The 54,953-nt window shown below is 33.6% G+C and carries 47 protein-coding genes and 6 pseudogenes; 18 read left to right on the top strand and 35 right to left on the bottom strand.

Annotated elements, in window-relative coordinates; all coding sequences use genetic code 11:
* A partial coding sequence (locus E0F76_RS09520) for an integrase core domain-containing protein (protein WP_220398895.1) occupies nucleotides 1–268 on the top strand: 268 nt, incomplete at its 5' end.
* 290 nt (nucleotides 269–558) lie between these two features.
* Here E0F76_RS09520 and E0F76_RS09515 read toward each other — a convergent pair.
* On the bottom strand, nucleotides 559–2,202 hold the full coding sequence (locus E0F76_RS09515; RefSeq protein ID WP_132004746.1) for a hybrid sensor histidine kinase/response regulator: 1,644 nt from the start codon (nucleotides 2,200–2,202) through the stop codon (nucleotides 559–561).
* A 14-nt stretch (nucleotides 2,203–2,216) separates the two neighbouring features.
* Here E0F76_RS09515 and E0F76_RS19295 point away from each other — a divergent pair, with 14 nt between their 5' ends.
* Nucleotides 2,217–2,378 (top strand): hypothetical protein, encoded by a 162-nt coding sequence (locus tag E0F76_RS19295; protein WP_165932673.1) that lies wholly within the window; start codon nucleotides 2,217–2,219, stop codon nucleotides 2,376–2,378.
* 33 nt (nucleotides 2,379–2,411) lie between these two features.
* On the opposite strand, the gene E0F76_RS19290 is transcribed toward E0F76_RS19295, so the two are convergent.
* The 8 genes from E0F76_RS19290 to E0F76_RS09480 form a co-directional block, all read right to left on the bottom strand.
* The gene (locus tag E0F76_RS19290; protein ID WP_165932672.1) at nucleotides 2,412–2,552 is read right to left on the bottom strand and encodes a hypothetical protein; all 141 of its coding nucleotides are present in this window, start codon (nucleotides 2,550–2,552) and stop codon (nucleotides 2,412–2,414) included.
* Nucleotides 2,553–2,597: 45 nt separating this feature from the next.
* Nucleotides 2,598–2,984 (bottom strand): DUF302 domain-containing protein, encoded by a 387-nt coding sequence (locus E0F76_RS09510; protein WP_132004743.1) that lies wholly within the window; start codon nucleotides 2,982–2,984, stop codon nucleotides 2,598–2,600.
* A gap of 12 nt (nucleotides 2,985–2,996) precedes the next feature.
* Nucleotides 2,997–3,446 carry a hypothetical protein gene (locus tag E0F76_RS09505; protein WP_132004740.1) on the bottom strand — a complete coding sequence of 150 codons (450 nt, stop codon included), beginning with the start codon at nucleotides 3,444–3,446 and terminating at the stop codon, nucleotides 2,997–2,999.
* A gap of 560 nt (nucleotides 3,447–4,006) precedes the next feature.
* Nucleotides 4,007–4,771: a PRC-barrel domain-containing protein gene (locus E0F76_RS09500; protein ID WP_132004738.1), complete on the bottom strand. Its 765-nt coding sequence runs from the start codon at nucleotides 4,769–4,771 to the stop codon at nucleotides 4,007–4,009.
* A gap of 71 nt (nucleotides 4,772–4,842) precedes the next feature.
* On the bottom strand, nucleotides 4,843–6,255 hold the full coding sequence (locus tag E0F76_RS09495; protein WP_246022022.1) for an FMN-binding glutamate synthase family protein: 1,413 nt from the start codon (nucleotides 6,253–6,255) through the stop codon (nucleotides 4,843–4,845).
* Nucleotides 6,256–6,324: 69 nt separating this feature from the next.
* Complete coding sequence (locus tag E0F76_RS09490) at nucleotides 6,325–8,064, bottom strand: thiamine pyrophosphate-dependent enzyme (RefSeq protein ID WP_132004732.1); 1,740 nt, start codon at nucleotides 8,062–8,064, stop codon at nucleotides 6,325–6,327.
* Nucleotides 8,065–8,518: 454 nt separating this feature from the next.
* Nucleotides 8,519–8,896 (bottom strand): hypothetical protein, encoded by a 378-nt coding sequence (locus E0F76_RS09485; protein ID WP_132004729.1) that lies wholly within the window; start codon nucleotides 8,894–8,896, stop codon nucleotides 8,519–8,521.
* A gap of 12 nt (nucleotides 8,897–8,908) precedes the next feature.
* Nucleotides 8,909–9,223, bottom strand: a complete 315-nt coding sequence (locus tag E0F76_RS09480) for an HPF/RaiA family ribosome-associated protein (protein WP_132004726.1) — start codon at nucleotides 9,221–9,223, stop codon at nucleotides 8,909–8,911.
* A gap of 986 nt (nucleotides 9,224–10,209) precedes the next feature.
* Here E0F76_RS09480 and E0F76_RS09475 point away from each other — a divergent pair.
* Both E0F76_RS09475 and E0F76_RS20070 read left to right on the top strand, forming a co-directional pair.
* Nucleotides 10,210–10,656 carry an FKBP-type peptidyl-prolyl cis-trans isomerase gene (locus E0F76_RS09475; protein ID WP_132004723.1) on the top strand — a complete coding sequence of 149 codons (447 nt, stop codon included), beginning with the start codon at nucleotides 10,210–10,212 and terminating at the stop codon, nucleotides 10,654–10,656.
* A gap of 198 nt (nucleotides 10,657–10,854) precedes the next feature.
* Nucleotides 10,855–11,018, top strand: a pseudogene (locus tag E0F76_RS20070) (IS91 family transposase); the annotation flags it as partial.
* 226 nt (nucleotides 11,019–11,244) lie between these two features.
* Here the strand turns inward: E0F76_RS20070 and E0F76_RS09470 are convergent.
* Both E0F76_RS09470 and E0F76_RS09465 read right to left on the bottom strand, forming a co-directional pair.
* Nucleotides 11,245–11,601 (bottom strand): helix-turn-helix domain-containing protein, encoded by a 357-nt coding sequence (locus E0F76_RS09470; RefSeq protein WP_132004720.1) that lies wholly within the window; start codon nucleotides 11,599–11,601, stop codon nucleotides 11,245–11,247.
* A 5-nt stretch (nucleotides 11,602–11,606) separates the two neighbouring features.
* Entirely contained in the window at nucleotides 11,607–11,900 is a 294-nt protein-coding gene (locus tag E0F76_RS09465; protein ID WP_132004717.1) for a type II toxin-antitoxin system HigB family toxin, read from the bottom strand.
* Nucleotides 11,901–12,322: 422 nt separating this feature from the next.
* On the opposite strand from E0F76_RS09465, the pseudogene E0F76_RS19645 reads away from it, so the two are divergent.
* A pseudogene (locus E0F76_RS19645) lies at nucleotides 12,323–12,931 on the top strand (IS91 family transposase); the annotation flags it as partial.
* A gap of 329 nt (nucleotides 12,932–13,260) precedes the next feature.
* On the opposite strand, the gene E0F76_RS09450 reads toward E0F76_RS19645, so the two are convergent.
* The 4 genes from E0F76_RS09450 to E0F76_RS09430 form a co-directional block, all read right to left on the bottom strand.
* Nucleotides 13,261–14,331 carry an SDR family oxidoreductase gene (locus E0F76_RS09450; RefSeq protein ID WP_132004711.1) on the bottom strand — a complete coding sequence of 357 codons (1,071 nt, stop codon included), beginning with the start codon at nucleotides 14,329–14,331 and terminating at the stop codon, nucleotides 13,261–13,263.
* A 97-nt stretch (nucleotides 14,332–14,428) separates the two neighbouring features.
* Nucleotides 14,429–15,010, bottom strand: coding sequence for a Crp/Fnr family transcriptional regulator (locus tag E0F76_RS09445; protein WP_165932671.1), 582 nt, complete (start codon nucleotides 15,008–15,010; stop codon nucleotides 14,429–14,431).
* An 868-nt stretch (nucleotides 15,011–15,878) separates the two neighbouring features.
* On the bottom strand, nucleotides 15,879–16,088 hold the full coding sequence (locus tag E0F76_RS09435) for a type II toxin-antitoxin system RelE/ParE family toxin (RefSeq protein WP_246022021.1): 210 nt from the start codon (nucleotides 16,086–16,088) through the stop codon (nucleotides 15,879–15,881).
* Nucleotides 16,088–16,327 (bottom strand): hypothetical protein, encoded by a 240-nt coding sequence (locus E0F76_RS09430; RefSeq protein WP_132004708.1) that lies wholly within the window; start codon nucleotides 16,325–16,327, stop codon nucleotides 16,088–16,090. Before E0F76_RS09430 ends, E0F76_RS09435 begins: the two co-directional genes overlap by 1 nt.
* Before the next feature lie 364 nt (nucleotides 16,328–16,691).
* Here E0F76_RS09430 and E0F76_RS19640 point away from each other — a divergent pair.
* The 3 genes and pseudogenes from E0F76_RS19640 to E0F76_RS20065 form a co-directional block, all read left to right on the top strand.
* Nucleotides 16,692–16,793: pseudogene (locus E0F76_RS19640) on the top strand (transposase); the annotation flags it as partial.
* Nucleotides 16,794–16,844: 51 nt separating this feature from the next.
* The gene (locus tag E0F76_RS19635) at nucleotides 16,845–17,102 is read left to right on the top strand and encodes a hypothetical protein (RefSeq protein WP_246022025.1); all 258 of its coding nucleotides are present in this window, start codon (nucleotides 16,845–16,847) and stop codon (nucleotides 17,100–17,102) included.
* A gap of 16 nt (nucleotides 17,103–17,118) precedes the next feature.
* Nucleotides 17,119–17,292, top strand: a pseudogene (locus E0F76_RS20065) (IS91 family transposase); the annotation flags it as partial.
* 229 nt (nucleotides 17,293–17,521) lie between these two features.
* On the opposite strand, the gene E0F76_RS09415 reads toward E0F76_RS20065, so the two are convergent.
* Complete coding sequence (locus E0F76_RS09415) at nucleotides 17,522–17,821, bottom strand: helix-turn-helix domain-containing protein (protein ID WP_070786819.1); 300 nt, start codon at nucleotides 17,819–17,821, stop codon at nucleotides 17,522–17,524.
* A gap of 4 nt (nucleotides 17,822–17,825) precedes the next feature.
* Nucleotides 17,826–18,161 (bottom strand): type II toxin-antitoxin system RelE/ParE family toxin, encoded by a 336-nt coding sequence (locus tag E0F76_RS09410; RefSeq protein ID WP_132004705.1) that lies wholly within the window; start codon nucleotides 18,159–18,161, stop codon nucleotides 17,826–17,828.
* 437 nt (nucleotides 18,162–18,598) lie between these two features.
* Here E0F76_RS09410 and E0F76_RS09405 point away from each other — a divergent pair.
* Nucleotides 18,599–19,186: pseudogene (locus E0F76_RS09405) on the top strand (IS91 family transposase); the annotation flags it as partial.
* A 226-nt stretch (nucleotides 19,187–19,412) separates the two neighbouring features.
* Here the strand turns inward: E0F76_RS09405 and E0F76_RS09400 are convergent.
* Both E0F76_RS09400 and E0F76_RS09395 read right to left on the bottom strand, forming a co-directional pair.
* A complete protein-coding gene (locus tag E0F76_RS09400) occupies nucleotides 19,413–19,895 on the bottom strand; it encodes a hypothetical protein (RefSeq protein WP_132004702.1) in 483 nt (160 codons plus the stop codon).
* Between the two features lie 103 nt (nucleotides 19,896–19,998).
* Complete coding sequence (locus E0F76_RS09395; protein ID WP_132004699.1) at nucleotides 19,999–21,540, bottom strand: IS1182 family transposase; 1,542 nt, start codon at nucleotides 21,538–21,540, stop codon at nucleotides 19,999–20,001.
* Nucleotides 21,541–21,734: 194 nt separating this feature from the next.
* On the opposite strand from E0F76_RS09395, the gene E0F76_RS09390 reads away from it, so the two are divergent.
* Nucleotides 21,735–22,835, top strand: a complete 1,101-nt coding sequence (locus E0F76_RS09390) for a DNA cytosine methyltransferase (protein WP_220398911.1) — start codon at nucleotides 21,735–21,737, stop codon at nucleotides 22,833–22,835.
* Between the two features lie 131 nt (nucleotides 22,836–22,966).
* Here E0F76_RS09390 and E0F76_RS09385 read toward each other — a convergent pair whose 3' ends face one another.
* The 5 genes from E0F76_RS09385 to E0F76_RS09365 all read right to left on the bottom strand — a co-directional run bounded on the left by E0F76_RS09385 (nucleotide 22,967) and on the right by E0F76_RS09365 (nucleotide 27,450).
* A complete protein-coding gene (locus tag E0F76_RS09385) occupies nucleotides 22,967–24,106 on the bottom strand; it encodes a tetratricopeptide repeat protein (RefSeq protein WP_165932670.1) in 1,140 nt (379 codons plus the stop codon).
* A gap of 156 nt (nucleotides 24,107–24,262) precedes the next feature.
* Nucleotides 24,263–25,153, bottom strand: a complete 891-nt coding sequence (locus E0F76_RS09380; RefSeq protein ID WP_132004765.1) for a DUF4145 domain-containing protein — start codon at nucleotides 25,151–25,153, stop codon at nucleotides 24,263–24,265.
* A gap of 153 nt (nucleotides 25,154–25,306) precedes the next feature.
* Nucleotides 25,307–25,732, bottom strand: a complete 426-nt coding sequence (locus E0F76_RS09375) for a DUF4304 domain-containing protein (protein WP_132004693.1) — start codon at nucleotides 25,730–25,732, stop codon at nucleotides 25,307–25,309.
* 269 nt (nucleotides 25,733–26,001) lie between these two features.
* Nucleotides 26,002–26,190: a hypothetical protein gene (locus E0F76_RS09370; RefSeq protein ID WP_132004690.1), complete on the bottom strand. Its 189-nt coding sequence runs from the start codon at nucleotides 26,188–26,190 to the stop codon at nucleotides 26,002–26,004.
* A gap of 207 nt (nucleotides 26,191–26,397) precedes the next feature.
* Nucleotides 26,398–27,450 (bottom strand): tyrosine-type recombinase/integrase, encoded by a 1,053-nt coding sequence (locus E0F76_RS09365; protein ID WP_132004687.1) that lies wholly within the window; start codon nucleotides 27,448–27,450, stop codon nucleotides 26,398–26,400.
* A 226-nt stretch (nucleotides 27,451–27,676) separates the two neighbouring features.
* Here E0F76_RS09365 and E0F76_RS09360 point away from each other — a divergent pair, with 226 nt between their 5' ends.
* Both E0F76_RS09360 and E0F76_RS09355 read left to right on the top strand, forming a co-directional pair.
* The gene (locus E0F76_RS09360) at nucleotides 27,677–28,117 is read left to right on the top strand and encodes a hypothetical protein (protein ID WP_132004684.1); all 441 of its coding nucleotides are present in this window, start codon (nucleotides 27,677–27,679) and stop codon (nucleotides 28,115–28,117) included.
* A 205-nt stretch (nucleotides 28,118–28,322) separates the two neighbouring features.
* Entirely contained in the window at nucleotides 28,323–29,267 is a 945-nt protein-coding gene (locus E0F76_RS09355) for a tRNA dihydrouridine synthase (protein ID WP_132004681.1), read from the top strand.
* A 201-nt stretch (nucleotides 29,268–29,468) separates the two neighbouring features.
* On the opposite strand, the gene ccsA is transcribed toward E0F76_RS09355, so the two are convergent.
* Nucleotides 29,469–32,603, bottom strand: coding sequence for a cytochrome c biogenesis protein (gene ccsA, locus E0F76_RS09350; protein ID WP_132004678.1), 3,135 nt, complete (start codon nucleotides 32,601–32,603; stop codon nucleotides 29,469–29,471).
* 199 nt (nucleotides 32,604–32,802) lie between these two features.
* On the opposite strand from ccsA, the gene E0F76_RS09345 reads away from it, so the two are divergent.
* The 4 genes from E0F76_RS09345 to E0F76_RS09330 all read left to right on the top strand — a co-directional run bounded on the left by E0F76_RS09345 (nucleotide 32,803) and on the right by E0F76_RS09330 (nucleotide 35,703).
* Nucleotides 32,803–33,564 (top strand): Rossmann-like and DUF2520 domain-containing protein, encoded by a 762-nt coding sequence (locus E0F76_RS09345; RefSeq protein WP_132004676.1) that lies wholly within the window; start codon nucleotides 32,803–32,805, stop codon nucleotides 33,562–33,564.
* Nucleotides 33,548–34,075: a KdsC family phosphatase gene (locus E0F76_RS09340; RefSeq protein ID WP_132004673.1), complete on the top strand. Its 528-nt coding sequence runs from the start codon at nucleotides 33,548–33,550 to the stop codon at nucleotides 34,073–34,075. Before E0F76_RS09345 ends, E0F76_RS09340 begins: the two co-directional genes overlap by 17 nt.
* Before the next feature lie 79 nt (nucleotides 34,076–34,154).
* Entirely contained in the window at nucleotides 34,155–34,808 is a 654-nt protein-coding gene (locus E0F76_RS09335; protein WP_132004671.1) for an HAD family hydrolase, read from the top strand.
* A gap of 52 nt (nucleotides 34,809–34,860) precedes the next feature.
* The gene (locus E0F76_RS09330) at nucleotides 34,861–35,703 is read left to right on the top strand and encodes a DUF2911 domain-containing protein (protein WP_132004668.1); all 843 of its coding nucleotides are present in this window, start codon (nucleotides 34,861–34,863) and stop codon (nucleotides 35,701–35,703) included.
* A gap of 62 nt (nucleotides 35,704–35,765) precedes the next feature.
* Here E0F76_RS09330 and E0F76_RS09325 read toward each other — a convergent pair whose 3' ends face one another.
* Both E0F76_RS09325 and E0F76_RS09320 read right to left on the bottom strand, forming a co-directional pair.
* Nucleotides 35,766–37,478 carry a sodium:solute symporter family transporter gene (locus tag E0F76_RS09325; RefSeq protein ID WP_132004665.1) on the bottom strand — a complete coding sequence of 571 codons (1,713 nt, stop codon included), beginning with the start codon at nucleotides 37,476–37,478 and terminating at the stop codon, nucleotides 35,766–35,768.
* 121 nt (nucleotides 37,479–37,599) lie between these two features.
* A complete protein-coding gene (locus tag E0F76_RS09320; protein ID WP_132004662.1) occupies nucleotides 37,600–40,131 on the bottom strand; it encodes a PIG-L family deacetylase in 2,532 nt (843 codons plus the stop codon).
* 187 nt (nucleotides 40,132–40,318) lie between these two features.
* Here E0F76_RS09320 and E0F76_RS09315 point away from each other — a divergent pair, with 187 nt between their 5' ends.
* Complete coding sequence (locus E0F76_RS09315; RefSeq protein WP_132004659.1) at nucleotides 40,319–46,282, top strand: PKD domain-containing protein; 5,964 nt, start codon at nucleotides 40,319–40,321, stop codon at nucleotides 46,280–46,282.
* Between the two features lie 12 nt (nucleotides 46,283–46,294).
* Complete coding sequence (locus tag E0F76_RS09310; protein ID WP_132004656.1) at nucleotides 46,295–47,320, top strand: PorP/SprF family type IX secretion system membrane protein; 1,026 nt, start codon at nucleotides 46,295–46,297, stop codon at nucleotides 47,318–47,320.
* A gap of 27 nt (nucleotides 47,321–47,347) precedes the next feature.
* On the opposite strand, the gene E0F76_RS09305 is transcribed toward E0F76_RS09310, so the two are convergent.
* The 8 genes and pseudogenes from E0F76_RS09305 to E0F76_RS09270 form a co-directional block, all read right to left on the bottom strand.
* Entirely contained in the window at nucleotides 47,348–49,171 is a 1,824-nt protein-coding gene (locus E0F76_RS09305) for a BamA/TamA family outer membrane protein (protein WP_132004653.1), read from the bottom strand.
* A 145-nt stretch (nucleotides 49,172–49,316) separates the two neighbouring features.
* The gene (locus E0F76_RS09300) at nucleotides 49,317–50,411 is read right to left on the bottom strand and encodes an AI-2E family transporter (RefSeq protein ID WP_132004650.1); all 1,095 of its coding nucleotides are present in this window, start codon (nucleotides 50,409–50,411) and stop codon (nucleotides 49,317–49,319) included.
* Between the two features lie 148 nt (nucleotides 50,412–50,559).
* Nucleotides 50,560–51,144 carry a Maf-like protein gene (locus E0F76_RS09295; protein ID WP_132004647.1) on the bottom strand — a complete coding sequence of 195 codons (585 nt, stop codon included), beginning with the start codon at nucleotides 51,142–51,144 and terminating at the stop codon, nucleotides 50,560–50,562.
* Nucleotides 51,137–52,063 (bottom strand): geranylgeranylglycerol-phosphate geranylgeranyltransferase, encoded by a 927-nt coding sequence (locus E0F76_RS09290; RefSeq protein ID WP_132004644.1) that lies wholly within the window; start codon nucleotides 52,061–52,063, stop codon nucleotides 51,137–51,139. The genes E0F76_RS09295 and E0F76_RS09290 overlap by 8 nt, the downstream gene beginning before the upstream one ends.
* Nucleotides 52,064–52,185: 122 nt before the next feature.
* A pseudogene (locus E0F76_RS09285) lies at nucleotides 52,186–52,555 on the bottom strand (four helix bundle protein).
* 73 nt (nucleotides 52,556–52,628) lie between these two features.
* Nucleotides 52,629–53,342 (bottom strand): tRNA threonylcarbamoyladenosine dehydratase, encoded by a 714-nt coding sequence (locus E0F76_RS09280; RefSeq protein WP_132004641.1) that lies wholly within the window; start codon nucleotides 53,340–53,342, stop codon nucleotides 52,629–52,631.
* A 251-nt stretch (nucleotides 53,343–53,593) separates the two neighbouring features.
* The gene (locus E0F76_RS09275) at nucleotides 53,594–54,253 is read right to left on the bottom strand and encodes a TatD family hydrolase (RefSeq protein ID WP_132004638.1); all 660 of its coding nucleotides are present in this window, start codon (nucleotides 54,251–54,253) and stop codon (nucleotides 53,594–53,596) included.
* The gene (locus tag E0F76_RS09270; RefSeq protein ID WP_132004635.1) at nucleotides 54,253–54,855 is read right to left on the bottom strand and encodes a DUF1684 domain-containing protein; all 603 of its coding nucleotides are present in this window, start codon (nucleotides 54,853–54,855) and stop codon (nucleotides 54,253–54,255) included. The genes E0F76_RS09275 and E0F76_RS09270 overlap by 1 nt, the downstream gene beginning before the upstream one ends.
* Nucleotides 54,856–54,953 lie beyond the last annotated feature (98 nt).

Raw genomic sequence — 54,953 nt, 5'->3', positions numbered from 1 at the left:
TAATGTACTAGAATCCTATAAACTGATCACAAGAAGCATGAGCCGTAAAGGAAATTGTTGGGACAATGCAGTGGCTGAGAGCTTTTTTAAGACTTTGAAAACGGAACAGATTTATGGCAATAAGCTTATATCTAAAGAGCAAATGGGACTCGATTTATTTGAATTTATTGAAATCTGGTACAACAGAAAAAGAAGGCATTCCGCTTTAGAATATAAAACAATCGAAGAATTCTGGAAACAGCAAAATATTTTTAAAAATGTTGCTTAACTAATAGTGCGGTTTTTATTTGCATATCCAGATGTAGGGTTGGAGATAAAAGGTTCTTTAGAATTTACAATTGGGACACTTTGTGTTATTTGACATTAACAAACCCACTAACGATTGTGGTAAATCCAAGCAGGAAATATTTAAACCGTTTGGTGTATAATAGTATAAAATTGTCTTGTAACTACAAATTTCATTTGTTTCAACTCATTATATATCGATACTATTCACCACAAGTTTTATAGTCGCTTTTATAGCCCTGTTTTTAATTTCTTGTATTTAATAAGACTTGTTTATAAGATAAAGCAGTGTTGTATTACCGACATTAATTCATTTTTTATAATCGGTTTTGAAAGGTGTTCATTACATCCCGCTTCGGTTGCTTTATCTTTGTCACTAATCATACCATCAGCTGTTTGTGCAAGAATAACTACACTTGTATTAAATTGGCGTATTTGTCGGGTCGCTTCATAACCATTCATTTTCGGCATTTTAACATCCATTAATATCAAATCCGTATCAGGATTATTACGGCAAAGTTCAATGGCTTCAAATCCATTTTTTGCATGAAGGATCTCACGACTTATTTCTGTGAGCATTAGACTTAATAGTAAATCAGATATATTATCATCATCAACAACTATTACTTTAAGATTACTAACTTGCTTTTCATTTATACTGTTGTCATTATCGTTTGTAATTGCAGCAGTTTCTTTTAATTCATTAGTATAGGGAATAGTAAAATAAAAGGTGGAACCTATTCCTTTTTCGCTTTCTACCCATATTTTACCACCAAGTATTTCTACATAAGCTTTGGAAATTGACAATCCCAAACCGGCTCCCTGATAAGCACGTTTATCGGAAATATCGGCCTGAACAAAACGCTCAAAAATTGCTTTCTGCCTACTTTTATCAATACCAATTCCTGAATCTTTGACGTAAAATTCAACATAGCCTTCTTTTTTTTCATAGCCCAATTCTATTGAGCCCTCTTCGCTGTATTTAATAGCGTTTTTTACAAGATTGGTTAATATAGCAAATAATTTTTCCCGGTCCGTTCTAATGAATGCTTCCCTGAAAGGCAAAGGTTTTTTAATTAAAAACTGCATTCCCTTGTTTTCAATCTCTGGTTTAAAGAACGTATGTATATAGTCAATTTTCTCGTTTATATTTGATTCACTTATGTTTACTTCCATCAGGCCCGATTCTATCTTTGAAATACAAACAATATCATTGATAATATTAAGCATACGTGTACCACTTTCTTCGATAATATGGATGTATTCTTGTTGTTCTGTTGCTGTTAAGTTTGGTTGATTCAATAGGGAGGCAAAACCAAGAATGCCATTCATCGGAGTACGAATCTCATGACTCATATTAGCGAGAAATGCTGATTTTAATTTGTCACTTTGTTCGGCTTGTTCTTTAGCTTTAATTAATTCTTGTTCAATTACCTTTCTTGCAGTAATGTCCCGAATATTGCATTGAATCACATTTTGTTTATCGGATAAATACACATTACTAACAAACTCAACTTGAATTTTATGTCCATGATTAGTTATAATTGGTAAATTATCATAACGCACGTAATTATTTTTCTGCAATTCCAAAAATTTATGTTGATTAGAAATTAAATCTTTAAAAGAGCCTATTTCCCAAATTGCTTTTTCGATGAATTCTTCGTGCGTATATCCCAATAAATCAATTAGAAAAGGATTCACATCAACAATTTTTCCCGTTTCTGCATCTAGTATTAGAATACCATCTTTTGCAGATTCAAAAAGCCTGCGATAACGAATTTCCGAAGCAATCAAGGACATCTCTACTTTCTTCAATCTGGAGATTTCGTTATATAAATTTTTTAGGGAATTATTCTCATGTTGTAATATATTCAGCTCCCTTATCAGTTCTTCATTGTTTTTGTCCTGAAATTTCATAATATATTTATAAAATGATTAAAATTTATGTCGAGTTTTTAGCATTGGCTTTTTCCGTTTTACAGCAAGGTTTTGAATGGCGTTTCATAGAAATACCTTTTCAAACCACAATAGATTTATTTGTTGATGGTGTACTGGACAATACAACCCTTTTTAACTGCCATTTTTTTTACTAGTGGGAAATTAAAAAGCTTCTTAAAATAAAAATATTATTTTTTATTTTGATTCTTTAGTTTAATAACTAACCAAATAACAATCACAAGAACAATAAGGCCGATAAACCAACCATATCCCATTCCCCAACCATTATTCATCCCGTTATTCATCCCATTATTCATCCCATCCATCATAATACACTACTTTAAATTAATAAATTAGATCTTTATAAAATATTGCTACAAAGAGGCAATAGCCCTTTCGAGTTTTTCTTTTATTTCAGTCGCTATTCCTGCCAAACTAGAATTTTCAATTGCCATCATCGAAGCAACAGGATCAACTGCCGCAACTTCAATTTTATTATTTTCCAATTCCTGAACAATAACGCTACAAGGTAGCATAGTTCCAATTTTGTCTTCCTGCTGTATTGCTTTGTAGGCATAATCTGGATTGCAGGCACCAAGTATTTTGTATTTCCGAAAATCGACATTCAATTTTTCTTTCAGTTTTTCCTGTAGGTTAATTTCGGTAAGTACTCCAAATCCTTCTTGTTTCAAAGATTCAGTTATTCGAAGAACCGCCTGATCAAAGTCGGCACTGATTTTTTTGCTGATATAATACTTCATAATTATATTTTTTTAATTAATATTCGATATTTTCATTTTATTTATATCTTCCAAATTCCTATCTTTAAGTATCATATCCATCATCTGCTGATTTTTTATTATAATAGAACTCATTGCGGAGATCATTAGAGTATCTCCTTTAAATTTTTCCAACATTCGGCTCATCAAACTTTGCATCATTGCAGGATTATTTTCCATCATTTTTATCATAATTTCCTGGTTTTGCATCATCATTGTATTCCTATTTTCATGCCCCATCATCTTTATCATTTTATCATTTCCATTATTCATCATAATCCCCATCATTTCTATCGATAGATTACTGTTATTAGCAATTGTGTCCATAATTGCTATTTTAGTATTCTGATTTGAAAGAATTTTGTTAACATCTGTTTTGGTTTGGCATGAAACCAATAGAACTACTATTGCAAATAATAAGGTGCTTTTTTGTGTTATTTTCATTATATTACCTTTAAAAGATGAATGTTTCGTTTGGCAAATATCATTCTTTTAATAAGGAAAAGTGTTGCAATATTTTCCATTATATTTGTGTAATTCACATATTTACAGCAATTAAATAGTATCTACTTCCCTTCACTTTTACAGCCAATAGATCAGGGTCAGCAACCCCTTCCATTGGAACCATTCGGTTGTGCTCTAGGTATAATAGTCGTATTAGTACCAGCTCCATGGAGCGTTAATTGCCTTTTATTATAATTTGATTATCTATTATTACTTTTTCTTCAAATAGATTTACAACTCATTTTTAAATTGGAATATCATACAATTTAATAATATTGCTACTAAATTAAGACAAATGAATAATCCAGAAAGAAAAAATGGTTGCACTAATCATAACACGCTTTTGAACGTAAAGGCATCTTTCAGCAGTAACCTTTTTGTATACTCTTCCTTGTATATATTACTATTCTTATGATTTTTTTTTACTTCAATAAGCTTAAAGATTTTCAATCATAAATTTTATTTTAAATTGAAAATCTTTAAGCTTATTGAAGTAATTTTTATAATTTACTGCCTAAATAATAATTATCAATTTCCTTCTTATAGACTTCATTTACATCTTGATCAGCATTGTATTCAGGACTTTTTTTAACTTCATCTTCTGTAGCGCTTACAACAACAGTAGAAGAATCCCAATCTATTTCCTCTATCAAACTTGGTGAAATGAGCACTTTTTTCCTTGGAAACCAACTCCCTGTATCCACCACCAAGAAGTCAAGTTTCCAGCTACTGTCGTCAATAATAAAATCTTCCACGTCTCCAATCTCTCCATCAGTAGCATGAATGGCATACCCTTTTACTTTGTGAGTGCTTCGCAAATGGGGATCTCCACTTGAATCTTTAGCTTCCTTATTATTTGCATTATGCACCGCTTCTTCAAGGGGTTCACGAACTTGCATCATCATTCCGGAAGTGCCCAAACCCATTATACCGTAATTACTACCCCAGTAAGTTCTCCAGGGATAATAATCATACATTTCTATTTCATGTTGGCGAGAAACAGGTTGTTCAGTGTCAATATCCGGACTGTTCTTTATTTGATCTTTTGTAAGATTAACTGGGAAAATTTCATGCTCCCAATCCGGTTTTACTAATGCTTCAGTTGCGATAAGTACTTTACGGTGATTCAGCCAGCTACCTGTTTCTACAATTAAATAACGAATAGTCCAAGTATGATCGTCAAAGTAAAATTCTGTTACTTTTCCGATCTCTCCGTCGGTTGCACCCATTGTGAATCCGATTAAACTTTTGATGTTACGTTTCATATTTTTATTTTTTAAATTATATTGATAATTCTGTTTATTTTTAGATCGTCTCCATTTTGTATTACTATATCCTATTCAGCATAGGAAAGCCATTGTTTATTCACTTTTTTAAAAATCAAACTTCTATTCATTTCTTCCAGTGAATTACAACCCGATGCAGCCAGTAATTCCAAAAAATCTTCCGATATATTTTTGTGGTAATTCCTGACTCTTTTCCATTTTTCTGAAACTACCAAACCTCGAACCAATTTTGGGTCATTTGTAGCTACTCCTGTAGGACATTCATTGGTATTGCATTTCAAAGCTTGTATGCAACCCAAAGCCAGCATCATACCTCTGGCGGAATTGCAGACATCTGCTCCGATACAGAGGGCTTTAAAAATATCAAAAGCTGTAAATATCTTAGTAGCAGTAATCACTTTTATTTCTTCTTTGAGCTTGTATGCGTTGAGTGTGTCCACCACAAAAATCAGGGCATCTTCCCAAGGCATGCCTACGTAGTTTGAAAAATCAATGGGAGCAGCACCCGTACCTCCTTCAGCTCCATCAACAGTTATGAAATCCGGTTTTATTCCTGTTCGTACCATCTTTTCGCACAGCTCTATAAACTCTTGTTTATTTCCTATGGCTAATTTAAAACCTACCGGTTTTCCGTTAGATAAAATTCTCAATTGTTGAATAAACTGCAATAAGCCTTCAGCATCACTAAAAGTAGAATGGCCGGGAGGTGATAGTATTTTGGTATGGGGTTGAACCCCTCTTATTTTCGCAATTTCTTCATTGTTTTTAGCTGCAGGCAATACGCCTCCGTGTCCCGGTTTTGCACCTTGAGAAATTTTGATTTCAATCATTTTCACCTGTTCCCAATTTGCCTTAACTTTGAATTTTTCTGGATCAAAATTTCCATCCTCATTGCGACAACCAAAATAAGCTGTCCCTATTTCCCACACTAAATCGCCACCAAGCAAATGGTATTTTGATATGCCGCCTTCGCCAGTATCGTGAAAAAAGTTACCTGCTTTAGCACCTTGGTTAAGTGCCTGAATTGCATTTTTACTCAAAGCCCCAAAACTCATGGCTGAAATATTAAAGAGGCTGGCACTATAGGGTTGCAGGCAATCTTTCCCGCCAATGACAACGCGTGGCGGCGTTTCCATTTTCTTGGCAGGATAGATGCTGTGCTGCATCCATTTATAATTATCACTATATACATTAAGCTCGGTTCCAAAAGGATGAGTTTGGGTTTCCTCTTTAGCTCGTTCATAGATGTAAGTACGGTGATTTTTATCAACTGGTTTGCCATCTGTATTGGATTCCACGAAATATTGATGAAGCTCCGGACCAATCATTTCCAATAAGTAACGCATGTGGCCAACTACGGGAAAATTTCTAAGGATCGTGTGTTTTTTCTGAAATAAATCATGTAATCCAAGCGACACGAGCAAGACCACAAAAACAATAAAACCAGGCAGAGGCCTTATCATAATTACTAAGAATATGGTAAAAATCAGTAGGACGATCGTAGTAAATTTAACAGCTTCTTTCATAATATATTATAATAATTCCTTTAGGTATTTTAGATCACTCTTTGTTGTATCCACTATTTCTGCAAATTTTCCATTAAGCATCATTTTTCCCATCGATTCTACAAAACCTTTCACTTGTTCAAAGCTTAGGTTAGGTGGCATTGCCAGTGCATTGGGATCTGTGAAAATATTGATTATCGCAGGGCCGTTATGTTTGAATCCGTTTGCAAGTGCTGATTCCACATCTTTGGATTCTTTTGCTTCCCATGCAGCGATGTTCATGGCTTCCGCCAATTTTATAAAATCAGGATTAACCATATCGGTTTGCCAATCGATATAGCCTTCTACACGCATTTCAAGTTTCACCATTCCTAAGACCCGATTATTAAAGATGATGATCTTTACTGGAATTTGATATTGACTAATAGTCATCAAATCTCCCAAAAGCATTGCAATACCGCCATCTCCACAAAAAGCAATCACTTGTCGGTCGGGCTGTGCTAAACCTGCCCCCATAGCCATAGGCATGGCATTTGCCATAGATCCATGATTGAACGAGCCTGTCAAGTAGCGATTTCTACCCGCTTTTAAGTAACGGGCGGCCCACACTGCACTCATTCCGGTATCCACCGTAAATATCGCATCGTCATCTGCTAATTGATCAACCAAATAAGCAACGTATTCTGGACTAATATTTTTTTCAGATCCTTTTTCTTGAACATAGCTATCATACTTATGTTCAATTTCTTGATGTAATGAACGCATTTTGTCAAGGAAATCCGTAGAAGTTTTCACTTCAACTAGAGGTATAAGCTCTTGTAACGTTGATTTAATATCACCACAGTATCCAAAATCTACTTTGGCTCTACGCCCTAATTTTTCAGGTTTGGTATCAATTTGAATGATCTTGCAATTTTCCGGCAGAAAATCGCTATAAGGAAAATCGGTACCCAACATCACAAGAACATCTGCTTGATGCATGGCTTCAAATCCGGATTTGTTGCCTAAAAGCCCATTTAGACCAACACAATAAGGATTTTCTTTACGTTCAAAAAATATTTTTCCTCTAAAACTATATCCTAATGGTGCATTTAGCAATTGTGCTAGTTGCATGACTTCATCGACTGCATAGCGGCATCCGTGACCGCAAAACAGCATCACCTTTTCATGGGTATTGATGCAATTTGCTAGTTCTTGAAGATCTTCAGGACTTGGAATAATTCTTGGTTGTGTATAGAAATTTTTATTGGAAGAATGGACATGTTCTATTTCTGCCGCCGCTACATCTCCTGGAAGACCTAAAACAGCAACGCCTTTTTTACTAATGGCATGCTGAATAGCCGTTTGTAATCCATTTAATGCTTGTTTTGGTGTATTGGCCATAAAAACATATTTCGAACAATCTTGAAAAAGCAATTCGGGTCTGGTTTCTTGAAAGTTTTCCAAACCCATTTTTTCAGTATGAATTGTTGAAGCAATAGCAATGACAGGGTTTTCAGCTCTATTAGCATCATATAAACCATTGACCAAATGCACATGGCCTGGGCCGCTACTTCCCATACAACAACCGATGCCATTCAGTTCTGCTTCCATCGATGCGGCATAGGCTCCCGCTTCTTCGTGTCGCACATGAATCCATTGTAACCTTCCGTCTCTCCTTACCGCATCATTTACGGGATTGAGACTGTCACCTGTAATGGCATAAATTCTTTTTACGCCTGCCGCTACAAGCATTTCTACTAAGTGGTCAGAAACATTTTTTGACATTTTTCTTTAGTATTAAAATTATATTTATTGTTGCTATAATCCAACAACTAGCAACCCTTTTTGTAGGCTTCGGATTTGCATATGGGTTGATTTAAAAAAAGATTGGAGACTTTTTTTAAATGATTTTCTTGTTTTGCATTTGGTGTCTTTGCCATGCAAATGTGTATTCGCAGAGATGAATTTTCTGTAAGAACAAACCTTTGTTCGGATCACAAAATCCAGCTTTTAGCGATCGCAGTTCACTTCAGTAAAAGATCTGCTCTGACAAATAGTTACTGTCAGTGAGCGTTCTCTAGCAAACTCTTTATTTATTTTTTAGATACCGTTTGCAGTAAGGGAAACATAGAATAGGCTGGCAAAAATTTAGATAAAGTGTCATGGTGTGACAACATTAAAAAAATATGCTCCCTATTTGACCTAGATCGCAAACCACATTCTTTTCGATCTTTGAATTTTAAGCATTAAAATGCTTTTTGACGAAGGCATGTTTTTCATTATCCGACATTTTATCTGCCGATTTGATATCAATTACTATATTCTTAAAATGTAAATCTTTATTGAGGTAATTGTGGAGTTCTACATTTGCATTAGTGGGGCCAAAAAGGAGTACATGACCGTAGTTCAAAATCACATCTGCTATTTCTTTATAATAGGCTTCGTTCATTTGCTGTCTTTTGTTATGCATCAGGCTTTCGCTTTTTTGTAAAGCTTCTTCCTTTGTATCAAAAGTAAATTTTGATTCGATATAATTGCTTTTTTTTTCGTCGTTTAAATCGATGAGCGCTGCAGAAGAATGATCCATCCAAATGCCTAAGTTTTTTGTTGCTTTCATTATATTTTGATTTTAGTAATTTTTAATACGTCCAAGTATGGATTCTAATGTAGTTTTGAGTTTGTCAAGTGCACCTGAGAGGGCTAGTTCGATTCTATCGGATTGATTTGAAACCGCAATAGGCTTTCGCCCTTCGAGCCTAGCTTCTAATAAACAAAGGATATCATTCATTCCCTCTTTTTTGCCGTTTTCATCTGATAAATGAACTTCAATTCTTGTAATATGAGATTGGTATCTCGAAAGTTCTTCTGTAATTTGGGAAGTAAAAAACTCTTGATTTCTTTCTTCACCGCTTATTGTTTTGTCTGTGTTAAATTGAATTTTCATTTTTAAATAGTATTTAAATTGTTTCTTAATCTTTTATCTCCACTAAATCATTGCGGTCGGCTCCTCACAAATTGTAGTACTTATTTTCTTCATCCTCACTTTCCTCACTTTTTTGGTTGGTCGTCTTATTCTGCAATTCGAACATCTCAATCCTAACTAGGTAGCTATTCTATATAAGTTTTTCGTTTGATACGCTTCTGAGTTATTTTGAGTGATTTTTTTTGAAGGATTTTCGGGATTTAGTTCTATTTATTTGTTTTTTGATTGTATATTTCCTTAGTTGAGAGATACATTAGGTGACTTAGGAGTTTTAATTGCTCAAGAATATTTTCTCCTTTAACGGCCTTATACATTTCAATAATAAGCTGTTTTGCATATCAGTTTGTTATTCCTGAATCTTTTGCCTTGTGAAATTTTTTGAATTATGAATAAATTGTCACAATATCACAAAGGTGAGGTTTAATGCTGTTTAAAACCTTACACAATAAAAAATGATTGTTACATAATTGCTTGTTAGCATTCAATTCTTCTCAACTATTATCTTCAAGCTAGGATAAAAGTGCCACATTTCTTTAGTTCGTTTTATAGGAACATTAAGGAAGATTTAGCTTATCAAAAAAAAGTTCCTTACTACTTTTCATTTTGTGAAGTATAAGGTCAAGAATAAAATATAATTAGTATTTCTGTCAATGACAGTTGTCCTTTTTTTATAGAATTGTTGCATAAACTGACATAATTGCCTGTTATAATTGTTCTTTATGAGATTATTTTGAAAAATATTCTAAAATTGCGCTTTACTATCATCAAAGGGCTACAGCACCACTTTTGTATTTTATAGGGTATCAATTGGTGTGTTTTTAAAAATCCTCTCCAATTTTTTAGCCCTTTGGCGTGGTTTTGGCGGCTACTGTTAGAATAAGTTAAAGTAAAATGTTCGCTGCGTAAGAATTATGCAAAGAATATTTTTCAAAATTAAAACATAAAGGATGAATCAAGTTAAAGAGAACAACACGGTCAAAGTACATTACACTGGTAAACTATCTGACGGACAGGTTTTTGACAGTTCTGAAGGAAAAGAACCCATAGAATTTACTTTAGGAAAAGGACAAATAATACCTGGTTTTGAAAAAGGATTAATCGACATGAAATTAAATGAAAAAAAAACCATTTCAATTGCTAAAGAGCAGGCGTATGGAGATATCAATGAAACTTTAAAGCATGAAGTACAAAAAAGCGAACTTCCCCAAGATCTTACTCCCGAAGTTGGTATGGGACTAGTTTCTAAATCCCCAGATGGACAAGAAATGAATTTGCGTGTGGTTGAAGTTAGAGCGGAAAGTATTATCATTGACGGAAATCACCCATTAGCGGGCAAAGACCTTATTTTTGATCTTGAAGTGGTCGCAATTAATGAAACTGAGATTACAATCTAAAATAAGTTATTTATTTTTAAATTTACGGATAGCCTTTGCTTCAACTTGTTGAACAAAGGCTATTTTTATTTATTGCGTGAACGATTTTAACAATGGTATATTGAAAGTGCTGCATCGATACATTATCTTCAATAAATTGCTTAATATTTATAATTAGTTGATTATTAGTTGTAAAGATTAAATAATTTGCAGGAGTAACTTCAAGTGAAAGTTATAGAAAAAGCAGTAAAGAAACTTTTTTTTTGGATAAATGTCCTTGTTCCATACGAGGAAATTTGCATAGAATAGCCGTTTTTGATCAGCGGGGTCCGCCTCTTAGCTATCTTGGCGGTAGCCAAAACTCAAATCCCTGTAAAAGCTAATTTATGGGCAAGGGATGTTAGGAATAAAAGTGACCGAAAACACAAAAAAACGAAACAGAAACTACACCAAAAAAAAGAGGACTTTAAATCCTCTTGATATTCTCTCTAAAATTTTCACGATAAGTGCATAGTGTTAACGGAATATAATCGGTTCCGTTCAACCGGAGTTTGATTGTTGGTGCTACGCACCCAACGAAACTCTAGCTGTTTGCCGACGTGCTTCTTTTCAATATGTTTGAATTAGCACATCGGTTGGAATATTCAATCTCTCGTGAAGTTGACGAATCATTTCTAATGAAAGTTTTCTTTTTCGGTTTAAGATTTCACTTGCGCGACTTTTTAATCCAACAATCTTAGCCAAATCATTTTGATTATACCCCATTTGTTCCATTCTGAATTTGATCGCTTCGATTGGATCTGGTAAGCCAATTGGAAAAGATTCGTTTTCATATTGATCAATAAGAATTCCCAATACTTCAAGTTCATCGCCTTCAGCAGAACCGAGTTTTGCATCAAAGATTGTTTCCAACCTTTTCAAAGCTTTATTATAATCTTTTTCTGTTTTTATAGGTTTAATTTCCATAGCTTTTAAATTTCATTAGCGTTAATCTTATCATACTCTGCGTGCGTTCCAATAAATCGAATCCAAATCATTTGATAATTATAATTTATCCTTACAATCAATCTGTAACTATTTCCTTTTATATTAAAAACAAAGCGATTATCATTTAAAATACTCGCGCTTGGATATTCTTTTTTTACTTCGTTTGGATTTTTCCATTCAGCATTACTTGTTTCCTGAAACCAAGATTTCAGTTGTTGTTCTGAATCTGCATGAGCTGTCCAAAAATCGCGCAATATCTTTTTCGAAATTATTCTCAATGTTTAATTTTTTGTCAAAGATAATTAAAAGTTCCCAATTCGGGAAATGTTTGTAAATTTATTTTCTGCGCAAAATTGGTGCATGTTGACAAACGGCAGTTTGTCTAAAAACCTATAAACTGCGTTATTTTAATTAATTTCAGAGTAAAAATAATTGATTTAAGCTACAGTTAAATATTTTTTAGAATATATATTTAGTTTGGGATAAGAAATATTTTACTCGTAAAAAGCTTTAAAAAAGCTTCTTATAGCAAGAATAAACAAAGTCAGCATTTGTAGATACTGTTTTAAAAGATTTTGGTCAATCAAGTTGAATATTCGACGCAGATTGTAAGCTGTAAAGATCAGTCTTACATAGGCAGAGGCGTGTTTAATTATTTTCTTGGTCATGATTCCCGATGAATGAATAGATAAATGATGTTTGGAATATAAGCAAAACATTCGCCAAATTTCTATTTCCATTCACGGCAAAATCAAAGATTTTTAGAGCCAAGTTTGGCAAAAAACTCAAAGCCAAAGAACCAATTCAATACGAACATAATCGAAACCATTTATGGAAGAAACCTTGGGTGATTTTTGCCAAGAAACCTTTTGGAAACGTTAAGTCTGTGGTGGAATATTTGGGCAGATGCACCCACAAAATTGCCATTAGCAATCCTAGAATAAAAAGTTTCGATAACCAAATGTGAATTTTGATTACAAGGATTATCGAATGGCTGGAGTCAAAAAACTAATGACACTTACACATGAGGAATTTATCAGGCGGTTTTCCTTACTTATTTTACCCAAACGTTTTGTAAAAATCCGTCATTATGGCTTTTTGAGCAGCACTTGTAAACGTCAAACGCTCAATATTTTACAGGGGAATTTAAAGATAATAGTACTAGAAAAAAATAGAGAAAAAGCCCTTTCGACCTAAATGCCCGTGTTGCAAGACAGGAAATTTGCATAGAATAGCCGTTTTTGATCAGCGGGGTCCGCCTCTTAGCTATCTTGGCGGTAGCCAAAACTCAAATCCCTGTAAAAGCTAAATTATGGGAAAGTATTTTAGGAATAAAAGTGACCGAAAACACCAAAAAACCAAGCAGAAACTACTCCAAAAAAAAGAGGACTTTAAATCCTCTTGATATTCTCTCTTAAATTTTCACGATAAGTGCATAGTGTTAACGGCATCTAATCGGTTCTCCAGAAAAGTTCGGGACAGGCAGTTCAACCGGAGTTTGATTGTTGGTGCTACGCACCCAACGAAACTCTACTGTTACCTGCTGGCTTTCTTTCTTCAGACATAACTGGCCAAAATAATTGATTTTACCATTTCTTTTAATTTTAATTGAATATTTAATCAATAATTAGCTTCCTGTTAGGAAGGTATTATGTTCTCATCTTTTAATTTGTCAAACAAATCAAAGAAAGAGTCTCTGGTATCTTGGTATTCCGTAAATCCTAATTTACGACTTTTGGACATATCTGTCATAACTTCTATTGGGCGTCCCAAATCGAGATCGGTATGCCACGGAGAAGTCAACCTTTTTAAATCTGATTCTACCAAACGATGCTTGTCAGCAATTTTTTTCCAGATTACTTCATCATCTTTCATTATTTCTTCCAAACTATTGTTATTTTCCACATAACCTTGATATTCAATACCGAAATATTCAGCTAACTGTTTCCATAACCAACTCCATCGAAAGATATCGCCATTAACTACATTAAATGCTTGATTTGCGGCTTCTGGTGTAGTTGCCGCCCAAAGAAAATGCTTGGCTAATATTTGAGCATCGGTAACATCTGATATTCCATTCCATTGTGCTGCTGACCCTGGCCAGATAAAAGGAATTCCATTTTCCTTACAGATACTTGCATATACAGCTAACGTCGTTCCCATATTCATTAAGTTCCCAATAGCATGCCCAATAATGGTGTGTGAACGATGTACGCTCCATGTAAATCCGTCACGCTTTGCTGCTGCAAAAATTTCGTCTTCCTGAGCGTAATAGAAATTGTCTAGTTTCAATCTAGGGTGTTCCTCTCTAACAGGGGTTTCAGGTAAAAATCCTTCCTGAGTATAAGCTTCAAATGGCCCTAAATAATGTTTCAATCCTGTAACTAAAGCAACATGTTGTACTGATTTTTTTGGAGATAATACTTGTAGGAGATTACGAACCATTTCACCATTTACCCGAATGTTCTCTGCTTCTGTTTCTTTACGCATCCAAGCTGTGAAAAAAACGTGAGTGGGTTTTACATTTTTTAATGCTTCTTCAAGTGATTTTGGGTCAAGTAAATCTGCTTTGATGTTTTGCAGGCCTTTTAGTTTAACTTCAGAATTTCGGGTAATACCATAGGTTGTCCAATTATTCTTTAGCAATTCTTGAGCAAGATTGTTTCCTGATATTCCACTCGCTCCAACAATTAATGCAATTTTATCCATAATTAATTATTTTATCTTGTTTCAACTAATGGGACAAAATTACATTAATTTTATAGGCTATGCTTTGATGTGAATCAAGAAATACTATTGATTTGAATCAATTATCCTTGTGTAAGTTTTTCTTAATTCGGCTAATAGTTTCAGGTGAGAGGCCCAGATAAGATGCAATAAGGTTTTGCGATATTCGTTGCGAAATAAATGGATACATTTTTATTAATTGAAGATATTTTTCTTCTGCAGTATAAGTATTGGAACTTATTAACCTTCTGTCTTTTGTGATTAAGCTATTTTGGTACAAAATTCTAAAATATCGTTCCATAGAGGGTACTTCAATCAATAATTTTTCATAATTGGAACGGGAAAGCAATAACAATGCGCTATCTTCAATGGCATCAATGGAAAGAATTGCTTTTTCATCACATATAAAACTTTTGAAATCCGATACCCACCAGCCTTCCCAAGCTAGAAAGCTAATATGTTCTTGCCCCTTGTCATCTATTGTGTATGATTTCAAAGCGCCTTTAGACACAAAAGCTAAATTTTTACAGTAATCGTTTTCTTGAAGTAAAAGTTGTTTTTTTCGTAGCTTTTTAATTTCAAAGAAACTAGCTATGCAGTTTTTTTCTTTTTCTGATAGTTTTATCTTTTCTTCAAGTTGTTGAAATAGTTCATTAAACATAATTTTTTTATTGTAATACATTCTAATTCAGCCTGCTTGTAGCGTTCGTTCTCGCGCTTGTGGATGTTGCGGACTTCGAAGAATAGTATTTTCGGCTAAACGAAAATACAATTTAAAAACGATAATTCAACTAAATTCCGCAATAGCCACATACATGTGTTGAACTAAACCTTCGGTAGCACCAATCTGAATTTTGATCACCCCACGAAGATAACTAAAATTCATTAGTATGACTAAAAAAAAAGCATTCCGATGTATTAAGAGAAAACAATATTCTCAATCAAGCCAAGCGTGAAGTTCCGGGATTTGAGCAACTGATGGTTTTGGCAAGATCCCACCGGAACTTGACCCTGAGCAAGTACATGATTACCTTTTTTATCTTCAAAAAAAGTCCAAAACCCCTTCGTAGACTTACTTTAAACACACTGATTACGGCCTTCGATTTCTACTTAAATCCGGAGGCTTACCGTATGAGTATCTTTATTTTCCGTCGATAAAACACGAAAAAAAACTTCCTGTTGTTTTGAGTAAAGCCGAAGTCTGGGCCATGCTGCAAGGTGCCATATTGCTCAAACATAAAATTCTTATTGGCTTGCCTTATGGTTGTGGACTTCGTTTTCTGTCAAATTAAATTTGCAGCCTAAAAAAATAGCCTTCTTAAATGGCTTTATTTGGATTGTAACAATAGGGAAATTGGAAGATTTTAAAGAAAAAACGAGGTTTTTTCACAGCCTGATGTTTGTTGGTAGCTGGCTTTATTCAGTTCGTTTAATTTTAGTTGGATTTTGACGAGTATCAAAAACATCAGCAATTTTTATAAGTTCCGACTTATAATCAATTGAGTAAATAATTTTATATTTTTTACAAACTAAACTATATATCGATATTCATCTTGTCTGGCAATTAATAATTCTTCAATTTGTAACATTTCGGGATTATCCATAATCTTGTTTGGCTCTGCTAAAAGTTTTTGAAGTAAATTTTTAGCAACTTTTAAACTTGCATTTTCAACATAATATTCGAAAATCTCATCAAGTTGCCTTTCTGCAAAATCTGACCAAATAATTTCAAAATTCATTAACTAATTTTTTTTAAAAGCTCAGAAGTACTTTTATATTTGCCATTTTTAAAATCACTTTCTGATTGATCAATTCTTTTGTTAAACTCTTTAATTGACATTGGTTTTAAAAGTTTGCCTTCTTCAATCTCGTACGATGATTTTTTTCTCAATAAATTTTCAAATTGAGAAATTACTTCTTCACTTTGAAGTTTAAGAAAAGCTTGTACGAATTCTATTTTTCTCGTTTGTATATCCATTTCAAAATATTTTTAACAAATTTACAGATTATCTTAGACAACAAGTTCGTTTTCTCATTTTTTTGGCTTGCGACCAACGTCAGTCTTTGAAAAAAACTTCCGTTTTAATTCAAACAAATATATTAAAATAGGTGCACAAAAACAGGAAATTTCGTATTTTTAATAATGCGACATATCACAGGAATTCCTCGCAATCTGCTATTTTTTTTCTAGTTTAGAAGACACTATTTTACCGGAAAACCCCGTTCGTTTTATCGATGCTTTTGTCGAAGCATTATCATTACAAACTTTAGGTTTTTCTGTTCAAAACTTTAAATCTGAAGGTCGCCCGAGCTTTGATACTAAAATCTTTCTTAAAATTTATTTGCATGGTTATCTAAATGGTCTGCGTAGCTCAAGAAAGCTAGAAAAGGAGTGCGCTCGCAATATCGAATTGCAAAGGCTTTTATGCACAATCACTCCCAACTACCAAAGTATATCTGACTTTAGAAAACACAATTCATCGGGATTAAAAAATTTGTTCAAACTCTTTGTTTCTTTCCTTAAAGATGCTGACTTGATTGGATGTGAAATCATCGCTATTGATGGAACCAAAAGCAGAGCGCACAACAGCAGGAAAGCGAATTTCAATAAAAAGAAAATTGAGAGGTATCTAGTGTATATTGAAGAGCGAACCCAAGAATATCTAGCTGAATTGGCCAAAAATGATTTACAGGATAATAGCTTTACAATCAGTACGATTACAGAAAAAAATAGAGCGATTAAAAAAAAATAAATTACGCTACGAACATTTACAAGAAAAACTAAAGGTATATGTGTTGGATAAAGTAGAGAAAAAGCCTTTTTTGCCAAAATGTCCCTGTTGCAAATCAGGGAATTTACACCGAATAGCCGTTTTTGATCAGCGGGGTCCGCCTGCTTGGTATCTTGGCGGTAGCCAAAACAACATTCCCTGCAAAAGCTAACTTTACGGGTAAGGGATTTTATGCCCAAAAGTGACCGAAAACACTGAAAAACGAAGCAGAAACTAGTCCAAAAAAAAAGAGGATCCTAAATCCTCTTAATATCCTCTCTAAAATCTTTACGATAAGTCCATAGTGTTAACGGCATGTAATCGGTTCCGTTCAACCGGAGTTTCATTGTTGGTGCTACGCACTCAACGAAACTCTTAGCTGTTGTATGCTTTAATTTTATTTACAAAAAAGTCAGACCAATACGTTTATTTAGCCCTAATTCAAAAATTCTAATTAAAGTCGAAAGTTGAATATTACCTTTTCCGTTTTCAATTCTCGAGATGTAACTTTTTTTAGTTCCTGTTTTTTCTGCTAATTGCTCTTGAGTTATTTTTGCTTCTTTTCTAGCATCTTTCAGCATTTCACTGATAATAAACATCTGCGTTTTTTCTTCGTAACTATTTCTACTTTCAGTTCCGATTTTTCCGTGTTCAACTTCAATAAGTTGGTCAAAAGTTGTTATTCCTTTATATTTTTCCATTTTGTTAGTTTTTATGTTGAAAATATTCATTCATTAAAATTAATGCTTTATCCACTTCATTTTTTGGTGTCTTTTGAGTTTTCTTGTGAAAACCATTAAAAAGCACATTCAATTTTCCTTTGTCAAAACAGCAAAATATTCTATAAATATTTGACTGATATTCAATTCTAATTTCATAAAGTCCATTTGTTCCAGTTAAATGTTTTAAAAATTTCTCAGGAACCTTTTCAACTTGTTTAATTAACTCTAGAACATATTTTATTTTCTCTTGGACTTTTCCATCTTGTTTTTGGAAGAAATCAATAAAATGATTTTCGTAAAATATAATTTGTCTGCTCATACTGCAAAGTTATCTCAAAAGTTAACAAATAGCAAATAAATGATACATTATTTAGGAGTGTTTTCGTCTCGTAAGCGATTATAGCTCACAACGTCAGTTTGTCTAAAAACCTATAAACTGCGTTATTTTAATTAATTTCAGAGTAAATATAGTTGATTTAAGCTACAGTTAAATATTTTTTAGAATATATATTTAGTTTGGGATAAGAAATAGTATACGCGTAAAAAGCTTTAAAAAAGCTTCTTATAGCAAGAACAAATAAAGTCAGTATTTTTATACTGTTTTAAAAGATTTTGGTCAATTAAATTGAAAATTTAGCGCAAATTGTAGGTGACGAAAATCAATCCTACATCGTCAGAGGCGTGTTTAATGTTTTTTTGTCATAATTCCCGATAAATGAATTGATAAATGATGTTTGGAATAAAGGCAAAACATTCGCCAAATTTCTATTTCCATTCACATAAAAATCAAAGGTTTTTAGAGCCAAGTTTTGCGAAAAACTCAAAGCAAAAGATCCTATAAAATACGAACAAATACGGTAAGAATTATGGCAAAAACCTTGGGTGGTTTTTGCCAAAAAGCCTTTTGGAAACGCGAAGTCTGTGGTGGAATATTTGGGCAGATACACCCATAAAATTGCTATTAGCAACTACAGAATAAAAAGTATCGATAATCAGAATGTGACTTTTGATTACAAGGATTATCGACTGGCTGGAGTCAAAAATCTAATGACACTTACACATGAGGAATTTATCAGGCGGTTTTCCTTGCATATATTACCCAAACGATTTGTAAAAATCCGTCATTATGGTTTTTTGAGCAGCACTTGGAAACGACAAAAATTGAAGCTTTTACAAGAAAAACTAAAGGTAAATGTACTGGATAAAGTAGAGAAAAAGCCTTTTTTGCCAAAATGTCCCCGTTGCAAAACAGGGAATTTACACCGAATAGCCGTTTTTGATCAGCGGGGTCCGCCTGCTTGGTATCTTGGCGGTAGCCAAAACAACATTCCCTGCAAAAGCTAACTTTACGGGTAAGGGATTTTATGCCCAAAAGTGACCGAAAACACTGAAAAACGAAGCAGAAACTAGTCCAAAAAAAAAAGAGGATCCTAAATCCTCTTGATATCCTCTCTAAAATCTTTACGATAAGTCCATAGTGTTAACGGCATGTAATCGGTTCCGTTCAACCGGAGTTTCATTGTTGGTGCTACGCACCCAACGAAACTCTTAGCTGTTGGCAGTAGTTTTTTCAATCCAGAAACTTTTCCATTACTAATTTATCTTCTTTCGAAAGATACTTAAAGAATAATTCTCGTTGGTTAGTGTCGGAAACTGAAGTCCATTTATATTCGGTTTTTGTTTTAAACTCTTTTTCGTTGTGATAATCTTCTAAAAAAATTATTGTTATTCCAAAACTATATTGACCTTTTCCAGGCATAACCGTAAGCGGACTGAAATTATTACTCCCAGGAATTTTTTTTACTTCCGATTCTTCAGTGACAAATTTGGTTAGTGCTTTGTTGAAGCTTTTTAAGTTAACTTTTTCACCAGTTTCTTTATTAAAGCTCAATATGTTACCTAAAGAATCAATCTTGACAAAGTCACGATTCTTAATATCTTTTTCATCGGATTTGGAAATAATTATCTGATAAAGTTTTTGAGTTTTTTTCTGAGAATATGTTCCAATCGAAAGTAAAGTGAAAAGGAAAATAAATGTTATTTTAATATTCATAAGTCTTAAAATATTGAGGATTTAAAATTACTGCCAACGTCAGTTTGTCTAAAAACCTATAAACTGCGTTATTTTAATTAATTTCAGAGTAAAAATAGTTGATTTAAGCTACAGTTAAATAATTTTTAGAATATATATTTAGTTTGGGATAAGAAATAGTATACTCGTAAAAAGCTTTAAAAAAGCTTCTTATAGCAAGAATAAACAAAGTCAGCATTTTTAGATACTGTTTTAAAAGATTTTGGTCAATTAAATTGAAAATTCTACGCAGATTGTAAGCCGTAAAGATGAGTCCCACATCGGCAGAGGCGTGTTTGATTGTTTTCTTGGTCATAATGTAATAAAATCCCCATTGCCGTTTGATGACGCCGTAAGGATGTTCTACAATGGCTTGTCGTTTGCGATATATTTCGTAGTTGTTTTCCATTCGTATTTTGTTTTCATAAATCAAATCAGCATACTGGGAACGCTCAATGAGTCTTCCTTTTTTGTTTTTGGTGCATTTCGAGAAAAATACGCAGGACAAACAGCCAGCAGTTTTGTAATGCTTCATTTTGGTTATGGATTTCCCATTGGTTTTATTGTACCAATTTCCGTTTGTGGTTAGGATTTCATTGGCAGGGCAAGTATAAGAATCGTTGTCTTTGTTGTATTTAAAATGTTCTACATCAAAAGCCAAATCTGGCGCATGAGCTGCTACACCAGGAATGGCTACCAAAACGTCAATGCCAAGCATATTAGCGTATTTAAACTCGCTTCCGGTGTGATACCCTTTGTCGTAAATGGCGGTGAAGTTGTTGTGTCCCAAAATAGTTTTGCTGCGCCGAAGCATACTGCCCATTGCTTTGGAATCGTTTTCATTGGTAACCTTAAAATCAATAGGAATGTTGTGCTGGGCATCAACAACAGTTTGCACAGTATAAGCCACTTCGGAGATATTGTTACGGGTCATAATCTGGCGACTATCAGGATCTGAAGTCGAGATTTGAGTTACTCCTGTGGTGTCAATTGTATTTTGATATTCAATGTATTTTTGTTTTTGATTAGTGTGTTTCTGAATTTTTTTAGTGATGATTTTATTGTTTTCAGAATCGCCATCTTCTTTGGCTAAAGCGGCGTTGTATTCTTCGAGTCGCGCATCGATATAAGCAATGTGTCGTTCTATTTTTGCAGGATTAAAGTTGTTTTTCTTAGAGTTTTGAGCTCTAAGTTTAGTACTATCTCCCGCTACCAAAGTACCTCCAATGAGTTCAAAATGAGCTGCCATTTTTACTGTGGCACGAAAAACACGAGCAATGGCTTTAGGATTGTCTTTACGAAAATTGGCAATAGTATTGTGATCAGGAACAAGCCCTTTCATAAGCCACATCAGTTCAATGTTTCGGGAGCATTCTTTTTCAAGAGTTCTGGAAGAACGCATACGATTGAGATAACCGTAAATAAATAGTTTCAGTAAATCCGAAGGGTGATAAGCGGGTCTTCCGTTTTCGACAAAATCAAAATTAAATCCAAAATCCGATAATTTCAAACTGTCCACAAATAAATCAATGAGTCTGATTTCGTTGTCTTGCGCAATAGCATCGTCAATAGATGTTGCAAAAAGCGGGAGTTGGTTTCTGTTGGTTCCAATAATGAATTTACTCATAAACTATCTTTTTAGCGGTTTAAAACATACTTAAAGATAAAGAAAAGGAATGTAAGAAACAAGTTTTTTGAACGATTTTTCATACTAAAAAACAAATTAAGGAAGGGGAGGTTTTTAGACAGTTTGACGGGCTGCTGCTTGTATCGTCGTTGCGGACTTCGGAACTACAAAATTTCATCTTAAAAATAAACATAATGCGAAACGAAAATATGATTGAACAGGAAAATCCGCAATGCGTACAAGCAGCTGTTATGCCTTTGCTTACTCACGGTTCATTATTTTCTGGAATTGGAGGATTTGATTTAGCTGCTGAATGGATGGGATGGAAAAATGAATTTCATTGCGAATGGAATCCTTTCGGGCAAAAAATATTAAAATACTATTGGCCAAACGCTATTACTTATGAAGACATCACAAAAACAGATTTCACTATTCACAGAGGAAAAATCGACATCCTTACTGGAGGGTTTCCATGCCAGCCATACTCAACATCAGGAAAAAGGCTTGGAAACGAAGACGAACGTCATTTATGGCCAGAAATGCTTAGAGCAATTAGAGAGATTAAACCACGCTACATTGTGGGGGAAAACGTTCTTGGCCTTGTTAATTGGAATGGAGGGTTGGTATTCGAAGAGGTGCAAGTTAACTTGGAAAATGAAGGGTACGAAGTACAACCGGTTATACTTCCAGCTTGTTCCGTCGGTGCTCCACATAGAAGAGAGAGAATTTGGTTTGTGGCCTACTCCAACGAGTGTACAAAGAAATCATCCAGAACGAGTGATCGGATTGTTAGAAAAAGGAGCGAAAACAATGATGAGTCGAAAGAATGGAGAACAGAGACCAAACAGCATATTGGATCAAGCGATGTTCAACGGACTAATACCGACACCACGAGCAAACAAAGTGAATGGGATGAATCTAAACAACCAAAAACTAGCGGAAAGAAACAAGGGGAATTTAGAGGAAACGGTTGCCAAATGGGTAACGAGTGGAATGCTACCAACCCCGAATGCATCGGACAACAGGAACAGAGGGAATCCCAAGGATCCTTGCGTAAAAAAGCGTTTGGAAAAAGGAAAGCAAGTTGGACTCACGATGATGGTAGATGGCCAACTCAATCCCCAATTTGTAATGGAGATGATGGGATTTCCGAGCGATTGGACACTACTTCCATTTCAAGAAGAAAATGGAATGAAGAATCAATCAAAGCAGGAGGAAACGCAATAGTGCCACAAGTAGCACTACAGATATTCAACGCTATCGCTATGCACGATGCTTCTTTAAGTGAGGCATAACGTCCCGCTGCTTTGAGATGGCTGGAAGTTCGTAACCGCTCAATTTTCGGCTTAACGAAAACTTGATGCGAATCGGTAATTCCACTAAATTCCAGCTATATCAAAACAGCTGTTATGCCTAGTTATTCTTGTTATTTAGTTGGTTTTGAAGTCGCTGTCGGTTTAACTTTATCTTCAAGAATTTCAATTACACTTTTCTTCAAGTCATCATATTTTAAGTTGTCGTTGAAGCCAATGTTGAATGTCGAATGTGTATCGCCTTTTGTTCGGCAGAGTAAATATTTTGACCCGCCTTGTTCTACAGAAATTGGAGAAAACTCTGTTTGGATTCTATAATCAATGTTGTCCTCCTGATTTACAACATAGAACAAATGTTTATTGTAAATGTCTTTTGAACCTTCTTCATATCTTTCATATACTTGAATTTGCTTGTCATTCCATTTAAATTGATCGAAGCAAAACATATCTTTTAAATTGTCTTTAAGTAGCCCATTTCTGTGAGCATCATATAGTTTGACTTTATATGGTTTTGCTTTATCATACTCTTTTCTATGATAAAAGATTTGGATGAGTTTTGCATAAGAATGATAATCGGTTGGGTCTAATTGTAAAAGCTCAACAAAGGCAGGTTCAGCTTTCTCATTATTACCTTTTGAAGATTCGAGTAGTCCGATATTGAACAATGCGTTGATATATGAATTAGATTTGTTGTCTATTTTTGATTTGGCTATATAAAAGGCTTCTAATGCTTTGTCATTATTCTTTTGGTCAGAATAGATCTGAGCAACAAATGAATATGGTCTGTCTTGGCAGTTCTTTTGTTCAGTTGCTTTTTTGTACGCTTCAAGAGCTAAGTCTAATTTTTCTAAATTATAGTAAGAGTCGCCAAGTCCGCTGTAAAATTCGGCATCGTCCGATTTTAAACTAATAGCTAATTGGAATGATTTTACAGCTTCATCATACTTCTGCATATAGTTCAAAGTTGAAGCCTTTATATATAGTGGAGCAGGGTCTTTTGAATCTTTTTCGATTGAAAGGTTCATAAATTTAAGACAATTGTTGTCGTCTTCTTTCATATAGTAAGCTTGTCCAATATAATACAGTGCTTTGGCGCTGTAATCCTTTGATTTAGAAGTATGTTGTTCTATGATTTTGTCAAATTGCTTATTGTCGGACAAAGTTTTTAAATCTTCCGTTGTTTGGTCTTGAGCAAAAATTGTCAAGCTATAAATAGTCAGAATCAGTGATGATATAATATTCTTAACTTTCATTCGGTTCTTTTTTTTATAATTAGGCATAACGTTTTGCTGCTTTGAGATGGCTGGAAATTCGTAACCTTTCAGTTTTCGGCTTAACGAAAACTTGATGCGAAACGGGAATTCCACTAAACTCCAGCTAGCTCAAAACAGCTGTTAGGCATTGTTTTTTTACCAATTTAATGTCATCTCAGGTTCTTTTTCAACTGTATAAATTGTAATATTATCTTTTGTTTCGCTTATACTAAAAAAATCAATTTCTGCATTTTGAATATCAGCAATTAGTTTTTTTTCAAATTCCTCAAAATTATTTTTTTTGATTAATCTTTTTGATTTACCTAATATTTGATTTAATGAAAATTGATTTCCAAGCATTTCTTTATTAACCTTGTTTTGTGTTAATTTCAGAAAATCTTCATATTTATCTATGACTGTTTCAATAGTTCCTTTTACTTTTTTATCATTAATGAAAAGATTAGTTAGTAAATGGTTTATTATGTCTAATAAAATAAACAAATGCTCTTTTTTCGGTTTTTCAATTTCATGTAATGCATCATTTCCTAAAAATCTAATTGAATGCAATCTTTTGGATTCACTTAAAGTTAAATGTCCTTTATTATGAAGCAAATCTATACGCTCTTCTAAATTTCCTTTTTTTATTTTAAGATGGTTACACAGTGCTTCTATTATAGCTCTTAAACCTCCAGCTGTCAATATGTAAGAGTTTGATTTGAATGCTAAAATTGTTTCAGTATATATTCCTTTAATTTTATCTGGTAAGTAAAATAAGTGCTCAAGTTCGTTACTTTTTTCAAGGTAAAAAGGAAAAATGTTCTTTTCAAAATAATATTCTCTATTTCCTTCTTCATCATAATCTACCATTTCAGTGTCTCCCGAGACTTCTAAAAATGATATATTTTCACAACCAAGACATTCAATCACAAAATAGTTTTTAATCCACATGAAATAGTTGAAGTCATCACCACCTCTAGTTTTCTTTTGAAAAAGTTCTTTATGATTTCGTACTCCTTTGCAATTTCGACAAAAATATTTTTCTTCCATCCTGAGTTTTTTAAAATAATGCCTAACGTTATGCCACTTTGAGATGGCTGGAAGTTCGTAACCGCTCAATTTTCGGCTTAACGAAAATGTGATGCGAAACGATAATTCCACTAAATTCCAGCTAGCTCAAAATGGCGGTTAGCAACTGGCTTTTTATTTAATCTCATTCCAATATTTTTCCATTAAGGGAATTCTTTCGGTTACTTTTTTGGCAAGTTTGTCAAATGTGTTTCCAAAGTTAATAAATGATTTCTTGTCATATCTAAACCAATCTGCTTTTCCATTATTTTCATTTTCTGAATTTGGATATATTCTTTTTCGTTCATTCAGGTCGTGTGCATTTAACTTTTTTAGTTCTATAATTTCATTCCAATGAGTTGTATGTTCTTTTCCAATATGATTTGCTAACTCTATTATAAAACCACCACCATCTCTGTCAAATTGAAAAGTTAATAAATTCGTTTTATCATTTTCAGTTCTTCTATAATGAGGGAAACTTCCCTTAAATTTCAACTTTCTTAATTCGGGAATAAAAATACTATTTAATGAACGAATCATATTGTCTCTTTCTATACTCATTTTTTTTTAAGCTTGTTGCTAACGTTATGCCACTTTGAGATGGCTGGAAGTTCGTAAACGTTTAATTTTCGGCTAAACGAAAACTTGATGCGAAACGGTAATTCCACTAAATTCCAGCTAGCTCAAAATGGCTGTTGGCGGTTCGGTTGTTTATTTATAATGTTTGACAATTCCAATTTAAGATTCGGTTAGGCGTTTCTGTTTTTAGTAATCTTTGTCAAACTTCTACTTTCCAGTTTTCGAATTTTATGTTTTTGTGGAGTAAATTTTTACCACAAATTATTATCATTTAAGATTTTAATTATTCCGATTAAAATAAATGCAATCCCCCCAAATATGCCTTTTATACGGTTTCCACTTTCAAAAACAGTTTCCTGTGATTTTTTCTTTTTTGTTATAAACCAAATGGTAAATATTCCAAAAGAAATTAAAGAGATACTTATTAAAATGTCTTTCACAAATAAATATTTTGATTATTAATATTCTTTCAATTTGCGTTTCTGCACTCAACTGACCGCTAACTCTTAAGTATACGCAACTCGTATAGTTGATACACTAGTAAAAGCTTGATAATTAGTTGTTTAATTTCGACTAGCCAAAAAAACGCAATGCGCATTTTTGGCTAGTCAATCTCTTTATTAATCACAAATATAAGAATAGTTGTGTTATAGTTTATCTAATGGACTAATTATTTTTCGAATATTTTTATCGCTTACTTCGGTATATATTAGGGTCGTTCTGATGTCACTGTGTCCTAAAAGTTCTTGTATGAATCGAATATCGGTTCCTTGCTCTAATAGATGCGTAGCAAAACTGTGTCGCAAACTATGTATGCTGACCACTTTGTTTAATTTTGACTTTTGTAGTGCATTTTTAAAAATCTGTTGGGTACTTCGGATGCTATACTGCCCGCCATATTGGCCCTCAAATAAATAATCTGTTGGCTTGTATTGGATAAAATAATGACGCAGTTGTGGTAAAATACTTTCTGGCAAATTGACATAACGGTCTTTCTTTCCTTTGGCTCGTTCGATAAAAACTTGCATCGATTTGCTGTCTATGTCTATGATTTTTAAATTCACAATTTCCGAAACTCTTAATCCTAATCCATAACAAAGTTTAAGGATAGTATTGTGTTTAAGATTGGGTGTGGCTTCAAACAGTTTTTTGATGTCGGCAGGAGCAATTACTTTTGGTAATTTTAAAGGTTTTTTTGGACGTGGTATTTCCAACATAAATCGTTCTCGCCTCAGTACTTGTTCATAATAAAACTTGATGGCATTTATGCGGCTGTGTATTGTAGCTTCGGTTAGTTTTAGTTCGTTGATGCAAAACAAAATATAATTGCGAATGTCCTCAACGGTAATGGTTTGGGCAGGGATTTCTTTGAGATAACTTAAATAAATGCCAAATTCATTGCGATAGGTTATTAAGGTTCTACCGCTATATCCCTTGAGTTGAATTTGTTCTATGAATCTTTTTAGAACCAATTGATTTCCAATTTGAATTTGTGACAATGCCGATTTTCCTTCGGAGATTGCTATTCTAAACCGCACTCGGTTTTCATCGGTATCAGGAAGATGCCAAGCCACAAGCGATTGACTCCAACGGGCCCCTTCTAATTGTTTTATTCGAGCAATTAATTCGATGTTTTTTTCGAAATAAACAGCGATTCTTTTGCTGCCTTTATGCGTGATGATTTTGGCTTCCCAGTTCATAATCAGTTATTTTAGTGTACTAAAGTAACTAATTATTTATTAGATTATTAAAAGTAATTTTGTATTCAATTTCTAGTTGTTTGTCGGTATCTTTTTTACGAATATAAGTGAAACTATTAGTTCACAAAAATTCGCAAAGTTCAAAATAATCCTTCTGCTTTTAAACTTTTAAAAAATAGTGGACTTTGCATAAAACTTTGCGAACTTTGCGCATAAATAATAGAAAATGAAAATAAATTTAAAAAACGGAATCGACAAACTCCTTTTCGGGATGAAACAAAACGATGTTATTGCCCTTTACGGTAAACCCAACCGAAATTACAAGGACGAAGACGACAATATAATTTTTGCCTATAACGCTCTGAAAATGCGTCTGACTTTCTATCAGGAAGAAGAATTGAAGTTGGGATATATTGTGGCTTCGAGTCCAGACTTGGATTTATTAGGCAACAAAATCATTGGAAAAAAAATCAATGAAGTCAAAAAGGTATTGGCGACCAAAGGAATCACTAAATTCACCCAAGAAGATTTTGATACTTTCGAAAACTATTTCAACGAGGAAAATTGGATTATTCTGCAAACGGAATACGAGGAAGTTGTTAAATTTGAAATTGGCGCCATTATCAATGCTAAGGACGAATTCGATTGGAAATTTGGAAAGAAATAAATTTGTTTTTGTAAAAGTTGCTGAATTAAAAGATATAATGCTTTAATCCCGATATTTTTTTTGAATATCGGGAAGTATTTGATTCAAAATGGACTTGATACCATTTTAAAATACCGATTTTTATGGCGAGTCTGTTTATTATCAATTGTACTTCAAAAAAACAGAACTGCGTAAAAGAATCCTATATTTGCACTTTATTTAATACATGGACTACACCTTACTTTCATCTCCTTTACAAGGGTTCACCGATTTTCGTTTTAGAAATGCTCAAAACAAGATTTTTGGAGGAATTGATACTTTTTATTCGCCTTACATCCGCTTGAATGGAAAACTGGAAATAAAATCATCCTATAATCGAGATTTACTACCCGAAAACAACAATAGTCTAGAGGTAATTCCGCAGATTATTACCAACGATGCCGATGAATTTCTGTTTGTCTCCAAGTATGTTCGCGAATTGGGGTATAAGGAATTGAATTGGAATTTAGGTTGCCCCTATCCTATGGTGACCAAATGTGGCATGGGTTCGGGTTTGATCAGTAATACCGAAAAAATAAACCATATTTTAGACAAAGTGCATTCGGAATCGGATATTATTGTCTCGATGAAAATGCGTTTGGGCTATGACACTACCGAAGAAATTTTGGATGTTTTTCCCATACTAGAAAAGTATCCCATTAAGAATGTCGCGATTCATGCCCGTATTGGCAAACAATTGTATAAAGGTGGCGTGCATTTGGATGCCTTCCAAGCTTGTGTTGACAACACCAAATTGAAACTCTATTACAATGGCGATATTACTAGCGTAGCTAAGTTTAAAGAGATGCAAGAGCGTTTCCCCACTATCGATCATTGGATGATAGGACGAGGATTAATAGGGGATCCTTTTTTGCCCAGCATGATTAAAAATAACTCCTTTGACTATCCTAAAAATAAAATGGAATTATTTAGTGAATTTCATGAAACCTTGTACCAAGGCTACAGCGAATCTTTATCTGGTTCTACCCATATTCTTTTGAAAATGCATCATTTATGGGAATACTTTTCGGTTATCTTTTCAAATCCTCATAAAGTACATAAAAAGATAAAAAAAGCACAAAGCATCAGGAATTACGAAACAGCTGTGAAGGAGGTTATAAAAGCGGGATAGCAATTCTTTGCATCGATTTGCGTGAGGGATAAAAGTGAAAATCCTCCCGATTTTTCATCGGGAGATTGAAACGAATAGCCCGACCCGAAGTTACAAGGCGATAGCCGGAGTAACTGACTGGTCACGCCCAAATAAAAATTAAAACAAAAAAAAAGGTTCAACTTTGCAGTTGAACCTTTCTAATTAAAAATAATATAGAATCTACTTCTTATAATATTTTTTATATTTTGGATAAGTTATAGCACCAAATAAGGCAATAGTACCTAAGGAATACCAAATCCAGCTTAATGATTTTGCCTCTCCACTAGCATATGAATGCAATCCTACCAAGTGGAAATTTACACCAAAATAAGTAAACAAAATAGATACGAATGCAAATACACTCATTAGATTAAAAACCCATTTTCCTCTAAGTGAAGGAACAAATCGAGAGTGAATTACAAAAGCATAAACCATGATACTTATCAATGCCCAAGTTTCTTTTGGATCCCAACCCCAATAGCGACCCCAACTTTCGTTAGCCCATTGTCCTCCAAGAAAATTCCCAATGGATAGCATTATCAGTCCAACTGTTAATGCCATTTCGTTGATATAAGTTATTTCCTTGATGTTCAATTTCATCTTATCTCTATTTTCGGCAGTAGTAAATAAAATCAATAATAAAGAAACAACTCCCAAAATCATTCCCAAAGCAAATGGACCATAACTGGCCACAATGATGGCAACATGAATCATTAACCAATACGAATTAAGTACGGGTTGCAAATTTGCAATTTCGGGATCAATCCAGTTCATGTAAGCAGCCGTTAGAATCATGGCAGTTACAAATGCCGATGAGGCGACGGTTAATTTTGATTTTATATCGAAGGCCAATCCAAAAAACATCGTTGCCCAAGCCACATAAATAATAGATTCGTAAGCATTACTCCAAGGCGCATGTCCAGAAATGTACCAACGCGATGCAAGTCCAAGGGTGTGTAATACAAAAAGTAACCCAATGATAACGTGAAAGATATTGATGATGATATTCAATATTTTTCGCTCTTTGAAAATGTTTAGAATAGTAAAAAACAACATTAAAAGGGCCGCATAAATGTACCAATAAGGCAACTTTTGAAACACATCGTATTTATTATACAAAATCTCCATATCGATTTTCTCTTCGCTTGGATGTACTTTACTACCAAATTTTTTCTGATAGCCATTGATACTTTCTAACAATTCATCTGCTTGCTTATAATCCTTTGTGTCAACAGCATGTTCTAGCGAACCAAAATACAAGGAAAGAATACTTGATGTATAGGTTGCTTCCATTCCTTTTAAACCAGAATGTTCTACTTCTGGTAATGAAATCCATTTGTTATTGGCATCATTTGGAATCGGAAATATTTTCAAGATACTACCTCCTAATGCATTATCCATCAAATTGATTTTTTTATCAGTTTCGATAAAATCTTTTTCAAACTGATTGGGGTTTGCCGATTTATAAGCGGTATCTAAGTATTTTGATAATTTATAGTTTCCCAAATCATCAAAAAAGGAAATGAATGATGCGTATTTTGCATCTGAGGCAACTCCGATTAGTTTACGAATACTGTCATTACCCGACTTGATATAAATTATTGGAGCATGAATCCACACTCTACCTTCCATTGTCATTGATAACAGCACCTGATCAGGATTCATCCCTTTATAGGTATTCTGATGGCTTACTTTTCGCAATAACTCTGATGAAAAAGTATTAATAGGTTTCATTCTTCCTCCAGCGTCTTGGATAATTAATCGTCCAAATTTAGCCGCATGCGCTTCTGAAACTTTGTGTTTTTCGAGTATCGAATCTATTTGCTGCGCGGTAGGTGTATGGCTTTGGTGTGCTTGTGCAAATGAAGCACAGCTAAATAATAAAACCAAAAGGGTAAGTAGTTTACTTTTTTTCATTTTTACGTTAGCCAATTTTCGTTTTAAATCTGCAAATCGGGAATGCTTCGTAAAAAGGATAGCCAACATAGAAAAATAGAGCATAAAATATCCAATATAAGTGATAAACGACCCCCAATAATCATGATTTACAGACAAAACCGTTCCTTTTTCATCGGGGTCGAATGAAGATTGAAAAAATCGGTATCCCTTATAATCCAAGATATTATTCATAAATATTCGGGCATCAAATGGTTTGTTTCCATCTTGAACAGTGACTTTACTTTCGAAAGAAGAATAACTTTTCTCGGTTCCAGGATATTTCTGGGCTATAAAATCATTTAATTTTAAACTAAAAGGTAAAGTGTAGACTTTACTTCCAAAGAAAAAAGTATATTCTAGTTCACCTATTTTAACAGATTTGGATTCAGCAACTCTTCCTTTAGAGCCAATAACAGTTACCATTTTTTGTTGACCATCGGCTGTCAATTTTAGTGTTAAAGCATCACTACTACCCTTCGCCTTATAATCATTTTTCGATTCATAATCGATAACACCTTTCACCGCAGGATCTGGAAAAACAAAACGTTTTTCGCCAATACTATATAAAGAACGCATCATTAAAGGTTGTTCTATATCTTTAACTACTTTCCCTTTTAACTGGTCCGCCATTCGCATAAAATCACCTTCAAATGGAGTCTGAATTGTTGAAACACCTTCTTTGATCGTTATATTTATTGCTCCTGCTGTAAATTTATTCAAGGTAAAAAGCACATTATGAATGTTTTGAATTTCACCTTCTTTTATAAAATGTTCTTCACGACCTCCATCACCAGCCTCAACAAGTTTAAGATACAAAACCCCTTTAGGATCCGGTTTTATTATCTCTTTGGCACCCATAATAAAATTTTCATATTTCACTTCAAATTGGGTCTCGGCAAAACTTTCATTTATAGAAAAGCTATTATTGGTAACCGGAGAAAGTCGTAAAGGTTTTTCAAAAACCCTACGCTTCATTTCTCCTTTGTAATCACCGTCAACAAAAACGGTTAGAAACATTTTATCAGAATAAAATACATTTTCAGTGGCGCCTTCACGAATAGGCATCATTCCTTCGAAACTAATATAACGTGTAATAAAAGCACCTGTAATAATAAAAACAAAAGACAAATGCAGCATAAGTGTTGCCCATTTTTCTTTTTTCAATAATTGATACCGCTTGATATTTCCAATAAAATTAATAAAGAAAAAAATCATAATTGCTTCAAACCACCATGAATTATAAACTAAAATACGTGCAGTGTCTGTGTTGTATTTGCTTTCAATAAATGTTCCAGTGCCCATAGCAATGGCAAAAGTTAAGAAAAGCATTGCCATTAGTCGTGTAGAAAACAAAATGGAAGCTATTTTTTTATTCATCTGTAAGTAATTACGTTTTTTTTAAAGTGCTACAAAAGTACTTAATTAAGTTGAGTTGCTAAATTGATAATTTGTTAATAAAAACCAAAAATGAAATAGTAAAAGAATATATAAAACAAGAAGGAAAACCACTTTGGTATGCCCATCAATTGAATCGCTTTAATATAGACTTTTATCTTTTTTTTGTTAAATTTGCCAAATGATTAAAATAGTTATTATTGGCTCCGGAAATGTTGCACAACACTTGATTATGGCTTTCGCCAAAAGCAAAGAAATCGTTGTATCACAAGTTTTTTCTAGGAGAAAAGAAACTATCAACCACTTAATCGATTCCAAAAAAATAACAGCTGATTTTAACGATTTGGCTGAAGCCGATTTGTATATCATCTCTGTTTCTGATGATGCAATAAGTGAAGTTTCATCACAATTAGCATTCGAAAATCGTCTTGTTGTTCATACTTCGGGCAGTGTTGCTATCGATTCATTAGACTCAAAAAACCGAAAAGGCGTTTTTTATCCTTTGCAAACTTTTTCAAAAAACAAAGCAGTCGATTTTAGCACAATTCCAATTTGCTTGGAAAGCGAAAACGAATCGGATTATGAGTTATTAGAAAAAGTGGCGCAATCCATTTCTAAAAACACCTACAAAATCAATGGTGATCAACGAAAATCCTTGCATGTAGCGGCTGTTTTTGTGAATAATTTCGTAAATCATTTGTACCATATAGGCAATGAAATTTGCATTGAAAATAAGGTTTCTTTCGATGTTTTAAAACCACTAATTCTGGAAACTGCAAATAAAGTACTATCGCTTTCGCCAAAAGATGCGCAAACAGGTCCTGCAATCCGAAACGACAAACATACCATTGAAGCTCATTTAGATTTTTTAACCAATGAGAATCAAGCTACACTATATAAATTACTAACACAATCGATTCAAAAAAATGGCAAAGAGTTATAAAGAAATAATGAACGACATCACTACTTTTATATTTGATGTAGACGGAGTGCTCACGGATGGTTCTGTTTTTGTAACCAACGAGGGTGAAATTCTAAGAACGATGAATATTCGGGATGGATATGCTCTAAAAGCAGCAGTTGAAAGTGGTTATAATGTTTGCATTATTTCTGGCGGAAGCAACGAAGGAGTTCGTGTGCGATTAAGAAATTTAGGTATAACAGACATTCATCTTGGAACGCCTGATAAAGTAGCCACTTTTGAAGAATATACAGAACTGTACAACATAAAGCCCGAAAACGTGCTGTATATGGGAGATGATATTCCCGATTATCATGTGATGCAACTTGTTGGACTACCAACTTGTCCTCAAGATGCTGCACCAGAAATCAAAGCTATATCACGTTATATTTCTCATAAAAATGGAGGAAAAGGAGCCGTTCGAGAAGTAATTGAGCAAGTAATGAAAGTTCAAGGAAAATGGATGTCTTATTTTGACGGAAAACATGATTAAAAAAAGTGGTCTGTGGTCAGTGATCAGTCATCACTTACACAAACACAGATCACTGATCACTAAATTATAAATAAAACAAATGAAACAAACAGTAATTTTTGATATGGATGGCGTAATCGTTGACACGGAACCCGTTCATAGTTATGCTTATTTTCAACATTTTTCTGAATTAAACATTGATGTTTCTGCAGCAATGTTTACTACATTTATGGGGAATTCTACCAGAAACACGTTCCAAAAACTAAAAGAATTATTCTCGTTAGATGGTGAAGTGGAAGATTTAATTCAAAGAAAACGAACCTTGTTTAATGATGCTTTTGACAATAAAGAAGATTTATATTTAATTGAAGGAGTCGAAAAATTAATTAAAAATCTCCATGAAAATGGGATGCAATTAATATTGGCTTCCTCAGCTTCGAAAGTAACAATAGAGCGCGTTTTTAATCGTTTTGGTTTGCATCAATATTTCACTCATATCGTCAGCGGAGAAGATTTCCCCAATTCAAAACCACATCCTGAAATATTTGAATATGCTGCTAGTTTATCTATTGCACCAAAAGAAAATTGTATTGTTATTGAAGACAGTAATAATGGTGTAAGAGCTGCAAAAGGAGCTGGAATTTTTTGCGTGGGTTATAATAGTGTGAATTCTAAACTACAAGATTTGTCTATGGCTGATCTCATTGTCAACGATTTTGATGAGTTGGATTTTAAAAAAATAACTAATTTTTAATATATTTTTCAGTTAACAAATTGTAATTTTGAATAAATCTAAATAATAAAATATGAAAAAAATAATTTTTATTTTAGCAATGATGATTGCTAATTACGCAACAGAAGCTCAAGTAAAAACGCCGCAGGCAAGTCCTAAGTCGACTTTAACACAAGTTGTTGGTTTAACAAATGTAGAAATTGTTTATTCTAGACCAAGTGCTAAAGGCAGATATGTTTTTAATAATTTAGTGCCTTTTGGAAAAATTTGGAGAACTGGAGCGAATGAGAACACCACAATATCTTTTAGTGACGATGTTGTTATAGATGGAAAAACTTTACCGAAAGGGAAATATGCTTTATATACAAATCCAAGAGCTGATAGTTGGGAAATCATTTTCTACTCCGCCACAGACAATTGGGGAACACCACAAACTTGGGAAGATTCCAAAGTTGTTTTGAAAGCAAATACAAAATCAGAACATCTCGATCGATTTGTTGAGAGTTTTACCATAGATATTGACAATTTAGATAACAACTATGCGGTTCTAGAGTTTAGTTGGGAAAACACTATTGCTAAGCTAAAATTTGAAGTTCCTACTCAAAAAATTGCCATGGCAAGTATCGAAAAAGCATTGGCAGGCCCATCAGCTGGAGATTATTACTCATCGGCCCAGTTTTTATATCAGTCAAATGGAGATAATGCAAAAGCCCAAACTTATATAGATAAAGCATTAGATTTAAGTGCAGACAAACCATTTTTTTATTACCGTTTAAAATCTTTGATTCAAGCCAAACAAGGCAACAAAAAAGGAGCTATTGAATCTGCTAAATTATCCCTAGCAGGTGCAACATCAGCAAACAACGAAGATTATATAAAAATGAATAAAGAAAGTATTGCTAATTGGAGTAACTAGTTTTATTACAAAGTACTACTATTTAAACTCCCGTTCCAAAATAATATTGGAACGGGATTTTTTTATGCTTTTTTTCGAAAAACTGTAAATTGTATCATCAATGACAAAATAATAGTTAGCATAGCCCCTATAAAGTTAAGCCACAAATAACCCAGTTTTTCTTCGCCACTTGGATAGATGTATATGGCAAAATAATAGATAATAAAAATGGTGATTTGGCTTATAACTGCACTCGAAAAAACGGCTTTTGCTTTTACATATTTCAAATAAAAACCCACAAGAAATATTCCCAAAACTGTTCCGTAAAATATAGAACCAATAATGTTAACTAATTGAATTAAATTTTCGAATAAAGTACCAATACTGGCAAATAAAATGGCAATTACACCCCAAAATAAAGTGAAAAATTTGGTAGCATTCACATAATGTCTTTCTGTTTTTTCTTCTTTTTGATTTCGTTTATAAATATCAATAGCCGTAGTCGATGCAAGTGCATTCAAACCTGAAGCAGTAGATGACATGGCTGCAGAAATGATTACAGCAAGTAATAACCCAATTAATCCTTTGGGTAAATAATGCAGAATAAAGTGGAAAAACACATAATCTTTGTCATTGGTTTCACTGTTTTCGTCTGCTTTATGAATTATTTCTTTGGCTCGATCCCTTAAATCTTTTTCTTTGTTTGACAAACCAATTAACTCCTTACGAAGAATAGGGTTGTCATAATCCTGATTCAATTGATCAATGTATAATAAATTAATTACCTTTTTGTCTTCAGAAAGAGCATCTAACTTTTTTTCTAAAGTATGGTATTCCTCTTTATACTGGGATTTTTCAATAATTGTTTTGTTGTTGGGATTAAAATTTAAAGGAACTGGATTGAATTGAAAAAAGACAAATACCATAACACCTGTCAACAATATAAAGAATTGCATGGGCACTTTAAGAAGTCCGTTCATTATCAAGCCCATTTGGCTTTCTCGTACGGATTTCCCAGACAAATAGCGACCTACTTGGGATTGATCTGTTCCAAAATAGGCCAAAGCAAGAAAAAATCCTCCTGTAATTCCACTCCAAAATGTATATTTCTCCTCGGGATCAAAAGAAAAATTTACAATGTCCATTTTATCATTGGCTCCTGCAATATGCAAAGCACTACTAAAAGTCATATCGTTTGGTAAATAATGCAATATGAGAAAGAAAGTAATAATCATTCCTGACATAATTACAAACATTTGTTGTTTTTGAGTAACGTTCACAGCCTTTGTACCTCCAGAAAAAGTATAAATTATAACCAGGACACCTATTACAATATTCATTATCGTTAGATTCCAACCCAATAAAGCCGATAAAATTATGGCAGGTGCATAAATAGTTAACCCTGTTCCTAACCCTCTTTGAACTAAAAATAAAATAGCAGCAAGAGAACGCGTTCTTAAATCGAACCGTTTTTCGAGGTATTCATAAGCCGTAAAAACTTTGTATTTATGGTAGAGCGGAATAAAAGTCACGCAGATTACCACCATGGCAATTGGCAATCCAAAATAGAATTGCAAAAACCCCATTCCATCATGATATGCTTGACCTGGAGTCGAAAGAAAAGTAATGGCACTGGCTTGAGTTGCCATAACCGAAAGTCCCACCGTATGCCACGGAGTTTCATTGCTACCTAGAATATAATCTTCTACGTTCTTGCTGCCTTTTGTTTTCCATACGCCGTAAATCACGATGAAAAGTAAGGTTACAATAAGTACGATCCAGTCAAATAATTGCATGTTTTAGGAGTATAATTTCATTAAAAAATAAAAAATCAAAATATAGATTGCATTAGCCACAAGAACCCAAGTGTAGCTTTTCTTCCAAGTTTTTACTTTTTTATTGTCCATAATTGTTTTTTTAAGGCTTTACATTTTCAGCTGGAATAGTCACTGGATTTTTCAAGGAAATCATATTCGATAGCAGTTTATAGGTTCCGGAAATTCCTTCTGGCAATTCTCTAAAGAAACTCAACCCCGTATAAATATAATATCCTTTTCCATATGGAGCGACTAATAAAGCTCCATTTTTTGGCGATTCTCCTGTATCATTTGAAGATAAAATAGGGACAAAGGCTTTATCGTATTCATTAGGATAATACAATCCTTGTTCTTGTTTCCAACCTTCGAAATCTTTTAAGGTAATTTTATTAGGTGCATTAAGAACTGGATGGTTTGGAGCCAAAAAACGAACGGCAGCATTTTCTTCGGTCACTCTATCACGGGAAATTTTTAAAGGAAAGGGCGCTATTTGATCCGTTACCAAGTCATTTGGCGTATTGTATTGGACCAGCATTGTCTTGCCTCCTTTTACAAAATCAAAAAGAATATTTTGTTTATTTCCTAGTGTTTGCAACGTATTATAGGCTCTAACTCCAGTCATTACAACATCAAAATTGGCCATTTTTTCTGGAGAGATATCTTCAGGATTAAGAATGGAGACTTTATAACCCATTTGCGTTAAACTATTTGGAACCTCATCTCCAGCTCCCATAATATAGGCGATTTTTTCGCCGTTTGTTTTTAAATCCATTCGAATAAATTTCGATTCCGCCGACTTCAATATTTGTTGTTTCGTTATATGATTAAAATCGATTATAATTTGTTCTTTATCAAATTTTTTATTATCAATAGTTGCAATGCTTTTGGCTATTACTTCGTCTTGGTTATTTGGAGGAGTTACTTCGAAATACACTCTTTGTTCGTCTCCTTTTTTATCAAAATTAAAAGGAATGAATTGCGGAGCAACTTGCCAGTTTTTCGGTAATTCTAATTGCAAATTTCCTTTCACCTTATCTTTTCCAGCTTTTACTTTTACAGCAATATATTTCTTGTTAGTATTTGCAAAAAGCGACACTTTATCTACAATACACATCGTTACTTCTGGAACTATATCCAGATAATTGTATACTTCTCCTTTAACTTTGTCATTGTATTTATAAATTACATTGCGCTCAAAAGGAATTTCATTTCCATTAATTTGAATCGTAAAAACAAGTTTTACTTCCCTAATTATATCAGGAATTCCGATGTTTAATTGATCCGTTACAGTGTACATTCCTTCCGTTCCTTTTTCTTTTAACCAGTAAGGTTGTGTATATTCAATCGAATCAGGTAATTGTAAATCAAGAGTAATTGTTTGCGAAATATTATTTTTTAAATCTAACTTTTGATTTGTAATTTTTTGTTCTGGATAGGTCTTGATATTTATCAATTGCATCGGAATTGAACTTCTATTAATAGTTTCCAATTTCAATTTAACACTGCTTCCTGGTGTAGCTTCTTGATTTTCGGCAACTGCTTCGAGGAATAAACCGGAGCAAGCCGATATGCAATTTGTAATTTCGGCTAATTTAATAGATTTCCAATGATTTTCGTCCAAAGTTTGAATCATGGAATAAGCCTTTACTAAATCGGAAACACTGGCCGAAGGATTTTTAAAATTAAATTCCGAAGCAATCTTAGTAAGCAATTCACCGACAGCTTTTCCCCGAGAAATTTTATTCCATGACGTATCAATTCCTTCAAAAATGGAAGATTTATTCTGAAGTGATTGCCCTTTTATTAATTCTAAATATTCTGTTTCCTCACCTCTACTTCCAGTACTACCAAATCCTTGCGATTGGTGACTACTTCTACTCAACGCTGCAATTTCCTGATTTGATTTCCCGATAGATGAATAATAAACACCGGTTTCCAAAGTAAATAAATTGGTTTTATTGGCAGCGTCAAACTTTTCCTTACTTCCATAAAACCACCATGTAGTGTTAAAAAAAGCTCTTTTGGGTTGCCAAGGCTTAACCCATTTTAATTGTTCTGGAAAAGCAGTTGGATTATTGGCTAAATCAAAACTTTCGACACTTAACATGGCAGATGCAGTGTGGTGACCGTGGGTATTTCCAGACGTACGGTTGTCAAATCGGTCGATAATGACATCGGGTTGGAATTTTCGAATTGTCCAAACAATATCCGAAAGCACTTTTTCTTTATCCCAAATTTCTAATGTTTCTTCAGGATTCTTGGAAAAACCAAAATCATTGGCTCTAGTAAAAAACTGCTCTCCACCATCAATTTTTCGGGCTTCAATTAGTTCTTGCGTTCTAATAACTCCTAATAATTCTCGTAATTGTGGTCCAATTAAATTTTGCCCACCATCGCCACGTGTCATCGACAAATAACCAGTTCTTGCTTTTGTTTCATTAGATAAATAAGAAATTAAACGGGTGTTTTCATCGTCAGGATGTGCAGCAATATACAGTACTGATCCTAAAAAATTTAACTTCAGGATTTGATTATAAATGGTGACTGCATTTGGTTTTTGAGGTTGTTGTGCATTCACAACTTGATAAGAAATCAGAAATAGTAAAAAAAAACGAATAAAAGCTTTTTGCATTTTTATATAATTTAATTTGCAATTAGCCCAAATATAGTAATTTTAAAATTTTAAACATCATCCAAATATTTATTTTAAAATAAGGGAAACCATATTAAAATAACTTTCATAAACCGTAAGTTTGGTATTTTATTACAAGATGGAGCGTTTCCTAATTATTTAGATAAATATAATCGCATAACTGCCTATGAAAAGTCTTTTCAAATTAATATTTATATTTATTGTAATACATTTTAGTTGCGTTTTAAATGCTAAAGATATTTGTAGCGCCAATATTTTGGCATTACCATCAGCAACTATTTCTGGAACAACAGCAGTTTGCCAAAATGCTTCGCAACCTCTAATAACATTTACAGGATCTGGAGGAACGGCTCCTTATACTTTTACATATACCATTAATGGAGGAGCGGATTTAATTGTTAAAACAACTGGAAGTAATAATTCAGTTACAGTTCTCGTGAATACTACTAATACTGGTACATTTAATTATAATTTAATTAGTGTTCATGATTCTGCTAATCCAAATCCTGAACAACCTAGTCTTGATATTGCAACGGTTACTGTAAATGCACCTACTAATGTAGATTTTACATTTACTAATAATACTACTTGTTCAGGAACTGTAATTCAATTTGCTGCTACTGCATCAGGAACAGCCTCTTATACTTATGCTTGGGATTTTGGCGATGGCACAACCTCAGCACAACAAAATCCTAGTCATTCTTTTGTTTCATTAGGTTGTGGTACTGCTAACTTCAACGTAACTTTAACTGTAAAAGGTGGTGGTTGCACAATTTCAAAAACTAAGATTATCACAGTAATACAAAAACCTGATATTAGTTTTAGTGATATAAATAATCCATTTGATCCATTTAACAATTGTGCAAATGCATCATCAAATGCTGTTTACTCAGTCAAGGTTGGTAATTCTTCAGCTTCAACATGTGTATCATCATATTCAATAAATTGGGGGGATGGAAATACACAAAATAGTATAACATTCCCAATTACCCATAATTACGCTACTATTGGTGCATACTCTATGATTATTACCGCAGTCGGGAACAATGGTTGTATTAATTCCAAAACTTATATTATCAAAAATGTCTCAAATCCATTAGGAGGATTAAATAGTCCTGGTTCAACCCAAAATTTATGTGCCCCAACTACAAATCTACAATTTTCCATTTCCAATTGGGGAAGCAATTCTATAGATACAACTTATAAAATAAATTATAGCGACGGCTCGCCAACTGTAATTTTAACTCAAAACCAATTAAATAGCTCAACTTATTATAATTTATCAGACCCCTCTAATTCTACTAACTACCCAATCCCACATGTTTACTCTACAAGTAGTTGTCCATCACCCAGTTTTGAAGTAAAATTAGATGTAACCAATGCATGTGGTACCACACCATTTACATTAGGGAACATCTCTATATTGACTAAACCAACTGCAAATTTTACTTCACCACCTAATGCTTGTATTAATTCTAATGTTTTATTTACAAATACAACTGTTTCAGGATATGGTCAAAATTGTGTTCAAGGCTCTATTTATACATGGGATTTCGGGGATGGTTCACCTCTTATAACAACTCCAATATCTTCCCCTCAAAATATAAATCATACTTATACTACTTCTGGAACTTTTACAATTACCCTAACTTCCCAAAATGGATGTGGAACTTCTTCAAAAACGCGACAGATATGTATTGAATCTCCTCTTGTTCCCACGTTTACCTTAAACAACACTACTGGTTGTTCCCCGCAAGCGATAACATCAACAAATACAACAAGTGAAACAAATTCTTGTATTCCTCCAACTTATATCTGGAGTACCACTTTTGTTCCTTCATCATGTGGTTCAAGTATTACGGCAATTCCTAATCAAACCGCCACAAATGCCTCTTATAATTTCACTGAACCTGGAACATATACTATAAAACTCACCGCTACAAATTCTTGTGGTAGTTTTTCCACTTCACAAACGGTAATTGTCAAAAAACCACCTACTGTAACAATAAATGCACTATCCAATTTTTGCGGACCAACGACTATAAACCCAACAGCGATAGTGAATAGTTGTGCTCCCGCTACTAGCACTTTGACCTATGCATGGAGTTTTCCAGGAGGCACTCCATCTTCATCTACTTCGGCTGTTCCTGGAGCAATTAGCTATTCCGCAGCTGGAAATTATACAGTTTCATTATCCGTTACTAATGAATGTGGGACTACGATGGCTACGAATCAATCTTTTACAATCAACTCTACTCCTACAATTACTGGCAATTTGTCTTCTTGTGTTGGTTTTTCGTCACAGTTAACTGGTTCAATAACTGCTGCAACAGCTTTTCCTTGGATCTCTTCAAATCCGTCAATAGCAACTGTTAGCGCAACAGGATTAGTAAGCGGTGTTTCAGGAGGAACCACTACTATTACTTATACCAATTCTAATAATTGTAAAACGACTGCATTATTTACTGTCAATGCAGCTCCTACAATTACACAGCCCACTTCCAGTACAGTTTGTCAGGGAGCTAATCCAATTCCCTTATCCATTACAATTAGTGGAGCAACTGGAAGCCCAACTTATCAGTGGTATTCCAATGTTGCAAACGATACTACTACAGGAACTGCAATACCAAATGAAACAAATACAACTTACACCCCTTCTTATGCAACAGTTGGTACTACCTATTATTATTGTATTATTACTTTGCCTTCCGGTGATTGTTCAAGTATTAAATCAAATACCGCTACAATAACTATTAATAGTGGCGCTACAATTAATTCTCAGCCTACTGCAACACAAAGTTTATGTGTTGGTGCAACTATTTTATCTCCACTAAGTATTATGTTTTCAGGTGGGACTGGAAGTGTTAGTTACCAATGGTATTCTAATACATCCTTGTCGAATGTTGGTGGGACTGCAATTACAGGAGCAACAAACTCAGGATATACTCCACCCGCAAATATAGTAAGTGGAAACTATAACTATTATGTATCCGTTTCGTTCTCAGGAAATGGTTGTGGTCCAATATCAAGTGATCCAGCTGAAATTATTGTTGTTAGTGATCCAATAGTTGACACACAGCCATTGTCTACTCAAACCTTATGTCAAAGTGCAACTCCAACTAATTTGACAGTATCTACGAGCGGAGGAATTGGCACATTTACTTATCAATGGTATTCAAATAGTGTAAACTCAAATACAGGTGGAACTTCAGTTTTTGTAGCAACAAATAACAGCTTTACTCCTCCAACATCCGTAGTTGGAAAAACCTACTACTATTGTTTGATTTCACAAACAGGAAGAGGTTGCAGTGTCCTAAGTGCCACGGCTGAAGTGATTATCAATTTGGCTCCAAAAATAGTGACTCAACCCCAATCTAGCACTGTGTGTTTAGGTACTACACCAACACTTTTAACGGTAAGTTATAGTAATGGTGCTGGAACACCATCGCATCAATGGTATTCCAATAATGTCAATTCAACCACAGGAGGCACTTCAATTTCTGGCGCATCAACTGCATCGTATGCACCACCAAAAACAGCCATTGGAACTGAATATTATTATTGTATCATCACTTTACCAGTAGGTGGCTGTTCTATTCTAACATCAAATATTGCAGCTGTTACCATCAATCCAATCCCTGTTATTTCAAACAAAAACACAACAATATGTAGTGGAAATTCATTTACAATTACTCCTGACAATAGTAATGGTGACACTGTACCTGCTGGCCCAAGCTATACTTGGACGAATCCTACAATTAGTCCTTCAAATTCAATTTTGGGAGCATCGGCTCAATCGGTTCCTCAATCTTCAATTGGCCAAACACTGATCAATACTACGACCAATCCTGCAACGGTGACTTATAAAGTGACCCCTCTTTCAGGAGTTTGTTCTGGGACTATTTTTACAGTAGTTGTTACAGTAAATCCATCCATTTCTACAAATGTAATTTCAAATAACAGCAGTTGTTTTGGAGCAAATAATGGATCCATCAAAACCAATGTGACTGGGGGAATCCCTTTTAATTCAGGACCTCCCTATATTATTTCTTGGACAGGACCAAACGGATTTACCGCCTCTACATCTGGTATTTCTAATTTAATACCCGGAAATTATAACCTAACTATAACGGATGCTGGAGGTTGCCCTTTTGATAAAAGTTATACCATCTCTGAACCGAATGAAATTATCATATTCACCGATGAAAAAAAAGACATCACTTGCTACAATTCTGCCAACGGTAAAATTAAAATCTCCATTTCAGGCGGAACATTAAATTATACTTTTGCATGGACAAAAAACGGAATCCCTTATGCCTCCACTGAAGATGTATCAAATTTAAGTCCTGGTGTTTATAGTGTTAAAGTTTCTGACGTAAATAATTGTGGGCCAGCAACGGCGTCGTTTACCATCGCTGAACCACCAATTTTGGTAGTAAATTTAGCGAGCAAAACCGATGTTATTTGCTATGGACAACCAACCGGAGCTATAACTCTAAATAGTTCTGGTGGAACATTGCCCTATACTTATGCATGGACTGGTCCAAATGGATTTACAAGTACCAATCAAAATTTGACGAATCTTTTTGCAGGATCCTATACTTTAATTGTTACCGATAATTTGGGTTGTTTCAAATCATTAAATATTACATTAACTCAATCGACAGCAATTAGTATAAAAGCAACTACAACTCCAATTACTTGTTATGGTGACAATAATGCATCTATCAATATTGCAATTTCTGGAGGTGTGGCTCCTTATCAAATTTCGTGGAGTAATTTTGCAATAGGAACTTTTCAAAATAATTTATCGGCTGGAGATTATTTAGTTACAGTCACTGACAACTTAAACTGTGTTCAAACCTTAAACATAAACATTCCCGAAGCACCTATTTTCACTGTCAATCCCGTGGTAAAAAACATCAGTTGTTTTGGCGCAAATAATGGGAGTATTGACCTGAATTTTATTGGAGGTATTGCACCAATTAAATTAAATTGGAGTGATGGTTCTACAGCTGGAACTACCAGAAATAATTTGAAACCTGGATCCTACACTGTCACAATTATAGATTCAAAACCTTGTACAATCACTAGGACTTTCATTATACTTGAGCCTCAATTATTAGTCCTCTCCGCTAATCTCACCCATGCTTTAGATTGTGATAATGCCAATAGCGGTGCCATAAATCTTCTCGTTTCAGGTGGTTCTGCACCGTTCACTTATGTATGGTCTAACGGAGCTACAACCGAAGATTTAAATAACATACCTGCAGGAAATTATTTGGTGACTGTAAAAGATGCCAATGGTTGTTCCAAACAAGCGCAATACAGCATCAATAGACCGCCACCAATTGTGACGAATGTTGTAACCAAAACAGATTTTGATTGTGAAACCAAATATGTACATCAAACCTTTGTGGCGCAAGTTTCGGGTGGGGTTCCACCCTACCAATTGGTTTGGTCAAGTGGTACTTTTAGTGGTCCGAATAATGAATTTATGAATACGAGCCAAAACGGAACAGCAATTTTATCCGCAACCGATGCTATGGGATGCAAATCAACGGTCGCTTTCAATGTTAAATTACAAAATCTTGGAACACCTTCGTTTGATTCAAGTTCATTTGCCTATTCCACTTTTGGTACTTATTCCATAAATGACCCTATACAGTTTACCAATACGTCTACAGGAGATTATATCAGCATGATATGGGATTTTGGGGATGGCACCACATCAACTGAACTCAACCCAGTTCATACATTCATCAATCCAAAAGAGTATGTAGTGACACAAACAGTTAGCTATCCATTCGGATGTATTTATGTGCAAAAGATCACATTTAGTATCGGAAAAGGGTATGTATTAGTAGTTCCAAATGCATTTACTCCAAATAACGATGCTCTCAATGATACTTTTAGACCAGTAACCAAGGCTTTAAAAAATGTACGTTTGGATGTTTATGACACATGGGGTTCCATAATCTATTCAGAAACTGGTGACGTATTGCGAGGTTGGGATGGAAAAATAAAAGGATTTAATGCAGAAAATGGCAATTACTACTGTAAAGTAAGTGGCGCAACTTTTTATGGAACTATTGTCAATGAAAACCATCCTTTTGTTTTACTAAAATAAGAACTAAAAAAAATGAAATTAAAACTTGTTTTATATATACTATTGACATCCATAACTTGTATGGAAGTTAAAGCGCAAGACCCCGTTTTTACTCAATTTTTTCTGATTCCAGAATCATTAAATCCTGCATTTACTGGGACTTTAGTGACTGGATATATGGGACTAATTCACCGTTCACAATGGCCCAATGAAAATAGAAGAATAGATACTGAATATGCTTTTATTAATGCTCCAATAGGTCCTGAAAGGGAAATGGGTTTAGGTCTGACAATTTTAAACCAGCGGGAAGTTTTTACTAACTATAATTACGTTCAAGTCAATGGTGTTTATTCGTATAATGTAAATCTAAACAATGAATGGAGATTACGATTAGGAATAGAAGCGGGTTATGGCAACAAAAGTTTTAACTTTAGTAATCTTACATTAGAAGATCAAATCAATAGCAATACCGGATCAATAAGTGGAAGTTCGGCAGATCTACTAGCTTTAAACTATAATAATAAAATTAATTTTTTTGATATTTATTCAGGAATACTTCTTTACAATGATACATCCTGGTTTGGTGCTTCTTTAAAGCACTTAAACACACCCAATATTGCTTTTACTGATAATGCAAACGTGCCACTGGATATGTTTTTAAGTATTCATAGTGGGTATTCCTTAAGTCTAGAGAATAGCAATTTAGGTTTATTTCCTGATCAGACGAATGTATTACTAACTGCCAATTACATGCGACAAGCGCAATACAACAGATTGGATTTGGGTACCGCCATAGCATTAAACCCTTTAATCTTAGGCGTTATCGCAGCAACTAATCTGGAAGGAAAAACCAATAATAGTCATGTATTAACCTCTTTAAATCTTTTTGGAACGATACAACTTGATCGTTTCGTTTTTGGCTATTCTTATGATGTTTCTACATCAAAGTTAGGAAATACTCGCGGTGTACACGAGCTTTCCCTGACTTGGCAAATAGGTAGAGAATGCGCGAGTTGTGATAATTATTTAGTAAAAAAACCTTGGGGTAGAAATTATTAAAGAGCTGTATCTTTTAATTATAAAATTTTATTTATAAATAACGGTTCTAGGTTTATCTAAACCAAATTCTTGAAACCCAAAATCAGAGGTGTTAAAAGAATTTGTTTTGAAAATATTATTACCATTTCCTGGAATTGATGGATAAAACGAAAGTGAAATCTGGAACGATCGAAATACTAAATAGTCATTTGCAATAATAAATCCAATGCCTATTTTTGAATACGCTTTACTTTTCATTAATCCTCTTGATTCATCTCCAAGCATTGCAATAGTATAATTAAAATACGGATTAAGTCGAAATCCAAATAGATTCCAAGTAGAATAGGCTTGCGTTTGAAACGTCAACACCATTTTTTGGGTACCATAAACTGCACTTTTAAACCCTTGAATTCCATATCTCTCATTTATAGAAAGTTGATCCCCAATTGAATTTTGCCGATTGATTCCAATAAGCAATTGTGGCTTAACAAACTGTCTTAGTTTCCAATCTCCCAAATCTATTAATTTAGAGAAATAATTAGCCTGAAAAGAAAAAGCAGTTTGCGTTGTCTTTGATTGATTAAAGAAAGTTCCCAACTCAAAATTAGTACTCAAAAAACCCCAACTATAATAATCCCCAAAGGAAACGCGACCACCTAAATAGAATTTACCAACATCATTTTTGTATTGATAACCACTAGTTATGCCTACAATTTTGCCTATTGGAACATCTTCGGTAGCTCCATTTCTAAAAATATACCTATCCTCCACAAACTTTCGCATCGAAATTCCAATACCTGTTAAAACAAATTGTTCTGACGAATAAAAATCGATGGGATCATAATCAATTATAGGACTATCAAGATATTTTACGTGCAAATATCGGCCAGTAACGATAAGATTAGTAATTCTGTCATTTCCCGAATTTCCTTTAAAAATAGTAAATGCCCGTCCGCCCCAAAGGTCTTGTGAGGTATATTTGAAACTTTGTTTAGCGTAAACCAAATTTGCATCAGAAAGTGAATCGATTTTAAATTGATGATCCAAATTAATCCCGCCAGCCCATTTTGCAAAATACGAATAAAAAGGGCGTTCAATATTGATGCTTTTACCTTGATTATCATCTATATCATTAAAATAATTCAATTTTGTTTGAACGAATGTATTTTTAATATTTGGCACGATATATTCTAGATCATATCCTTTTTTTCCATCACTGAATCTTTGTTTATACTTACTGTTAAACGTATGTCCGGTTCCAAAAAAATTGCGTTCAATCAGATTTAAATTAGTTTGAGAATTCGAAAGAGAAACTTTAGGAATCATACTCCAAGAGTCTAAAACACGTATAAAAACATCAACTGAATCTGCATTTCTTGCAATTAATTTCGTTTCAATTGCAACTCTGTTGATATAATTTTGAGCCCTTAACAAACGAATCGATTCCTTTACCAATAAGGAATTAAAAGGTTTATTTTCTGTAATTAGCAGTGAATTTCGAATGGCAAAATTTTTGGTTTTATTATGGATGAAATTACCGTTTTTTTCTGCCCAATTTCGCGGTTTTTGGGTGGTATCAATCTCAGAATAACCAAAAGGATCAAGAGTTACAATATTGATGTTTCTGATAATTTTACCTTCTAACTTGGAGTAATTTATAGCAACAATTTTTTTAGCTTTTCTTTTTCTTGTATAAATTGGTCTAAAAAGCAACTTATGCATGAATTTTGTAAACTTATTTTTTTTAGAATAGATTTGAATATCCTTATATACTTCTAAACTATCTTTCTTTGGCACAATTACTTGTGAAAATGAAGAATGAAAGCAAAGTAATAGGAAAACAAGAATGATATTTTTTTGTTTTTGAAACATCAAAAAAGAGTATTATTTGCTTTTAATAAAATTAAACCGAAAATGATAGTAAACATAGTCTCAAACTTACTTTTTGAAGACTTGTTTATTGTCAATTGTGGATTAAAAAAGTAAATTTATTACTTTTTTATATAATATCAATGCATTACTGCAGTGATTTATTAGTTCTCCATTTGAAAGCCTTTGGTAAATTGTCTCCCATTAAATATCCCCAAGGCTCCGCTGTATCAATTTTATCGAAAACAATCTTTATAATGGCTAAAACTGGGATTGCCAAAAACATTCCGGCAATTCCTCCTATTTGCCCACCAATGATAATTCCTATTATGGATACAAAAGCATTTATTTTCACTTTTGTATTTATGATTAAAGGAACCAGAATATTATTATCAATTAATTGAACAAAAACATTTACGACAATAACTCCAACTATCAGCGATACTTCAGGAGTACCTGTCAAAGAAGATAATACTGTCAAAACCCCAGCAATTAAAATTCCCAAATAGGGAATTAGATTTAGAATTCCTGTTATAATTCCAAGTAATATAAAGTATTTTACTCCAATAAAAAAAAGACCAATACTTGTTAAAATTGAAACAGCAATCATTTCGAAAATCAATCCCGAAATATAACTTTGAATAGATCCTTTTATTTGGCGTAGGATTTCCTGCAGCTTAGTATGGTATTCTTTTTTGAATAATTTAGCAAGGAACACCATAAAATGAGTTCTATATAAAAGAATTAAAAAAGTATAAATTGGAATTAAAGTCAAATCCAAAATAGCATTTGCAAAAGATAATAAAGTGGTGCCAATTGTCTCTTTTCCCTTTTTAAAAGAATCTTGAGTTACATCTTCAATATATTTTCGCTGATCCCACAAACTTATATTAAAATTGGACCTAATATAATGCTGAATATCAATTATAAATATATTTATATTCTTTCTAATAACGGCAAAGTCCTTTCCTATATCGCTGATTTCATAAGATAGAAAGGCTAGGATTCCTATAATTACTGTTAAAAAAAGAATTATGGCAATTGTAGCCGACAAACCATTTGGCAATCTTAATTTCGAATTTAAAAAATCAACAATTGGCAGTATTAAAACAGCAATCATAAATGCCATTAATATTGGGATTAAGACACTTTTTCCCATATATAGAATGTAAGTTATACCAATCATACTGATTACCATAAAAGTAAGTCTAATATAAAAAGGGAATTTAATTGTGCTCATCATATCATTTTGCTATTAAAAATCACCGCATAATCGTTATGATTACATCCTATTTAACAGGCAAATATGACAGTTATTTAGGTAGTAATTGTTATAGGATTTTCATTATTATTTATATAATTACTACATTCAAAGGGCAGCTATAAATTAGTTAGGGTAAATTACTTAAATATTCAAATACTTTATCAGTAGGCATTCCCATAACATTGGCATAAGAACCTTCAATTTTTGAAACACCTATAAAACCTATCCATTCCTGAATACCATACGCTCCTGCTTTGTCGAATGGCTTGTAATTTTCGATATAATAATGAATGGCTTCATCGTTTAAATTATTGAATGTTACTTTGGTCACTTCATAAAGCACTGTGGATTCCGTAATGGTTTTAAAACAAACCGATGTAATTACTTCGTGAGTAGCATTCGATAATGATTTTAGAATTGCAAAAGCATCTTGTGCGTCTTTTGGTTTCCCCAAAGGCTTGTTGTTGTGCCAAACAATAGTGTCACTGGTAATTAGGATTTCATTTTCTTTTAACTCACCCTCAAAAGCACTGGCTTTCAATACAGCTAAATAGTTGGTAATTTCTGCTGCTTTTAATTCTGGTGGAAATATTTCTTCGATTTCTTTTAGTCTGATTTCAAAATCCAAGTCTAAATCCTTGAAAAATTGCTGGCGTCTCGGCGACCCCGACGCTAAAATCAACGTGTATTTTTGTAATTTATCTTTAAGCATTGTATTTTATATTGAGGTTAATTACTAGAATCGAAAGTATTCCAAAAAACAAAATCCATTTTAAAACAGTACTCAAATGATGATACTCTTTTTTATTGTTTGCGGACCAAATTTTTATTGTAAAATAAATTAAGGGTGCCAAAATAAAAATGATTCCGTATAATGTCCCGTAGAACAAATTAAAGGCAAACAAGTTAGTATTGATATAATTCACAACTAAAATTAAAGGAATAAAACTCGATCCAAAAACAACTTTTGCCGTTTTCGCTGTTCCTAAAACGATAGGCAAGGTATTCATTCCTTGATTTCGATCCCCTTCAACATCTTCTAAATCCTTGAGTATTTCCCGAATGAAATTGATAATAAATGCAAAAATGGCATAATCTAACAGAATCCCAAAAAGCAATCCCATAATAGGCCTGTTTCCCTCAAAAGTTACGGGATACAAATCAAATAAGCCAATGATAATAACACTAAAAAACAACATTAAAGCCACTATAATATTCCCTATAAGGAAACTTTGCTTTAAGCTCGAGGCGTATAAATAAAGTGTGACCGCAATTATAATAAAAGTCGACGCAAAACTGGGTTTTTCAATCACATTTGACAAATAAAATCCAATCGCAACACCAACAATCGTAAATCCTATGTACAGATTATATCCTAGAGTTTCGGAAATAGTCTTGCCAATAATTACTTTTTCAGGTTTATTTATTTTATCCGTTTCAACATCAAAAATATTATTGATGATGTAACCGCCAGCAGCAATGCAGCAAGTTGCCAGAACCAATAATCCAAATTGCCAATCGGCCAAAGCCAAAGAGACGTTTTGTAATTTCAAGAAACCATACCTAAAAACGAGCTGCATGAATGCCAGCATTAGTAAATTTTGGTAGCGAATGAGTTTGAGGTAATTCATTTTTTATTTGCTTTAAAAAAGTGGTCACTGATCAGTGTTCGGTGTTCAGTTGTTGGATTAAATAAGTGATGTTTTTTTTATTTCTGAAGTGCCGTTTACTGATCACTGAATACGGATCATTATCAACCGCTTACTCCCAATTTTTGAGGATTTAAAATCATATAATTAATTAATTTTCCAACTTCATTACTTTCATTTAATAATTCGTTATAAATAATGTCATTTATATAATTGCATTTGAATGAAAATTCAAGCCACACTTGAGTTTCAGAATTTTCAGCATCCGAATCTATTAATTTACTGTGGAAATTTTTAGGATAAACTCTTTTTCGATATGCTTCAGCAATGTTGGCAGGAACACTTCTTGAGGAACGTCTAATTTGATCTGTCAAAGAATACATTTCTTCTTTTGGAAAAGTTTTTGTTATTTCAAAAATTCGCATTGCCAACGAAAATGATTTTTTGATACGCTAATAAGTCTTGAAATCTCATGTTTCTATTTTTTTTATAAATTCATTGATCACTGATCACTGATTACTGAACACTGATCACTGATCACTGATCACTACTTCTTAAGCAAATATCGAATCACCGTTTCAGCAGCGTATAAACCAAATAATCCCGGCATATAACTGTTTGTTCCGTAAAAAGATTTCTTATAATTCGAGCCATCGGTCATTTTTAAACTGGCTTCATCTTGAATTTCAGATGAAAAAACCACTTTCAATTTATCAATTTTCACGGCTTTTAAACGACGACGAATCGTTTTAGCAAGAAAACAATTCACCGTATTGGTGATATCAGCTACCTTCACTTTTGAAGCTTCCATCTTTCCTCCTGCTCCCATTGATGATATAATTTTGACTCTTTTACGTTTGGCAGCGATAATCAAATTTAGTTTTGGTGTGATACTATCGATGCAATCCAAAACATAATCAAATTCATCTGATACTACTTCCAGAGCACGTTCTGGAGACAAAAACTCTTCAATTCGTGTCAACTTCAATTCTGGATTGATATCCATTAATCGATCTCCAACAATAGTTACTTTAGCTTGTCCCACGGTCGAATGCAAAGCAGGTAACTGTCGGTTAATATTCGTAATATCCACAACGTCACCATCAACAATAGTCATCGTTCCTACTCCGGCTCTCGCCAAAAATTCAGCAGCAAATGAGCCAACACCGCCCAATCCAACAACTAAAACATTGGCATTTCTTAATTTTTCTAATCCTTCGGCTTTAAATAATAGTTCTGCTCTTTCTGTCCACTCTTTCATTTTTGCTTAGCGTTTTTGTTTTATTATTTTGATCTTTTTTCAATGTCGTTTCCTTACTAGTTTATTCGTCACTTAGATTTTGAGTCGTAATGCAACAGCTTTACTATTTTAAATGTATCGAGAAGTTCTTAAATTACGTCATTCTCAATACATTTTATTAAAAAAAGCTATCGTATTTTTTCAATAAAACACTCGAACAAATGAGCTAAGGCTACTATTTCATTTACTAAAGAAACAACATCGATTCCTTTTTATAAATTTGTTTTACTTTCAAAAACCGCATTATAGTTTTTATTTACAATTTCTTGTAATTCCTTTACTGATATATTTTTATATTTCGCTGCCAAGGCATACACTTCTTGAATTCCCTCATCAATAGTATCCGTTTCCAAGAAGATCCGATAGTTTGGAATATTTTTAAAAACCGATTCTAATTCTGGGTTTCGCAATAAATTTTTACCAAACGAAAAATAAAAACCAGCCTCAATCAATTGCTTGGCGAGTTCATTTTTTTTTGAAAAACCGTGGATGATTATTGGAACTGTAATATTCAATTTTTTCTTACTTTGAATGAGTTCCTGAAAAGCAGCAACACAATGAATCACAACTGGTTTTCGGTATTTTTCGGCCAAAACCAATTGTTTTTCGAAAACATATTGTTGTTCTTCAAAAGGTGTTTCGCTGCGTTTATCCAATCCACATTCACCCAAAGCCAAACATTCTGGCAAGGCTAATTTCTCCTCGAGAATTTGAAAATCGGATTCTAATCGATTTTTATTGATGAACAAAGGATGAATTCCAATGGAATAATTTGGAATAGATGCATCAAATTCCTGTGGATATTGATTGACTAATTCCAAAACATCTGCTTGATTTGAGAATTGATGTGTATGTGTATTAAAATAGTTCATTAGTTGTGAAATTGCTTTACTCCGGCTTTTACCTCAATATTCAAGTCATTTTCCAAGGGTACTTTTGGACAAGAATACTTATGATTATAGGCGCAATATGGATTGTATGATGTATTAAAATCGATAACGATTGTATCTGCTATTGGAGTTGTTAAATCGATATATTTTCCGCCAATGTAGCTTTCATTTCCCGAAGTTAAATCTGAAAAAGGCAAAAACAAGTAGTCTTTATATTCTTCTTTCCTTGAAAGTTCAATGTTTTTATAAATGTTTAATTGGAATGATTTCCCATCAATCGAAAAATGAGCTTCGCCATATTTCACATACATCGGTTTTCTGTCTGTTGATGTTTTCATTTCAAATGGTTTCTCTTTCTTTGTTCTAACGAATTTTGCGATAACAAAGAATTTTTTATTTATTGGATAAAAATCCAAAGTCTTGAATGCAGCCAAATCTTCTGGAGTTAAGGGACTCGTTTTAGCATCAGCAAATTCACTATTTATTTTCTTTTGGAATTTTTCAACAGCAGCAACATCGAATTTTTCTTGGCCAAAGCCAAAATTCAATATGGACAAAAAAACTAAAGTTAGTAGCGTTCTCATTTTTATATTTTAGCAAAAATAGTTTAAAAGTTATAAAGCAACAAAGTTAATAGTTGGAAATCAGAGTTTCTGTTTAGCAGCAGTTAGCCCAGATAGTA

The organism is Flavobacterium cellulosilyticum (assembly GCF_004349355.1).
In the GTDB taxonomy this organism is placed as follows: domain Bacteria; phylum Bacteroidota; class Bacteroidia; order Flavobacteriales; family Flavobacteriaceae; genus Flavobacterium; species Flavobacterium cellulosilyticum.
The sequence above is the reverse complement of the archived record's forward strand: the minus strand, read 5'-3'. Positions and strand labels throughout refer to the sequence as shown.

Coding starts and splice junctions, on each gene's coding strand:
- E0F76_RS09515 (WP_132004746.1), bottom strand. CDS start 2,202: ATGAAATTTCAGGACAAAAACAATGAAGAACTGATAAGGGAGCTGAAT.
- E0F76_RS19295 (WP_165932673.1), top strand. CDS start 2,217: ATGATTAAAATTTATGTCGAGTTTTTAGCATTGGCTTTTTCCGTTTTA.
- E0F76_RS19290 (WP_165932672.1), bottom strand. CDS start 2,552: ATGATGGATGGGATGAATAATGGGATGAATAACGGGATGAATAATGGT.
- E0F76_RS09510 (WP_132004743.1), bottom strand. CDS start 2,984: ATGAAGTATTATATCAGCAAAAAAATCAGTGCCGACTTTGATCAGGCG.
- E0F76_RS09505 (WP_132004740.1), bottom strand. CDS start 3,446: ATGAAAATAACACAAAAAAGCACCTTATTATTTGCAATAGTAGTTCTA.
- E0F76_RS09500 (WP_132004738.1), bottom strand. CDS start 4,771: ATGAAACGTAACATCAAAAGTTTAATCGGATTCACAATGGGTGCAACC.
- E0F76_RS09495 (WP_246022022.1), bottom strand. CDS start 6,255: ATGATAAGGCCTCTGCCTGGTTTTATTGTTTTTGTGGTCTTGCTCGTG.
- E0F76_RS09490 (WP_132004732.1), bottom strand. CDS start 8,064: ATGTCAAAAAATGTTTCTGACCACTTAGTAGAAATGCTTGTAGCGGCA.
- E0F76_RS09485 (WP_132004729.1), bottom strand. CDS start 8,896: ATGAAAGCAACAAAAAACTTAGGCATTTGGATGGATCATTCTTCTGCA.
- E0F76_RS09480 (WP_132004726.1), bottom strand. CDS start 9,223: ATGAAAATTCAATTTAACACAGACAAAACAATAAGCGGTGAAGAAAGA.
- E0F76_RS09475 (WP_132004723.1), top strand. CDS start 10,210: ATGAATCAAGTTAAAGAGAACAACACGGTCAAAGTACATTACACTGGT.
- E0F76_RS09470 (WP_132004720.1), bottom strand. CDS start 11,601: ATGGAAATTAAACCTATAAAAACAGAAAAAGATTATAATAAAGCTTTG.
- E0F76_RS09450 (WP_132004711.1), bottom strand. CDS start 14,331: ATGGATAAAATTGCATTAATTGTTGGAGCGAGTGGAATATCAGGAAAC.
- E0F76_RS09445 (WP_165932671.1), bottom strand. CDS start 15,010: ATGTTTAATGAACTATTTCAACAACTTGAAGAAAAGATAAAACTATCA.
- E0F76_RS09435 (WP_246022021.1), bottom strand. CDS start 16,088: ATGAATTTTGAAATTATTTGGTCAGATTTTGCAGAAAGGCAACTTGAT.
- E0F76_RS09430 (WP_132004708.1), bottom strand. CDS start 16,327: ATGGATATACAAACGAGAAAAATAGAATTCGTACAAGCTTTTCTTAAA.
- E0F76_RS09415 (WP_070786819.1), bottom strand. CDS start 17,821: ATGGAAAAATATAAAGGAATAACAACTTTTGACCAACTTATTGAAGTT.
- E0F76_RS09410 (WP_132004705.1), bottom strand. CDS start 18,161: ATGAGCAGACAAATTATATTTTACGAAAATCATTTTATTGATTTCTTC.
- E0F76_RS09400 (WP_132004702.1), bottom strand. CDS start 19,895: ATGAATATTAAAATAACATTTATTTTCCTTTTCACTTTACTTTCGATT.
- E0F76_RS09395 (WP_132004699.1), bottom strand. CDS start 21,540: ATGAGTAAATTCATTATTGGAACCAACAGAAACCAACTCCCGCTTTTT.
- E0F76_RS09390 (WP_220398911.1), top strand. CDS start 21,735: ATGCGAAACGAAAATATGATTGAACAGGAAAATCCGCAATGCGTACAA.
- E0F76_RS09385 (WP_165932670.1), bottom strand. CDS start 24,106: ATGAAAGTTAAGAATATTATATCATCACTGATTCTGACTATTTATAGC.
- E0F76_RS09380 (WP_132004765.1), bottom strand. CDS start 25,153: ATGGAAGAAAAATATTTTTGTCGAAATTGCAAAGGAGTACGAAATCAT.
- E0F76_RS09375 (WP_132004693.1), bottom strand. CDS start 25,732: ATGAGTATAGAAAGAGACAATATGATTCGTTCATTAAATAGTATTTTT.
- E0F76_RS09365 (WP_132004687.1), bottom strand. CDS start 27,450: ATGAACTGGGAAGCCAAAATCATCACGCATAAAGGCAGCAAAAGAATC.
- E0F76_RS09360 (WP_132004684.1), top strand. CDS start 27,677: ATGAAAATAAATTTAAAAAACGGAATCGACAAACTCCTTTTCGGGATG.
- E0F76_RS09355 (WP_132004681.1), top strand. CDS start 28,323: ATGGACTACACCTTACTTTCATCTCCTTTACAAGGGTTCACCGATTTT.
- ccsA (WP_132004678.1), bottom strand. CDS start 32,603: ATGAATAAAAAAATAGCTTCCATTTTGTTTTCTACACGACTAATGGCA.
- E0F76_RS09345 (WP_132004676.1), top strand. CDS start 32,803: ATGATTAAAATAGTTATTATTGGCTCCGGAAATGTTGCACAACACTTG.
- E0F76_RS09340 (WP_132004673.1), top strand. CDS start 33,548: ATGGCAAAGAGTTATAAAGAAATAATGAACGACATCACTACTTTTATA.
- E0F76_RS09335 (WP_132004671.1), top strand. CDS start 34,155: ATGAAACAAACAGTAATTTTTGATATGGATGGCGTAATCGTTGACACG.
- E0F76_RS09330 (WP_132004668.1), top strand. CDS start 34,861: ATGAAAAAAATAATTTTTATTTTAGCAATGATGATTGCTAATTACGCA.
- E0F76_RS09325 (WP_132004665.1), bottom strand. CDS start 37,478: ATGCAATTATTTGACTGGATCGTACTTATTGTAACCTTACTTTTCATC.
- E0F76_RS09320 (WP_132004662.1), bottom strand. CDS start 40,131: ATGCAAAAAGCTTTTATTCGTTTTTTTTTACTATTTCTGATTTCTTAT.
- E0F76_RS09315 (WP_132004659.1), top strand. CDS start 40,319: ATGAAAAGTCTTTTCAAATTAATATTTATATTTATTGTAATACATTTT.
- E0F76_RS09310 (WP_132004656.1), top strand. CDS start 46,295: ATGAAATTAAAACTTGTTTTATATATACTATTGACATCCATAACTTGT.
- E0F76_RS09305 (WP_132004653.1), bottom strand. CDS start 49,171: ATGTTTCAAAAACAAAAAAATATCATTCTTGTTTTCCTATTACTTTGC.
- E0F76_RS09300 (WP_132004650.1), bottom strand. CDS start 50,411: ATGATGAGCACAATTAAATTCCCTTTTTATATTAGACTTACTTTTATG.
- E0F76_RS09295 (WP_132004647.1), bottom strand. CDS start 51,144: ATGCTTAAAGATAAATTACAAAAATACACGTTGATTTTAGCGTCGGGG.
- E0F76_RS09290 (WP_132004644.1), bottom strand. CDS start 52,063: ATGAATTACCTCAAACTCATTCGCTACCAAAATTTACTAATGCTGGCA.
- E0F76_RS09280 (WP_132004641.1), bottom strand. CDS start 53,342: ATGAAAGAGTGGACAGAAAGAGCAGAACTATTATTTAAAGCCGAAGGA.
- E0F76_RS09275 (WP_132004638.1), bottom strand. CDS start 54,253: ATGAACTATTTTAATACACATACACATCAATTCTCAAATCAAGCAGAT.
- E0F76_RS09270 (WP_132004635.1), bottom strand. CDS start 54,855: ATGAGAACGCTACTAACTTTAGTTTTTTTGTCCATATTGAATTTTGGC.